The 57671-nt window shown below is 62.1% G+C and carries 39 protein-coding genes and 1 tRNA gene (1 of these 40 running past the window's edge); 22 read left to right on the forward strand and 18 right to left on the reverse strand.

From position 1 onward, the window contains the following. The first annotated feature begins 198 nt into the window (after positions 1-198). Positions 199-3693, forward strand: coding sequence for a hypothetical protein (locus ACFCU0_RS02115; protein ID WP_434972008.1), 3495 nt, complete (start codon positions 199-201; stop codon positions 3691-3693). Between the two features lie 18 nt (positions 3694-3711). Here the strand turns inward: ACFCU0_RS02115 and murA are convergent, their stop codons facing one another. After that, positions 3712-5019: a UDP-N-acetylglucosamine 1-carboxyvinyltransferase gene (gene murA, locus ACFCU0_RS02120; protein ID WP_434972009.1), complete on the reverse strand. Its 1308-nt coding sequence runs from the start codon at positions 5017-5019 to the stop codon at positions 3712-3714. Between the two features lie 166 nt (positions 5020-5185). Between murA and ACFCU0_RS02125 the strand changes: the two genes are divergently transcribed. The 3 genes from ACFCU0_RS02125 to fbp (ACFCU0_RS02135) all read left to right on the forward strand — a co-directional run bounded on the left by ACFCU0_RS02125 (position 5186) and on the right by fbp (ACFCU0_RS02135) (position 8496). After that, on the forward strand, positions 5186-6355 hold the full coding sequence (locus tag ACFCU0_RS02125; RefSeq protein WP_434972010.1) for a cysteine desulfurase family protein: 1170 nt from the start codon (positions 5186-5188) through the stop codon (positions 6353-6355). Positions 6356-6389: 34 nt separating this feature from the next. Beyond that, on the forward strand, positions 6390-7181 hold the full coding sequence (locus ACFCU0_RS02130) for a TIGR04282 family arsenosugar biosynthesis glycosyltransferase (protein WP_434972011.1): 792 nt from the start codon (positions 6390-6392) through the stop codon (positions 7179-7181). Positions 7182-7407: 226 nt separating this feature from the next. Further along, positions 7408-8496, forward strand: a complete 1089-nt coding sequence (gene fbp, locus ACFCU0_RS02135; RefSeq protein ID WP_434972012.1) for a class 1 fructose-bisphosphatase — start codon at positions 7408-7410, stop codon at positions 8494-8496. Between the two features lie 47 nt (positions 8497-8543). Here fbp (ACFCU0_RS02135) and ptsP read toward each other — a convergent pair whose 3' ends face one another. The 7 genes from ptsP to glpK all read right to left on the reverse strand — a co-directional run bounded on the left by ptsP (position 8544) and on the right by glpK (position 19051). Further along, positions 8544-11126 carry a phosphoenolpyruvate--protein phosphotransferase gene (gene ptsP / locus ACFCU0_RS02140; RefSeq protein ID WP_434972013.1) on the reverse strand — a complete coding sequence of 861 codons (2583 nt, stop codon included), beginning with the start codon at positions 11124-11126 and terminating at the stop codon, positions 8544-8546. A gap of 144 nt (positions 11127-11270) precedes the next feature. Beyond that, the gene (dhaL, locus tag ACFCU0_RS02145) at positions 11271-11900 is read right to left on the reverse strand and encodes a dihydroxyacetone kinase subunit DhaL (protein ID WP_434972014.1); all 630 of its coding nucleotides are present in this window, start codon (positions 11898-11900) and stop codon (positions 11271-11273) included. Positions 11901-11955: 55 nt separating this feature from the next. After that, positions 11956-12957, reverse strand: coding sequence for a dihydroxyacetone kinase subunit DhaK (dhaK, locus tag ACFCU0_RS02150; RefSeq protein WP_434972015.1), 1002 nt, complete (start codon positions 12955-12957; stop codon positions 11956-11958). A 117-nt stretch (positions 12958-13074) separates the two neighbouring features. Continuing rightward, on the reverse strand, positions 13075-14109 hold the full coding sequence (locus ACFCU0_RS02155) for a hypothetical protein (RefSeq protein ID WP_434972016.1): 1035 nt from the start codon (positions 14107-14109) through the stop codon (positions 13075-13077). A gap of 124 nt (positions 14110-14233) precedes the next feature. After that, on the reverse strand, positions 14234-15418 hold the full coding sequence (locus ACFCU0_RS02160) for a hypothetical protein (RefSeq protein WP_434972017.1): 1185 nt from the start codon (positions 15416-15418) through the stop codon (positions 14234-14236). Between the two features lie 385 nt (positions 15419-15803). Then, the gene (locus tag ACFCU0_RS02165) at positions 15804-17402 is read right to left on the reverse strand and encodes an FAD-dependent oxidoreductase (RefSeq protein WP_434972018.1); all 1599 of its coding nucleotides are present in this window, start codon (positions 17400-17402) and stop codon (positions 15804-15806) included. 107 nt (positions 17403-17509) lie between these two features. After that, positions 17510-19051 (reverse strand): glycerol kinase GlpK, encoded by a 1542-nt coding sequence (gene glpK / locus ACFCU0_RS02170; RefSeq protein WP_434972019.1) that lies wholly within the window; start codon positions 19049-19051, stop codon positions 17510-17512. Positions 19052-19704: 653 nt separating this feature from the next. Here glpK and fbp (ACFCU0_RS02175) point away from each other — a divergent pair. The 11 genes from fbp (ACFCU0_RS02175) to ACFCU0_RS02225 all read left to right on the forward strand — a co-directional run bounded on the left by fbp (ACFCU0_RS02175) (position 19705) and on the right by ACFCU0_RS02225 (position 35107). Further along, entirely contained in the window at positions 19705-20760 is a 1056-nt protein-coding gene (gene fbp, locus ACFCU0_RS02175; RefSeq protein WP_434972020.1) for a class 1 fructose-bisphosphatase, read from the forward strand. Between the two features lie 129 nt (positions 20761-20889). Next, positions 20890-21654 carry a hypothetical protein gene (locus ACFCU0_RS02180; RefSeq protein WP_434972021.1) on the forward strand — a complete coding sequence of 255 codons (765 nt, stop codon included), beginning with the start codon at positions 20890-20892 and terminating at the stop codon, positions 21652-21654. 165 nt (positions 21655-21819) lie between these two features. Next, positions 21820-22605: an enoyl-CoA hydratase/isomerase family protein gene (locus tag ACFCU0_RS02185; protein ID WP_434972022.1), complete on the forward strand. Its 786-nt coding sequence runs from the start codon at positions 21820-21822 to the stop codon at positions 22603-22605. A gap of 345 nt (positions 22606-22950) precedes the next feature. Continuing rightward, entirely contained in the window at positions 22951-24912 is a 1962-nt protein-coding gene (locus ACFCU0_RS02190; RefSeq protein WP_434972023.1) for an aconitate hydratase, read from the forward strand. Between the two features lie 624 nt (positions 24913-25536). Beyond that, positions 25537-26370, forward strand: coding sequence for a squalene/phytoene synthase family protein (locus ACFCU0_RS02195; RefSeq protein WP_434972024.1), 834 nt, complete (start codon positions 25537-25539; stop codon positions 26368-26370). A 161-nt stretch (positions 26371-26531) separates the two neighbouring features. Then, positions 26532-27539, forward strand: coding sequence for a phosphoribosylformylglycinamidine cyclo-ligase (gene purM / locus ACFCU0_RS02200; RefSeq protein ID WP_434972025.1), 1008 nt, complete (start codon positions 26532-26534; stop codon positions 27537-27539). Between the two features lie 260 nt (positions 27540-27799). Beyond that, complete coding sequence (gene plsY / locus ACFCU0_RS02205; protein ID WP_434972026.1) at positions 27800-28483, forward strand: glycerol-3-phosphate 1-O-acyltransferase PlsY; 684 nt, start codon at positions 27800-27802, stop codon at positions 28481-28483. A gap of 126 nt (positions 28484-28609) precedes the next feature. Further along, entirely contained in the window at positions 28610-29644 is a 1035-nt protein-coding gene (locus ACFCU0_RS02210; protein ID WP_434972027.1) for an NAD(P)H-dependent glycerol-3-phosphate dehydrogenase, read from the forward strand. Between the two features lie 100 nt (positions 29645-29744). After that, the gene (locus tag ACFCU0_RS02215) at positions 29745-30392 is read left to right on the forward strand and encodes an AlbA family DNA-binding domain-containing protein (protein WP_434972028.1); all 648 of its coding nucleotides are present in this window, start codon (positions 29745-29747) and stop codon (positions 30390-30392) included. A 340-nt stretch (positions 30393-30732) separates the two neighbouring features. Beyond that, a complete protein-coding gene (locus tag ACFCU0_RS02220) occupies positions 30733-33102 on the forward strand; it encodes a DNA gyrase/topoisomerase IV subunit A (protein WP_434972029.1) in 2370 nt (789 codons plus the stop codon). Positions 33103-33172: 70 nt separating this feature from the next. Further along, positions 33173-35107 (forward strand): DNA gyrase/topoisomerase IV subunit B, encoded by a 1935-nt coding sequence (locus ACFCU0_RS02225; RefSeq protein WP_434972030.1) that lies wholly within the window; start codon positions 33173-33175, stop codon positions 35105-35107. Positions 35108-35220: 113 nt separating this feature from the next. On the opposite strand, the gene ACFCU0_RS02230 is transcribed toward ACFCU0_RS02225, so the two are convergent. Continuing rightward, complete coding sequence (locus ACFCU0_RS02230; protein ID WP_434972031.1) at positions 35221-36099, reverse strand: DMT family transporter; 879 nt, start codon at positions 36097-36099, stop codon at positions 35221-35223. Positions 36100-36253: 154 nt separating this feature from the next. After that, positions 36254-38947 carry a cation-translocating P-type ATPase gene (locus ACFCU0_RS02235; RefSeq protein WP_434972032.1) on the reverse strand — a complete coding sequence of 898 codons (2694 nt, stop codon included), beginning with the start codon at positions 38945-38947 and terminating at the stop codon, positions 36254-36256. A 525-nt stretch (positions 38948-39472) separates the two neighbouring features. Here ACFCU0_RS02235 and ACFCU0_RS02240 point away from each other — a divergent pair. The 4 genes from ACFCU0_RS02240 to ACFCU0_RS02255 all read left to right on the forward strand — a co-directional run bounded on the left by ACFCU0_RS02240 (position 39473) and on the right by ACFCU0_RS02255 (position 46725). After that, positions 39473-39550: transfer RNA gene (locus ACFCU0_RS02240), tRNA-Pro, on the forward strand. Positions 39551-39741: 191 nt separating this feature from the next. Next, entirely contained in the window at positions 39742-41436 is a 1695-nt protein-coding gene (locus ACFCU0_RS02245) for a helix-turn-helix domain-containing protein (protein WP_434972033.1), read from the forward strand. Between the two features lie 244 nt (positions 41437-41680). Then, positions 41681-43813, forward strand: coding sequence for an NAD-dependent DNA ligase LigA (ligA, locus tag ACFCU0_RS02250; RefSeq protein WP_434972034.1), 2133 nt, complete (start codon positions 41681-41683; stop codon positions 43811-43813). A gap of 167 nt (positions 43814-43980) precedes the next feature. Then, the gene (locus ACFCU0_RS02255; protein ID WP_434972035.1) at positions 43981-46725 is read left to right on the forward strand and encodes an HD family phosphohydrolase; all 2745 of its coding nucleotides are present in this window, start codon (positions 43981-43983) and stop codon (positions 46723-46725) included. An 86-nt stretch (positions 46726-46811) separates the two neighbouring features. Here ACFCU0_RS02255 and ACFCU0_RS02260 read toward each other — a convergent pair whose 3' ends face one another. The 5 genes from ACFCU0_RS02260 to pruA all read right to left on the reverse strand — a co-directional run bounded on the left by ACFCU0_RS02260 (position 46812) and on the right by pruA (position 51486). Next, positions 46812-47738: a GntR family transcriptional regulator gene (locus ACFCU0_RS02260; protein WP_434972036.1), complete on the reverse strand. Its 927-nt coding sequence runs from the start codon at positions 47736-47738 to the stop codon at positions 46812-46814. Positions 47739-47896: 158 nt separating this feature from the next. Beyond that, entirely contained in the window at positions 47897-48097 is a 201-nt protein-coding gene (locus ACFCU0_RS02265; RefSeq protein WP_434972037.1) for a hypothetical protein, read from the reverse strand. Further along, positions 48094-48588, reverse strand: a complete 495-nt coding sequence (locus ACFCU0_RS02270; RefSeq protein ID WP_434972038.1) for a hypothetical protein — start codon at positions 48586-48588, stop codon at positions 48094-48096. The genes ACFCU0_RS02265 and ACFCU0_RS02270 overlap by 4 nt, the downstream gene beginning before the upstream one ends. 74 nt (positions 48589-48662) lie before the next feature. Further along, positions 48663-49631 carry a SirB1 family protein gene (locus ACFCU0_RS02275; protein ID WP_434972039.1) on the reverse strand — a complete coding sequence of 323 codons (969 nt, stop codon included), beginning with the start codon at positions 49629-49631 and terminating at the stop codon, positions 48663-48665. Between the two features lie 163 nt (positions 49632-49794). Further along, a complete protein-coding gene (gene pruA, locus ACFCU0_RS02280; protein ID WP_434972040.1) occupies positions 49795-51486 on the reverse strand; it encodes an L-glutamate gamma-semialdehyde dehydrogenase in 1692 nt (563 codons plus the stop codon). 241 nt (positions 51487-51727) lie between these two features. Between pruA and ACFCU0_RS02285 the strand changes: the two genes are divergently transcribed. The 3 genes from ACFCU0_RS02285 to ACFCU0_RS02295 all read left to right on the forward strand — a co-directional run bounded on the left by ACFCU0_RS02285 (position 51728) and on the right by ACFCU0_RS02295 (position 55024). Next, positions 51728-52966 carry an ABC transporter permease gene (locus ACFCU0_RS02285; protein WP_434972041.1) on the forward strand — a complete coding sequence of 413 codons (1239 nt, stop codon included), beginning with the start codon at positions 51728-51730 and terminating at the stop codon, positions 52964-52966. 328 nt (positions 52967-53294) lie between these two features. Beyond that, positions 53295-53792 carry a redoxin domain-containing protein gene (locus tag ACFCU0_RS02290; RefSeq protein WP_434972042.1) on the forward strand — a complete coding sequence of 166 codons (498 nt, stop codon included), beginning with the start codon at positions 53295-53297 and terminating at the stop codon, positions 53790-53792. Between the two features lie 380 nt (positions 53793-54172). After that, the gene (locus tag ACFCU0_RS02295) at positions 54173-55024 is read left to right on the forward strand and encodes a nitrilase-related carbon-nitrogen hydrolase (protein ID WP_434972043.1); all 852 of its coding nucleotides are present in this window, start codon (positions 54173-54175) and stop codon (positions 55022-55024) included. Positions 55025-55105: 81 nt separating this feature from the next. Here the strand turns inward: ACFCU0_RS02295 and rraA are convergent, their stop codons facing one another. The 3 genes from rraA to ACFCU0_RS02310 all read right to left on the reverse strand — a co-directional run. Further along, positions 55106-55585: a ribonuclease E activity regulator RraA gene (gene rraA / locus ACFCU0_RS02300; RefSeq protein WP_434972044.1), complete on the reverse strand. Its 480-nt coding sequence runs from the start codon at positions 55583-55585 to the stop codon at positions 55106-55108. 68 nt (positions 55586-55653) lie between these two features. After that, the gene (locus ACFCU0_RS02305; RefSeq protein ID WP_434972045.1) at positions 55654-56610 is read right to left on the reverse strand and encodes a phosphoribosylaminoimidazolesuccinocarboxamide synthase; all 957 of its coding nucleotides are present in this window, start codon (positions 56608-56610) and stop codon (positions 55654-55656) included. A gap of 277 nt (positions 56611-56887) precedes the next feature. Then, a protein-coding gene (locus tag ACFCU0_RS02310; RefSeq protein ID WP_434972046.1) for a LacI family DNA-binding transcriptional regulator crosses the window boundary here: on the reverse strand, positions 56888-57671 show its 3' portion. The gene runs 269 nt beyond the window's last position; 784 of the gene's 1053 nt are visible here — the last part of the coding sequence; its start codon lies beyond the right edge, outside the window; it ends in the stop codon at positions 56888-56890.

The following is a 57671-nucleotide window of genomic DNA, read 5'->3' on the forward strand; positions in this document are numbered from 1 at the left end:
ACATCTGTACAGACGGACCCGAAGAGGCACATCGGTGTCTTATTCGTGCTGATTCTGGTCGCGGGGTTTTTACGACCGGCTCCGGCGGCCGCGCAGCAGGGGTCGACCCGGTCGGTACCGAGACAGGACACTTCGACCGTTCATCGTGACACGCTCAATGCTGGCGCCCCGCAGCCGTATCAGATTCGGCCGTTCGTCATGGCGAGCACGCTGCGAGTCGAGCGGAACGGCACGCCGCTGCCCGCAGCCGCGGTGCAGGTCGAGGCTGTGCCCGGACGGCTCTGGGTGCGCCCGCTCCGGCGGCTGACGCGAAGCGACACGCTGATAGCCGTTTACCGGACGTTTCCCCTGGATCTGCGCCCGGTCTACCGGCGACGCTCGATCGATACGCTCCGGACCGCATCGCCCGAGAATACGGCTGCGGCGCCTGGCAGGCCCGCACGAGCCGATACGATTCGACCGGATGCGCGCCGGGCTCCGGTTGACACGCTCGCCAACACCGGCTACGTCGTAGTCGAGGAGGAGGGAAGCGACACCCTCCGCACGTTCGACCCCTTTGCCGGCGTCGATCTTCAACGATCCGGGTCCATTTCGCGCGGCGTGACCGGCGGCACGAACCAGGACGCCGGAATCGAGTCCGGCCTCCGCCTGCAACTGGAGGGGAATCTGACCGACGATGTCGCGGTGCGTGCCCTCCTGACCGACCAGAATACGCCGATTCAGCCGGAGGGGACGACACGCCGCCTCGACGACTTCGACCGGGTATTCATCGAGCTCGAAACGCCGCAGGCCGTGCTGCAACTGGGTGATGTGGACGTGTCCTTTACCGGGACTGAGTTCGGCGTCTTTAACCGTAAAATCCAGGGGGCAACCGTTCGTAGTGCGACGCTCGGACCGGCGCTCGGACTGAAGCAGGGGGAGGCGACGGTCTTCGGCGCAGTTTCTCGCGGACAGTACCGAACGCAGGACATCCAGCCGATCGACGGCGTCCAGGGACCGTATCGGCTCGAAGGGGCGGAAGGCGAGCGGTTCGTCGTGATCGTGGCCGGCACGGAGCGTGTGTATCTCGACGGTCAACGCCTGGAACGGGGACGCACCAATGACTACATCATCGATTACACGCGAGCGGAGCTCACCTTCACGTCGAATCGCATCATCACCGACGATCAGCGGATCACGGTCGAATTTCAGTACCGCACGTCCCAGTTCGATCGAACGCTGGTCGGGGGACGCGCCGATGCGGCCGTCTGGGCCAATGAGAACGGTCGGCCACGCGTATCGGTCGGCGCGTCGTATCTGCGGGAGGCAGACGGTCAGGACTTCGGGGCGGCCTTCAATTTGTCGCCGGAGGATTCTCTTGCACTCGTAAATGCCGGGGACGACCCGGCCGTACGGAGCGGGGCGCGGCGCGTCGAGTTCGATCCGGAAGCGCCCTACATCTTCTATCGCCGAGACATCCGGTCCACGCCGGCGGGATCCGATACTGTTTTCGTTGCGCTGGAGGAAGCCCCGGACGAAGGCACCGAGGTATTCCGGGTTGACTTTGCGCGGGTCGGATCTGGAAACGGGGCGTACGTCCGGGTGGGACGGCAGCAGAATGGCATTCTGTACGAGTATCGCGGTCCGGGACAGGGCGAGTACCAACCCCTACAACCGATCCCACGGCCGCAAATGCAGCAGCTTATTGATCTAACCGCGCAGGTCGAGCCGGTCTCCGGCGTGCAACTGTTCGGCGAGTGGGCGCGCTCGATGAACGACGATAACCGGTTCTCCCCGCTGGATCGGGCAAATGACGTCGGACGCGGATATCTGGCCGGTGCGCGGATCCTGCCCGTCTCGATCGAGGCGGGCAAAACGTCCCTCGGCGAGGTGTCCCTCTTGGCTCGGCGGCGAGTGCGCGGCCAGACGTTTCAGACGTTTGACCAGAGCCGGGACATCGAGTTCAACCGGGAGTGGAATCTCGCCCGGACGGGGTCCTCGCCGGCCGCGGGTGTTGTCGAGGCGGGAGAAGAGGTTCTGGACCGCGCGGAGATGACCTGGGCGTGGAGCGACCAGTCGACCGCGTCCGGCTCGCTCGGTCGACTCCGCTTCGGCGACGCGTTCGATGCCCGACAGGCTCGCGGACGCGTTCGCCTCCAGGAAACGGGACTTCCGCGAATAGCGGTTTCGGCCGAGCGGGTCGATAGCCGGAATCGTATCGCAGGGACGCGGGGGACGTGGACCCGACAGCAGCACGAGATTCGTCAGCCGTTTGGAATTCTTGAGCCGTCGATTCGCTTTGACCGCGAAGTTCGAGATCAGCGGGACGCGGCAACGGACCAGGCGACGACTGGTGCCTTCGCTTTCACCGAGTGGGAGCCCGGAGTGGCAGTGACGGCCGGTCGTCTCGACGTGGACAGCCGGGTAGCGTATCGTCTGGAAGACGAAACGCTGAACGGCCGGACGCTCCGTGCGGCGCGCGCTGTAACGGCCACGGCCGCTGCGGCGTGGGCGCCGGTGCAGCCATACGACGTGTCCGTTCAGACCGGCTACCGCGTCCGGCGCTTCACGGAGCCTTTCAAGCGCACCGGGCGCAGCGATACGGAGTCGCTCATTCTGCAGCTGGATGCAGGCACGCAACCGCTGGACCGTGCCATCGATGCGCGCCTCTTTTACGATGCCCGCACGGAACGGGAACCGACGCTTCAAGAGGTTTATGTGCGCACGGGCCCGGAGCTCGGTCAGTTCGTGTGGACGGATGACAACGGCGACGGCCTTCAACAGGTCGACGAGTTCGTGCCCGAGACCACGCCCAACGAAGGAGCCTACGTCCAGAGCTTCGTGCCGTCGGACTCTCTCGCGTCGGTCGTGAGCATCGACACGCGGCTGCGCGTCCGATGGGAACCGCGGCGGATCTGGCGGACCTCAACCGCCCGATGGCAACGGTGGTTCTCTCGACTGGAGACGCGCTCAACCATCGAGATTCAAGAGAAAAGCCGGTCCGACCGGCTGACCGATCTGTATCTATTGAATCCCGACGCGCTCCGGCAGGAGGGGGAAACGGTTGACGGCACCCTCCGCCTTCAGCAAGATGTGCTTTTGTTTCCCCAGAGTCGTCGTGCGGGTGTAGACGTAACCTGGACGCAGGCGCGGGGCCTCACGGAACGCGCGGCGGGGCAAGAGCGCTCCTTTTTGAATGCATGGGAAGCCGCCACGCGGTTGCGCATGAGTCCGGCATGGACGGTCCGCCTTTCGGGTACCGTGCAGGCGGATCGATCGATCAGCGAAGCGTTCTCCGACACGCGGAGCTACGACATTTTCGCGCAGCAAATCCAGCCGGAAGTATCGTTCCGCCCGTCCGCTGAATGGAGCCTGACCGGGTCGGCGGCCATTGCAGCAAAAAAGGACGCCATCGGGAATCGCAACGTTCGCCTTCTGAGGGTCCCGGTCGAGGTGACCTGGGCGACCGCCGGGCGCTTTCGCGTGACGGCCAACGGTGAGGTCGCTGACATCGTCCTCGACGGGGATGCAGCCGGACTGGCGCGTTTCGAACTCACGGAGGGGCGCGGGCCTGGACGATCCTACCTCTGGGGCGCGAGGGGCGAGTATCAGGTCAGCGGCAACATCCGCGCAACGTTCGCATACGACGGCCGCGCTCCCGCCGCGGCGGACGTTATCCACACGTTCCGGGTGAACGTGAGCGCGCAATTCTGACGAAGCCCCCGTCCGGGGTTACGCTTTGCGCTCCGGCTCCGCGAACTCGTCATATTGCTGCCGTTCGATGTTCGCCCCTGCGCTACGAAGCTTCGTTGCGAGGTTCTCGTAGCCCCGATCCAGGTGGTAGATGCGAAGAACGTCCGTGCGGCCGGATGCGACAATACCCGCCATGACCAGGGACACGCTCGCGCGCAGGTCGGTGCTCATGACCTGGGCTCCTTTGATCGGCTGACCACCGCGAACGGTCGCCGCGTTGCCGTCGACGGTGACGTCGATACCGAGGCGCTGCAGTTCGGGGACATGCTTGAAGCGGTCGTCGTAAATCGTATCCGTGACAGTGGCCTCTCCGTCGGCCGTGGCGAGCATGACCGTCCACTGCGCCTGCAGATCCGTCGGAAAGCCTGGATATGTTTCTGTCCGAATCGAAACCGGCGTGACGGTCTCAGGGGGCGTGACGACGGCCCCCTCGTCGGTGTATTTCGTCTCAGCGCCCGTGCCGCGAAAGTAGTCTTTGAACGCCTGTCCGAGATGTTCGTGATTTCCGTTGTTGATCTCGAACGGCTCTCCCGGCTCCCCCGCCATCGCGGCCAGGATCATGAATGTACCCATCTCGATGCGGTCCGGAGTGTTGCGAACCTCGATCGGTGTGAGCGCGTCGACGCCCTGAATCTCGATCGTCCGCGTCCCGAGCCCGTCGATTTGTGCGCCCATCTTTTTCAGCGCCTCCCCGAATGCGACCACGTCTGGTTCCATCGCCGCGTTCTCGATCTTCGACCCGCCGCGGGCCGTGACGGCGCCGAGAAGCAGGTTGACGGTCGCCCCCACACTCGACGGCTCCATGCGAAAGGTACCGCCGCTCAGCCGTCCGCCCGTTGCCTTCGCCACGACGTATCCTTCATCCAATTCGATCTCCGCACCGAACTGCTTCATCCCCTCGATGTGCAGGTCGACGGGTCTCGGTCCCCAGGCGCAGCCGCCCGGAAGCGACACCCGTGCCCGGCCACACCGACCCACAAGCGCGCCGAGCATGTAGAAGGAGGCTCGCATCTTCTTTACAAGTTCGTATGGGGCGACGGGCTCGTCGACGGTCGATGCGTTGATTTCGATGGCATGCTCGTCCGGACGGACGGTGACATCGGGACCCGTCACCCGAATCACCTTCGACAGCGTGTGGACATCGCGCAGATCCGGCACGTTCGTCACCCTCGTCGTCCCCTCCGCGAGCACAGCGGCAGCCATCAGTGGCAGAGCGGTGTTTTTGGAACCGCCGACCGTGAGGGAGCCGGACAGAGTGCGGGGACCTTCGATGACAAACTTGTCCATAAAACCGTGTTTCAGATGAGGGGACGGGGACGAAAATCGACCGACCGTTATTAAGCACGCTTCTCGCCTTTGTTCACCGTGGTGCGCCGCACAGGGGTCAAAGAACGGACCCGGCTACACTCCGTACCATTCATGCGTTCACCTCGGACACCGAACACCTCGATTGATGGAGCGAATGTACCTCGACCATGCAGCGACGACCGCCCTGGATCCGGCTGTTCTGGACGTGATGCTTCCGCACATGCGGGATCGGTTTGGTAATGCGTCTTCGGTCCATCAGATGGGCAGGCAGGCACGGTTCGCAGTGGAGGAAAGCCGAGAACGGGTGGCCGCCTGTCTGGGCGCAGAGCCCGGGGAGATCGTTTTCACTAGCGGCGGGACCGAATCGGACAACTTCGCGCTGAAGGGCGTCCTCGCCGCCACATCATCTGACCGCCCGTCGCATCTCATCACGTCATCGGCCGAGCACGAAGCCATCCTCCGACCGGCCGAACGCTTGCAGCGAGATGGGGTCGAGGTCACCTTTCTGGACCCCGGGGTGCAGGGGGCCGTAACCGTTGAGCAGGTGCGCGCGGCGTTACGACCGGAAACGGAGCTGGTATCGCTGATGCACGCGAACAACGAAATCGGCACGCTGACCGGCATTCGCGAGATCGCCGACGTCTGTCGCAAGCACGACGTCCTGCTTCACTGTGACGCCGTGCAGACGGCCGGCCTCCTCGGGGTAAATGTAAACGACCTCGGCACCGACCTGCTGTCGGTGTCCGGACACAAGTTTTACGGGCCGAAAGGGATCGGCTGTCTCTATGTCCGCGGCGGCGTCGATCTCGGAAGCCTCGTCGAAGGCGGCTCACAGGAACGTGAACGCCGCGGTGGAACGGAAAACGTGCCGGCCGTCGTCGGTTTCGCCGAAGCACTCGAACGGGCCGTGGAGGCCGCCGAGGAGCGGGTTTCGCACATTCGATCGCTTCAGGAGCAACTCGTCGCGGGTATCCGGGATCGCGTCGATCCTCCGTTCGTCTTCAACACGCCGGTCGACAGCCAGGATGCCATTGCACCGCACATCGTCAACGTCTCATTCCCTCCGGTCGATGATGCTCCGATCGACGGCGAGATGCTCATCTTAAATCTCGACATGCAGGGTGTCATGGTCTCGGCCGGGTCTGCGTGCACTTCGGGAGCGATGGAGCCGAGCCACGTCTTGAGCGCGATCGGGCGCGACCGTGCGACCGCTTCAGCGGCCGTCCGCTTTTCGATCGGAAAAGACAACACCGCCAAGGAGATCGACGCGGCCGTGAACGCGCTGGCCGAAACCGTACGTCGGATGCGCCGGTGAGTCGAAGACCGGCCCTGACGCTATTCTGGAATATATGATGTCTCTTCTTTCGATGCCGGATTCATCGGAGACCAACGTCCTCCTTGTTTTTGCGAAGGAACCGAAGCCGGGCAGCGTCAAAACGCGACTTGCCGGAGTGACCTCCGACCTGAACCCTGCCGAGTCTGCACGTCTCTACACGGCGTTCCTGCAGGATGCGCTCCGGCAATACGCCATGCTCGGGTCCTTACTCGACGCCGATCTTGACGTGCACCTGTACTGGGCGGGTGATCCGGCGCATGCGACCCTCTTCACGGAGCCGGATGACGGCAACGTTTCGGAGGCACCCGGCCCGGTCACGATTCGCCGTCAGGAAGGGGACGGACTGGGTCCCCGAATGCGAAATGCTTTTCAGAATGCATTTGACGAAGGCTATTCGAGGGCCGTTGTCATCGGAACCGACCATCCGACGCTGCCTACTCCTTACGTCGAAGAAGCGTTTGCCGCTCTTCAGGATAGATCGTCCGTCTGTATCGGACCGAGCACGGACGGCGGATACTACCTTCTCGGGATGAGTACGTACGTTCCGGCGGTGTTTGAGGACATGACGTACAGTCACAGCCACGTATTCAAGAATACCCTGCGCCGCGCCGCCCGCACGGATGCGGACGTGATCGTTCTTCCCGAATTTTACGACGTTGACACCCCGGACACGCTCCGCCGCATGTTGATGGATCTGCGGGACGATGATGCTGTGGCCCCGCACACCCGATCCGCCGCTCGTGACCTTCGGCTCTACCATCGGTTCGACGTCTCCACCACCCGGGGTGGGCCCGCGGAGGGATGATGGATTGTCTCTTTCCTTCGCCGGCGAGCATGTGGAAGACCAAGGGAGTCTGGCCTGGATCGGCGCCCGCTGCCTGTCCGCGTCAAAAACGCACGTTGCTGGCGCCGGACATCGCGCCGAGGCGGGAGGAAATCCGGGTCGAAGATCCCGTCGACGCCTTTACAGTTTCGCCTGCATTTCCGATTATGAACAAAGCACCCGCTCCTCCGGCTTAACCTGCAGTGACATGGCACAGACTGACGATGCCTCGATTGGAACCGGTTCCAGCCGCGCCGATCTCGGCGACTTCAAAACGCTGGAACAGTTTATCTTAGAACAGCAGGACCGTTTTCCGCACTCGACGGGTGCATTCTCGCGCCTGCTTCGCGACATCAGCCTGGCGGCCAAGATCGTTAATCGCGACATGCGGAAGGCGGGGCTGATCGACATCTACGGTGCGACCGGCGAAACCAACGTACAGGGTGAGGTGCAGCAGAAAATGGATGCGCTGGCCCACCGTGAGTTCGTGCTTGCGCTCCGGCGGGGAGGGGAGTGCTGCCTCATTGGCTCGGAGGAGCACGCCGAGGCCATCCCGCTCGATACCTCGGCGGAAGGGGACGGAAAATACATCGTTCTGCTCGATCCGCTGGACGGCTCGTCGAACATCGACGTCTGCGTATCGGTCGGCACCATCTTCAGCATCTATCGTCTGCCGGATGGATATGACGAAGACGAACCGGACCTGGACGCGGCCCTTCAGCCGGGGACGAAGCAGATTGCCGCCGGATACGTGGTGTACGGCTCGTCCACGATGCTCGTGTACACGACCGGAAACGGAGTCAACGGGTTCACGCTGGATACGTCGATCGGCGAGTTTCTGCTGTCTCACCCGAACCTGACGACGCCGAAGACGGGACGCATCTTTTCCATCAACGCGGGTTACTACCACTCCTTCGACGACGGCCTTCGGAGCTATCTCGACTGGCTCCAGGAGTATGACGAGGACGACCCGAATCGACCGGCTAAAACTCGGTACATCGGATCGTTCGTTTCCGACTTCCACCGCAACCTTCTCAAGGGCGGCATCTACATGTATCCGGCGACGAAGAGCAGCCCGGAAGGGAAGCTGCGCCTCATGTATGAGGCCAATCCGATGGCCTGGATTGCGGAGCAGGCTGGCGGTCGAGCAACCGACGGACACGGGCGCATCCTGGAGAAGTCGCCGCAAAAACTGCATCAGCGCACGCCGCTATTCATCGGCTCGGAAGAAATGGTCCGCCGCGCAGAAGCCTTTCTGCAGGGCGATCCAGAACGCGCTGTGGCGGTCGAATCGTAACGGCGACGCGCGCTGGGTCATGCGACGTTGCCCGAGGCGAGATGGACCTACGCAGACTCTTTCGGGAGAATCTCACGGACCCTGCGGCGGACATCTGCGGCGGATGAAGCCTCGAGCACCTCGTCAGCGAGATCGGCGCACTCGGCGTCGTTTAGCGAACGAACCGTTTCTTTGACGGCGGGGACCCGATTTGGGAGAACAGACAGCGAGCGGATGCCGAGGCCGACCAGAATGGGGATGGCGAGCCGGTCTGCTGCGATTTCGCCGCACACGCTGACGGGAATCGACGCCTCCCGGGCCGCTGTGGCGGTGGCGTGAATGAGCCGAAGGACAGCCGGCTGCAGGGCGTCGGTCAGCGCGGCGAGATCCCCGTGCTCCCGGTCGGCTGCCATCGTGTACTGCGTCAGGTCGTTCGTGCCGATGGAGAAGAAGTCTAGTTCACCCGCCATCACACGGGCCGTTAGTGCGGCGGCGGGCGTCTCGATCATCGTTCCGAGGGGAAGGGGGACGTCGCCGTTTCCGCCCAACCGTCGTATCTGATCCCGTGCCTCCTCGAGAAGGGTGCGCGTCTTATGTATTTCCTCGAGGGTAGCCACCATCGGCACCATCAGCCGTACGGAATGCCGATCGGCTACGCGTAGAACCGCGCACAGCTGCTGCCGCAACAAATCAGGCTGACGCAGTAAGGCGCGAATGCCCCGCAGGCCGAGGGCCGGATTTGCCTCCTCCGGCATAGGAAGGTAGCGCAGTGGTTTATCGCCTCCCACGTCCAGGGTGCGCACCGTGACGGTGCCCGGGGTGACCGCCGTGCAGATCCGGTCTAATAGCGATACCTGCTCGTCCTCGTCCGGCGGGTCCGTCCGATCCTGAAACAAAAATTCCGTGCGGAGAAGCCCGATGCCGTCGGCGCCGTTCTCAGACGCTTCTTGCGCATCGTCAGGCCCGCTCACGTTGGCGCCCACGCTGATCTCCGTGCCACTGTTGGTGGTCGCCGGGTCGTGTGCCGCGGCCCGGGCCCGTCGATCGGCCTCAGCATGCTCGCGACGGACGGTCTCCACGGCATGGCGGACATCGTCTTCTGGGTCCACCCATACGAGGCCCTGCAGTGCATCCATCGCGATGTCATCGCCATTAGCCACGGTGAGCAGGTCCGGCCCCGCATCAAACACCGCTGGGATGCCGCGTCCGCGCAGAAGGATCGCGCTGTGGGACGTGGCATTTCCTTCGGCACATACGACACCCTGAACGTTTTCGCCATCCAGTTCGGGAATCTCCGATGGACGGAATCGACGGCTAATCAAGACGTGAGGCGCGTCAGGGCCGCGGATCGGCTCCTGCGGCACGTCCACGAGGACGTGTAGCACGCGAACGGCCACGTCGCGTACGTCGTCTGCACGCTCCGAGAGATACGCATCGTCTGCACTGGCATATGCATCGATGACGGCCTCCACGCCGTTCATCCAGGCTCGGGGAGCGGCGTATCGGTCGTCGAACACGTTCGAGCGCACCCGGTCTCGTAAGGCGGGATCTGCGAGCAAGAGTTGCTGGGCGCCGAGAATGTCGGCGGCGTCGGTGTGGCCGGTGTCGATGAGGCGAGACCGTTGGTCGTCCATCTGTTCCCGGACGTGATCCAGGACGGCGGATAGCCGGTCCCACGTGGCTTCCGGGTCGTCGGTCGTCTCGTTCGGAATATCCGGCATAGCCGCCTGATGCACGTAAGCGGGAGCGACGACCGCGCCCGGCTGAACCGCGATGCCCCGCAGGGCCTGCCTCATCTGGGCATCTGAGTACGCCGAATCATCACGTTGATCCGGCGCGGCTCCCGTCGCTGACGACATAGGGGGCGTGCCGTCCGTGGATTCGCCGGGCATTTCACCGTCGTCCTCGAAACCGGACGCGACCAGGGACGCCAGGCGCTCCACAATGTCGCTCGCGTTCTCCCCGGTCGCGTCGATCTGGAGCCGGTGCCCACGAACGGCACCAAGGGTCGTCACGGTCGACTGGCTGGTGGCGTCGACGGGCCCGTTGCCGTTGGTCAGGTCGCGTACCTGAATGGTTGCGCCCTCAGACGAGCCCGCGTACTCCAGCGCGAGCCGCACGAAGCGCGCCGCTGGACGAGCGTGAAGGCCATGGTCGTTGATGACCTCGACCGTTGTCGTCGCATCCCAGACGCCGGGATCCGTGCCTCTCTCCGACGTTACCGTAGACGTGGATGCCGTGTCTCCCGGCACCGCCTGCCGCTTCTGATCGAGGGCGGCCCGAGCGTCGCGGACGACTTGATCGAGCGAGCCGCCGCCGCTAGCGGTTACACCGGCTGAAATGGCTCCCTCGACGAAGGGAGCGTCCACCAGGCGCGTTCGCTTCCGGAGGTCGGGGTCGATGAACTCCAGGGCGGTGTCCGCGCTCAGAACGGCGCTCCCCACGTCGAGAAGGACGACCACGCCGTCCCCGTCATCCGCTGCTTCGATGGCCGAAGCGATGGCGGTGGCGTCGGTGCCGTATTCGGCGTCTGGGTCGCCGGTACCCGCGGCGATCTTAATTCGCACCGCCTCCCCGCTCATGTCGCGAAGAAACGGGAGCAGGGCGTCGGCAAGAGGCCGGCTGTGCGAGACCAGGACGAGTCCAACCACGAGAGCAGAAGGCGTTGCGAGGACGAGGCGGAAGGCAATTTCGTGCTGTACTCTATCCTACACGAAGATGACCGTGCATCCGTTCGCTTGAGACTGAACTTCACGTTAAACCCTTTCGGCGTTAGCAAGAGGGGGCTACCGCGCTCACGACTGCCACGTCTTGTTGGCATCAACAGCGGCAGCAAATAGATGATATGTGGATGTAGCCCCCGGGTCCTGATGGCCTGCGCTGCGTTCGCCCAGGTAACTGGCGCGGCCCTTGGTGGCTACCATTGGCGTTGTGGCTTCCATGCCTTCCTGTGCAGCAGAAGCGGCATTCTGAAGCGCCTCCGGCCATGTGCTATCGCTGGACGCGGCGTCTTCGAGCGCCTCGATCGCAGGGACGAGAGCGTCGACCATCGTTTTCTCCCCGGCGTCCGCTTTTCCCCGACGCTGAACGCCATCCAGGCCCGCACGCATCATCGATGCCCAGTCGGACAGCTCGATGGTTTCGCCGGCAGCGTTCCGTCCGGCGTCCAGAAAAAACGTCCCGTAGAGGGGACCGCTTGCGCCGCCGGTTTTCGAGATGACGGACATGGCGACCTTCCGGAGCGTTCCCGCGATGTCGTCATCTTCGATACTTTGCCGGGCTGCTCGCAGTCCCCGCACCATGTTCTGCCCGTGATCTCCGTCACCGATGGCGCTGTCGAGTCGTGTCAGAAGTGCTTTGTTTTCTTCGATTCGATCCGCAAAGGCATGGATCCACTGGCGCACGAATTCAGCGTCGCGAGACATAGACGGACAGGGGCGTGGCGTGTGGTAGCGGCGGAGAAGGAGGGGAAGGCCCGGCTTATCTACCCCAGCGAAGGCCGGGGGTATGAACAGGCGCATCCCAGAGGGCCGTTCGACGCGCATTCATTCGGAGGATGGTAATCGAGAGCCCGGCCATTTCGAGACTCGTGATGTAGGGCCCGACCAGATTCCGAACGACACTCAGGCCGTGGGCCTCCGCAACCTGGAGGGCCTTCCGGTAGCACAGGTAGAGCTCCATCATCGGCGTCGCTCCCATGCCATTCACGAAGAGCAGAACGTCATCGCCCTCCTTGAACGGGAGATCCGACAGGATCGGCTCCATCAGGCGTTCGACGATTTCATCAGCCGATTCGAGAGGGATCCGGTCCCGGCCCGGTTCACCGTGAATGCCGATCCCGATCTCGATTTCTTTTTCGCCGAGATCGAAGGTTGGCTCGCCGGCGGATGGGACGGTGCACGAGGTCAACGCCATTCCCATGCTTCGGACCTCGTCGTTGCAAGCCCGCGCGAGGTCCGCGATCTCATCGAGCGGGTCGCCCGCATCCGCGGCGGCACCGCACAGCTTTTCGATCAGCACCGTGCCGCCGACCCCCCTCCGGCCCGCCGTGTACGTGCTATCCTCCACCGCGACGTCGTCGTCAATCAGAACCGACCGGACGTCGATGCCCTCACCTTCGCCCATCTCCTCGGCCATCTCGAAGTTCATCACATCGCCCGTGTAGTTCTTGACAAGATGGAGCACCCCGGCGCCTGCGTCGACGGCTTTGGTGGCTGCGAGCATCTGGTCCGGCGTGGGGCTTGTGAACACCTCGCCGGGACATGCGGCGTCAAGCATGCCCCGTCCGACGAAGCCGTTATGCATCGGTTCGTGTCCGGAGCCGCCCCCGGAGAGGACGCCAACGCGTCCGTCCGGCACGCCGTCAGCGCGGACAACGTAGGTGGGGTCGAACGAGACGCGCACGAGATCGGGATGGGCAGCAGCGAAGCCCTCCAGCGATTCCCGCACGACGTGATCTGGATCGTTGATGAGCTTTTTCATGGCATTCGGCGGTAAAGGTGAGAGCGGTAACGACGGCCCGGACGATCACGAAGGAGCGCACGCAGCCCGGGCCGGTACATCCAGTTCGCCGAAGGGGGTAGGGCAAAACATGATCGGTTACGGGGTGGTGCCCGGCACCCAGACGCCTGTCCCGATGATTCCGGCAAAGTAGAACAGCGCGATCACGAACGTGCCAAACGTGATAGCAGCCGCCGGCGGGTCCCAGTGGGTGTCGCCGTGCGCGTAGAACACCCGTTGGAAGAGTTCACCGAACAGGGCGCAGAGGATGCCGAAGGCACCGCCGACGACGATGGCGCTGGTATCCCCGAGGCCGCTCAGGGCGCCGCCTTCCGTCGCTGTGACCGCGAGAGCAATCGTGCTCGCAGGTAGCGTCATGTGGTGGGTCACCGGGATCTTCTCGACGCCGAGATTTAGGAAGAGCAGGCTTGCTGCGCTGATGCCGAAGGCAAGGAACGGGCTTCCCGTTTTCAGCGCGATGAAGGCGCCCAGCACACCTACGATAAGGCCGAGGAAGGCCACCTCGCCCCACTTGTACTGATGCGGAAGCCAGGGCTCGACGGCCGGTCGGTCGGTGGCCGCCTTGACGACGTCGGAGACCGTGCCGGTGTCGGATTTCTTTTTGGCACCGGTCTCGAACGGACTCATGTCGAGGATGCCCGAGCCGCTCACCTCACCGACGATGCGGTATCCGAAGGCGAGCCGGTGCACCAGCGCCGAGAGGACCACCGCGACCGCGATCGGGTCCCAGGGAAGGCTGAAGTTGGCCGAGAACTGCGTGATGACGAGGCCCACGATCCCGAACAGCCCGCCGACAACCAGCACGTCGGTTTTCGGCCCGAGCGCATACGCGATGTTTTTCGATTCATGAAAGTCGAAGCCGCTCGTCATATATCCCTTTTTGGCGGCATACGCGGCAGCGGCAGCACCGCCGGCAAATGAGATGTGCGGGCCGAACACGGGCCCGAAGGCCACGTCGCCAGTGACCCCCTGTAGTCCGCCGGCCTCTCCCGCAATAACCATAAGGCCGGTGAAAATAAAGGCCGGGAGCGCGCCCACGGCGGCGCCGAATGCTCCGCCCGCGAAAGCAGCGATGATCAAAAAGATCCAGTCCAGTTCCAGTAAGCCTTCCATGTCGATGAGGTCGATTGGGTGACAGAAGATCGAGCAGGTCGCAGATACACGAGGTGCACCCGCGCCCCCGTCGGTCGGACCGACGGGGAACGTCGCGTGCGGATATGACGAGGATCGATTCCGGCTACAGGGTCACAGAGAGCTCGGTAGACACTGCGTACCAGTTGTCTCCAACCTGGCCGGGCGAATTGATGCCCTCATCCTGGCTAACGAACTCCAGCTTCAACAGGGCCTTGTCGAGGAATCGGATTCCGAAGCCGCCCTGGATGCGAAGAAGACTCGTTTCGTCCAGGTCGTCGGCCCAATCGGACGCATTGTCGGCGTAGCTCACGCGACCGGCTATGAAGAACTCCTCTGTCGCGTTCAGCGTCAGCGTTGCGCCCGCAAAAAGCATCTGACTGTCTTCCTCGACAACCACGGCGCCGCCGCTCAGTCCCGGATTGGGCACGAAGGCACTCGTGCCATTCGCGCCCGTCGCGAAGCTGTATTGCTCCGTACTGATTCCGCCCCATACGTCGCCCTCAAGCAGCGACGACTTGAACATGCCGTCGACGTGCAGAACGAGCGGCGCGATGCCCGGGTTGAGGTAGGCATGGGTCAGACGGCTGTTGGGCCCGAAGCCCGGAATGCTGTAGTTCTCGCCATCCCCGCGGATCCAGCTTGTAATGGTATTGCTGCGCTGCTGGGAGGTCACTTTCATGACGGCCGCGCCCACGCCGTACGTGCTGGTGGCGTACCGGGCCTTGCCGATGAGCGAAAAGCCTGTGCCCGGCGTGAACGTTTCGTAGAAGGTCGGAGAAGTGACGGTAAGGTCGAAGCCGAACCCGCCTTCCAGATTCCCGATCAGGGCCACGCCGGTCTGCGCCGTGATAAAGTCGATCGGTGAGTTGCCGATCAACGGGTTGCCCTGCGTGGCGGCGCCGTCCGAGTACCCCCGAAAGTTGAAGGGACCGGTCACGGGCGTACCGAGGCGGACCGTGTATTCGTCGGACAGCAGGAAGTCCAGCGCTACGTAGTCGACGGCCGGGGAGAAGCTATCGCCGCCGGTGCCGAAGTCGTTCGGTTCATGCCCGAGATCGACGAAGAGCGAGATCCGCTCGTGCAGATCCGCACTTACTTCGAGGTTGTAGCGGACACGCTGGAATCCGGGTTCGGCCTGATCCGTCGGCGGTTCGCCCGGAAAGTCGGTTCGGAAGTACTGGGCGCCCTGCATGGCCTTTACGCTGAAGGACACGCGGTCCATCATGTCGTCTCCATCCTGAGCCAGCAACGGGGTGCCGGTCAGCGTCAGCAGAAGAAGGATTGTCAAAGACGCGGTGCATCGTTGCAGCTGCTTCATGGCGATTACGGGCTTCTTCGAGAGATGGCATGGAAAGATCACCCCGCATCGGGCCAGAAGTGCTTGGCACGATCTCGGGTCTACATCGGTGTCGCGTTGCGACCGGCCGTAATGGCGGGCCGTAGGAGAGGCGGGTATCGTGCTATTGTGTGGCGGTCCGTCGTCATCGAATAAGATCTGCGATGCGGGGGAAGTACGATTTCTGCGTTGGTCCGAGGCAGTGACGGGGAGACGAAACGAAGGAGCGTGATAACGACGGAAAATTGGTCGGACGGTGAGTGGAAGGAGCGCGTCCGAGGGGGCGCCCGATCAAACGGCCGGCCCCGCCGGGGACCGACCGGTCGCGATGCGCCGATCAGGTCGTAGACTGAACCTTTGTGGACTCGGGCGCCAGCATGTAATTCTGGGCGAGCTCCGTAAAGGCCTGCACTTGTTCTTCCACCCAGTCGTCTCCTTCGCCCAGTTCTTGCGCCATGAGCTTCGCGACCTCCGGCGCAATGTCCAAAGCAGCCCGGGCGTTTAGGAGGAGGGATCGGGAACGACGCGCAAGGATGTCTTCGACCTGGCGCGCCATCTCATGCCGCGTGCCCCAGATGACCATCGCTTTCCGGATGGGAAGCCGATCGTCGAAGGTTTCCGCGAGCTCCGGACGGTCTCGCATCAGGCCCTTCACGCCAGGTGCATCGGATCCGTACTGAGACAGGTCGCCGAACTGCTCGGGATGCTCGTGCCAGCCGTGGATGTGGAGGTGCTTCGTAACGGACGGTCGCTCTTCGACGTCGGCGAGCGTTGCCGCCTGATCGATGGTGTCTTCGGCCATCTTGCGGTAGGTCGTCCACTTGCCTCCGGAGATGGTGACGAGCCCGTTGTTGGATATGTGGAGCACGTGCTCGCGCGAGATCTCCGACGTGTCCCCGGCGGGCGCATCCGGTCGCGTGACGAGCGGACGAACGCCGGCGAATGCACTCAAAACGTCGTCTGGCGTCGGGTCTTTCACGAGGTATCGTCCCGCGTGCTCGATCAAAAAGTCGAGTTCCTCCTGCATTGGGACCGGCTCCATGGAGGGGCCGTCGATCTCTGTATCGGTCGTGCCGACGACGATCCGGTTCAGCCACGGAATCGCGAACAGGACGCGTCCATCGTCGGTCTTCGGCACCATGATCGCGCTATCCCCGGGGAGGAACGACTTGTCAAGGACGATATGGACGCCCTGACTGGGTCGGAGCGTGTCCCGGGCTTCGGGATCGTCCATTCGACGGATGGAGTCGGTGAAGATCCCGGTCGCGTTGATAACGACTTTGGAGTCGAGCCGATACTCCTTGCCGTTCTCTTGGTCGACCGCGACCACGCCGTTGATGACGCCGTCATCGCTCTTGATGAGGTCCGTAACCTTCACATAATTGAGTGCGATCCCGCCCTGCTCGACGACCGTCTGCGCCATGTTCACAGCAAGGCGTGCGTCGTCAAACTGTCCATCATAGTAGATAACACCTCCACGGAGACCTTTCGGCTCGATGGTTGGGAGGTGCTTCAGCGTTTCCTCCCGCGTCAGGTGCTTGGAGCGGCCGAAATTCTGCCGGCCGGCCAGCATGTCGTACACCTTCATGCCGATGCCGTAGAACGGCCCTTCCCACCAGTCATAGTTCGGTACGACGAAAGCGAGATTGGTGACAAGATGCGGCGCGTTCTCCTGGAGCAGGCCTCGTTCTTTCAGGGCTTCGAGAACGAGGGAGATGTTGCCCTGCTGCAGGTAGCGAACACCACCGTGCACCAGCTTCGTGGACCGGCTCGACGTCGCCTTCGCGAAATCGTGCATTTCCAGAAGCAGCGTATCGTACCCTCGCGAAGCGGCCTCGATCGCCACGCCGAGTCCGGTGGCACCACCACCGATGACAATGAAATCGAAGGCGCCGTCGTGGTCTTCCAGGGCGCGGATACCGGTATCGCGTTGCATATAGATCGGGGTCGAGCAGTAAAGGGGCGTCGAACAATAGGGAAGAGGCAGTGCCTCCGACTCTCCATGTCACGCGAGCGCCGGAGGCATGCGGATTCGGGACCGGATCACTCGGCGGGGACGGCAGACTCTTCTTCTTTCTCTCGCGCATCGCCGCCTTCGGGCTCCTCCCATGCTTTGGCGCGTTCGAGTGCTTTGTCCCACCCGGACCGGAGATCGTTGACCATGGTGGTGTCCATCTTGGGCGTAAACCGGCGGTCGACCTGCCATTGCGACTGAATGCTGTCAAGATCGTCCCAGTAGCCAACTGCGAGACCGGCGAGGTAGGCTGCGCCGAGCGCCGTCGTTTCGAGCGTCTGTGGGCGGACGACAGGAACACCGAGAATGTCGGCCTGGAACTGGAGGAGGAGGTTGTTGGCCGCGGCCCCGCCGTCGACGCGAAGCTCCGGGGTTTCGATCCCGGAGTCCGCTTCCATGGCTTCGACCACGTCCGCCACCTGATACGCAATGCTCTCGATCGCGGCACGGCAGAGATGCTCTTTCGACACGCCGCGCGTGATGCCGGCAATGACGCCGCGCGCGTACTGGTCCCAGTGCGGGGCCCCAAGGCCGGCGAAGGCGGGCACGATGTAGCATCCACCGTTGTCGTCAACCTTCCTCGCCATTTCCTCGACTTCGGGAGAGGAGCGGATAATCTTGAGTCCGTCGCGGAGCCACTGTACAACCGCGCCGGCGATAAAAATGGAGCCTTCGAGCGCGTAGGTGGTCTCTCCGTTGACCTGGTAGCCGATCGTCGTTAGCAAATTATTCTCCGAGCGAACGGCTTCCGTCCCCGTGTTCTGTACCATGAAGGCGCCCGTACCGTACGTATTCTTCCCCATTCCGGGCTCGGTACACATCTGGCCGAAGAGCGCAGCCTGCTGGTCTCCAGCAATTCCGGCAATGGGCACCTCCGCTGCGAAAATGTCGCCGGCGGTCGTCCCGTAGACCTCGCTACACGATCGGACCTCCGGGAGCATGCTCCGCGGGATGTCTAAAATGTCGAGCAGCTCCTCGTCCCACTCATTTTCATGGATGTTGTAAATCAGCGTTCTCGACGCGTTAGTCGCATCGGTAATGTGCTTCTGCCCGCGCGTCATGCGCCAGACGAGCCACGTGTCGACCGTGCCGAAGCAAAGATCGCCGGCCTCGGCCTTCTTCCGGGCGCCGTCGACGTTGTCGAGGATCCACTTGATCTTTGTCCCGCTGAAGTAGGCATCGAGAATGAGCCCGGATTTGTCGCGGAACGTGTCCACGTGACCCTGGGCACGAAGGTCGTCACAGATGCCGGACGTGCGGCGGTCCTGCCACACGATCGCGTTGTAGACCGGTTTTCCGGTGTGCCGGTCCCACACGATGGTGGTTTCGCGCTGATTCGTGATCCCGATCGCAGCCACGTCGGCAGCGTCGATGCCCGCGCGACTGACGGCTTCAGCTGCCGTTCCGATCTGTGAAGACCAGATTTCGTTCGGGTTGTGCTCCACCTGGCCCGGTTTCGGAAAGATCTGTTCGAACTCCTTCTGCGCCGTGGCCTGGATCTGGCCGTGGTGGTCAAACAGGATGGCTCGCGAACTGGTTGTACCTTGGTCGAGGGCAAGAATGTATTGCATGAGATCCTGGACGGTAGCGTGAGGAGAAACAGGCGTGGGTCGTGTGCCCCGGCCATGCATGGATACGATTGTGGTCGTATCACGGCGGAAGGCCGGGGGATGCAGCGGGGCAAAAAACGGCGGTCTGAGGATCAGGAGTCGGCGACGCAGGGGGGACGCGAGCCGACCGGGAGACCGGGGGCGGCAGCCGTCGTGCTCTACGGGTCATTAAGCTGGAACGGGCAGCAACGGCGAAGAGCGGTTCGCCGGGGTGTCGAAGCGCTTCCAGATTCCGGCGCAGCCCCTGTGTCGAACACCGCATCGCCCGCCTCGAATGCATGATGGCCATGACCGCGTCGGGTGGAGCGACGCCGTCGGCACGTTTTGTGGAGTAATCGTTAAGTAATGTTCATATTTGTGAGGACAAGGTCAAGTTTTTTCCGCCCGATGCGATGGAAAAAACTCCGTTGTCACAAGGCGGCCGCTGGAAACGATCTCGGAGCGGCGTCCATCGTCTTGCGCTTTGATCGGCATTACCCGTACATTCCGTGTAGAAATGTTGAAGGACGCTACGTTCCGGTAGGCGCACGAGCCGCTGTTCCGTGGTGATGCGTTACACGAGCTTCCATCCCGGATCTCGTCACTGGATTGGTCACCCGTCCCCCTTGGATTATATGACGGCATCTCGGTACGAAATTCCCGCCGCGTCCGGTACGCTCCGCTCCTTCATGACGCTGGAGCAGTTCATCATAGACCACCAGGAGGAGCAGGCGCACTCTACTGGCGCGTTTTCCCGTCTCATCCGGGACATCAGCATCGCGGCTAAAGTTATCAACCGGAATATTCGGCGGGCCGGGTTGCTGGATGTCTTCGGCGCGAGCGGGGACATCAACGTTCAGGGAGAAGTCCAGAAAAAGTTGGACGTGATCGCGGACGAAGAACTTGTTCGCGCGCTCCGCCGGGGTGGCGAGTGCTGCCTGATCGGCTCAGAGGAGCAGCCGGATACGATCTCGATCGGAGAGGCCGGCGATGGCGTGGGGCGGTACGCCGTTTACTTCGACCCCCTGGACGGATCGTCCAACACGGACGTCAACGCGTCGGTCGGTACGATTTTCAGCGTATACCGGTTGGATGAGGACGCCGACCGATCGACCATGCTGTCGGAGGTGCTGCAGCCCGGCACGGAGCAGGTCGCGGCCGGCTACGTTGCCTACGGCTCGTCGACGGTGTTTGTCTACACGACCGGCGCGGGGGTGAATGGCTTTACGCTCGATCCGGAGATCGGCGAATTCGTGCTGTCCCATCCGGACCTGAAAATACCAAAGCACGGAAAAATGTACTCCGTCAACGAGGCGGACATTGAAGACTTTTCCGACGGATTCCGGCAATACCTTCGCTGGTTGAAGACGCCGGATGCTTCGGGGCAGCGCACCGTGAGGCTCCGCTACATCGGGGCGTTCGTGTCGGATTTCCACCGGAATCTGATTACGGGTGGCATTTACATGTATCCGTCGTCAGCCGGTAATCCGGACGGCAAGCTCCGACTCATGTATGAGGCCAACCCGCTCGCTTTCATCGCGGAACAGGCTGGTGGCGCCGCGTCAACTGGTACCCATCGGATCCTGGAGGTCCAGCCGGACGATCTCCACCAGCGCGTCCCCGTGTTCGTTGGGAATCAAACCCTGGTTCGCGAACTGGAGCGTCACCTTGCCGAGTCGGTCACAGTGTAGAGAGGCAGCCGGTCGCTGATCGTCACGATTTCGTCAGGTGCGGTCGGGTTGAGCCTGTCCAGGGACCCGGCATGTTCACTGTCCGTGTAGAGGATCCGACCCGGACCTCCCGTAGCTCGCTGCTCCTGCATGCCTCCCGAGCCCTTCCTCGATGCCCAGCCGTCCCTGCGACCGCCAGCCTCCGTTCCGGTTGATGCCATGCAGACGCCGGACGAGTGGGACGTGAAATTCGAAGGGTTCTCCCAGGCGGCATTCGGGATCCTGGATCGACTTCGCGACATCCCGCATATCGATCAGTATAAAAAGGAGAAACCCGGTGTCACGGACGATCTCAAGGACCCCTTTCGCCGATATCGCGACGACCTCGTTGTTCACTGGGTGCTTCCCAACCGGATTGATTTTGAGACGGAGAGACACGTGTTCAGCCGTTTGCTGAAGAATGACTTTGGTGCCGGCGGTTGTCACGACAACCTGTGGATGGCGTTTTTCCGGCCGGAAACGAAGCGGCTCAAGGATGTCCAGATCTCGCACCGCGTGTCCCCGGACGGATTCGATGTCGGCATTTACGTCGGGTCGCACGTGAAAAACCTGCTCGACCGGGCCGTCTCCCGGATCGCGGACGCCCCGGAGACTTACCTGGATCTCGTCAACCCATTAATTGACCGGGGCGGCTGGCGCTTTGCGCTACACGGAGGGAGCGGGGAGCGCGCCTGGAAAACGGTGAGGAAGGAGCCCATGGATGGGCTTCCCGACGATCTGGCGCGCTGCAAGGGCCTGTGGGTTCGTCGTCGTATCGGTCGGGACCGGGTGCTGGACGTGGGCCCCGACCTCGTTCGGATCGGCCTGGAAACGGTGATGGACGTCTGGCCGATCTACCGGTTCTACCTCACGTGACGGCCATCGCCGGGGGGACCGCTCGTCCAAAGGCCCGTATCATAATACCGCCAGGCTCATTGCACCAGTTCGCTCATCCGACCCGGGAGTCGATGCGCTGGGAACTGTGGAGCGGTGCGACGGTGACGAATCGCACCCTTTCCTTTCAACAAGATTCCCGGCTACATGCCCGAGCGAGTCAACGTTCATCGCGATGATAAAGTCCTCACGGTCACGCTGGACCGTCCGGATAAACGCAACGCTATCGATGCACAGATGGTGAGTGATCTGAAGCAGGTCCTTGCGACCCACGCCGGCGAGGAGGGCGTGCGGGTCGTGATCCTGACCGGAGCCGGGCAGGTTTTCTCGGCGGGCGCCGATCTTGCCGCGTTGAAGGCGCTTCGGGATGCATCTTTGATGCAGAACCGCGAGGATTCCGCCCATCTCGCGAGCCTGTTCGACGCGATCTACACGCATGAGAATCCCGTCATAGCCAAGATCAACGGTCATGCCCTGGCCGGTGGCTGCGGGCTTGCGGCGGTGTGCGATCTGTCGTTCGCCGTCGATGGGGCGAAGTTCGGCTTTACCGAGACCCGCATCGGCTTTGTGCCAGCGATCGTCATGGTCTACGTGCGACGCAAGCTTGGTGAGGCGGCACTTCGCGACCTCTTGCTGCGCGGTCGGTTGGTCCGCGCGGAGGACGCGGCGTCGATTGGCCTGATCAACGAGGTCGTGCCCGCAAGCGAGCTCGATGAGCGGGTAAACGCCGTAGCGAGAGAGATCGCAACGGAGACGAGCGGATCGGCCGTGGCCCTGACGAAGCAGATGCTGGCGCAGGTCCCCGGCATGGGGCGACAGGAAGCGGTAGATTATGCCGTCCAGATGAACGCCTTCGCTCGCGGAACGGACGATTGCCAGGCCGGCATCCAGGCCTTTCTCGACAAAGAGCCTCCCCCGTGGAAACAAGATTAGAAAAAGGCCTGCCGGGCGTGGCCCGTAGCACCACGTCTGTTTGAAAAGCCCTGCATGGAATGCCTATCTTCGCTTCTGCGTCGCCACTTCCGTGATCGTTACGGCTTTGTTCAAACTGTCGCGTCGCCGGACAGTGGGACGTTACGTGACCGGGCCGCACTGCTCCGAACAGAAGCGGACGCGTATTTTGTTCATTGAGCATGTTCGCACCGGTTGCGTCAGCGCTACCGTTTAATATCCGGGCGCAGCATCAGATCTTCTGCGGATAACCGTACCGCCGGAGGCGACAAGTCGAGAATGCTCCGCCCTCATTGCTTTCTTTCATCGAATGCACCGCACGCACTCATGGGCATGAATGTCGCACAGAAGCTTATCGACAGCCACCTGGAAGGGGGCACGATGAGCCAGGGAGAGGAGATCAAGTTGAAAATGGACCAGACCCTGACGCAGGATGCGACGGGCACGATGGTGATGCTCGAGTTCGAAGCGATGGGTATTCCCCGCGTTCAGACCGAGCTGTCGGCGCAATACGTCGACCACAACCTGATCCAGTCGGATTACAAAAACCCGGACGACCATTTATTTCTGCGGAGCGCCTGCAAGAAATTCGGCGTTCACTACAGCCGTCCCGGCAACGGCGTCAGCCACCCGGTTCACCAGGAACGCTTTGGCAAGCCGGGCAAAACGCTTATCGGCTCGGACAGCCACACACCGGCGGCGGGCGCGATCGGCATGCTGGCTATTGGCGCAGGCGGGCTCGACGTGGCGATGGCCATGGCCGGCAAGCCGTACACCATCCGGATGCCGGAAGTCTGGGGGGTGAAGCTGACAGGCGAACTGCCCGACTGGGTCAGTGCCAAGGATGTCATTCTAACGATGCTGCAGCGCCACGACGTTGACGGCGGTGTGGGTCGGATCATCGAATACTACGGCCCGGGCCTCGACAGCCTGAGCTGCATGGACCGCCACGTGATCGCGAATATGGGCACCGAGCTGGGTGCAACCAGTACGGTCTTCCCGTCAGACCAGGAGGTGAAGCGTTTCCTCCGGTCGCAGGGTCGTGCGGACGACTGGACGGAACTGAAGGCCGACCCGGACGCCGAATACGACGTGCACGAGGAGATAGACCTGTCCGAACTCGTGCCGATGATCGCGAAGCCAAGCAGCCCCGGCAACGTGGTCCCGGTGCGCGAGGTCGAAGGACAAGAGATCTACCAGAGCTACGTCGGGTCATCGGCCAATCCCGGCTTCCGCGACTTCGCCTCCGCTGCGGAGATCGTCGACGGACGCCAGGTACACGACCGCGTCAGCTTCGACGTCAACCCGACCTCACGTCAGATCCTGGAGAACCTGATGAACTCCGGGCACCTGCAGATGCTCACGCGCGCCGGTGCACGGATTCACCAGGCCGGATGCAACGGGTGCATCGGCATGGGGCAGGCGCCGGCGACGGGGCAGATTTCCGTCCGCACCGTTCCACGTAACTTCCCGGGCCGCTCCGGAACGAAGGAAGACGCCGTATACCTCGTAAGCCCCGAAACGGCCGCCGCGTCGGCACTGACGGGCAAGATCACCGATCCACGGGATCTGGAGGACCTGTACGGCATGTCTTATCCAAACGCGAAGGAACCGGAGAATATCACAATTAACACGGATCAGCTCGTCGCGCCCGTGTCCGAGGAGGAAGCGGCCGGTCTGGAGCTCGAGAAGGGCCCGAACGTGGTGTCCCTGCCCGGATTCGATTCACTGCCCGACCGACTCGAGCTTCCGGTGCTGCTCAAGATGGGCGACGACATCTCGACGGATGAAATTATGCCGGCCGGATCGCGTATTCTACCGTACCGGTCAAATATTCCCAAGATCTCGGAGTTCGTCTTCGAGCAGGTCGACGAAACGTTCTTCGAACGCAGCCAGGACGTGCGCGAGACGGGTCATGCGATCGTGGCCGGAACGAATTACGGTCAGGGATCGAGCCGTGAGCACGCCGCGCTCGCTCCGCGCTGGCTCGGGACGCGCGTTAAGCTGGTGAAAAGCTTCGCCCGGATCCATCGGCAGAACCTCGCGAACTTCGGGATTCTCCCGCTCAAGTTTACGAGCGACGACGCCTACGACAGCATCGAGCAGGGCGATACGCTCGTCCTGGACGATCTTCGCGATACGATCCGGGAGGGGGCGGAGGTCGAGGTCTACAATCAGGACAAGGATGAGACCTACGTCCTCGAGCACGACCTCTCCGACCGCGAGCTACAGATGGTCCTGGAAGGTAGCCAGATCGGCGTGGTCAAGAAAGAATTCGCCACGGTGTGATTCTGGTCTAACATGACAGGTTGTTCGGCGGCGAGTCCTTTCCGGGGCTCGCCGCCTGCCTGTTAGAGAACAAGAATGACGACCCCAATGGTATATCCGTTATTGCAATAAAAGAGCAAAACTACATATCGTGCACACCGCAAGTAAGCCGTCTGGTCCGCCGCCGGAAGATCCCCCTGTGACATAGAATATGTAACGACATCCATGCAGCGTATGCCTGGTCCTGCGGGAACGGTCTTTCTACCTTATCGTGGTGGACAGGCCGATGGACACGCATCGGTCCAGCGACCTGTACGACGAAACGCCCACCGACCCATCCCGCACCGGGTGGTTCACGACTGCTGGGAAGTGAGCAACGCGGGGTATCCGGTCTCGATCTCTGAGACCGTGTTGGTTTCGTCTTTTCCCAATCCTGGATCCAGCATTCCACCCCTCGAAGCATCCGAGGACGACGTCATTGACGACCGCAACGGTTCGATGCACGAAAGGACAGCGTGACCGTCGGTGCCATCCAGCGGCCCCGGTGCTTACAGTCACAGTGAAGGATGTGCGCCGGCCTCAACCCGCCGGTTTTGCTGCACCCAACGCTCCGAACCATCTGATCTCGCCTCATCACGCCTTCTCATGCCGAACACGACGAGCACGGCCGACCTGCCACGCCCTTTCTATTCGGAGTGGTCGCGCTCCGAATCCTCGTCGGCAAAGGCGCTCTGGGAATGGCATTCGGCGCTTGCCCGGCCCCTTCCTGTGGGGGGCGACGGGACAGTCTCATCAGTCGAAGCGTATTTTGCGGATGAGTATGAACGGGCACGAAATGCCGAACCGCTCCGAACCGTGCGCGAGTCCGTCTGGCGACCGGCGTATCAGGCCGTTGATCGACACGACCTCGACCCCGAACTCCTCGCTGCTCAGGTGCGGGCATCGCGTCATCTGCAGGGATCCGTGCGGTTTCGGACGGCATCAGAGCTCGAAGACTTCGCCCGCCAGTGGGCCATCCCGCATGCTCGTTTGCTTGCGTCGCTAGCTGGGGTTGACTACGGGTGGATGGTGAAACGCGTGGACGAACTCGCGCGCGGCTTTTTCTTTCTCGCTCGATTTCTGACCCTGCCGCATGACGTGAAACAGGGCCAGCTGTTCATACCGGTGACGGACTTGAAGCAGAATGACGTTCATCTGTCAGAGCTACGGGACGGGGACGTGAATGAAGGGGTCCGTCGCGTGCTTTGGAAGCACAGCATCCGCATCCGAGACGCCTTCGGGCAGGGTGAACCGATTCTGAAAGACCTCGGACTTCGACGTCGACTGACCCTGAAGCGATGGTGGTACGGCAGTCTTGAGGTCCTGAATGAAATCGAACGGCGCGACTTTGACGTCTGGAGCGAACCGGTTGAACTGTCTGTCTACCGCAAAATGCAGGTCTATCTGCTGACGGTTTTCGGGCGGTCGACAACCGCGTAGCACGGCATTCCGCTCGATGGCGCTCTCTTCGTTTTTGCGCGAAATCGCGACGTGCTGCGACCCCGGCGGTTGCGCGTCCGTTCTGCACGCCGCAAGTTGATGGTGTCCATGTGACGTACCGCTCGTTCCCGTCTTTCGCCGAAGCCTATCCCTGCCGAATCATGACCACGTATAAAGAGTCCGGCGTCGACGTCGATGCCGGTGATGACGCCGTTGATCGCATTAAGCCCATCGTACAGGAAACCTTCACCCCGGGCGTTCTTGCCGGGATTGGCAGCTTCGGCTCCTATGTGGAACTCGATGCGAGTGCATACGACAAGCCGGTCCTCGTGTCGTCAATCGACGGTGTGGGCACCAAGGTGAAGGTCGCCGTCCGGGCGGGGCGGTTTGATACCGTCGGGCAGGACCTCGTCAACCACTGCGTCAATGACATCGCGGTATGCGGCGCTCGCCCGCTGTATTTCCTTGACTATTACGGCGTCGGGCGTTTGAATCCGGATGTCGCCGAGAGCGTCGTCCGCGGGTTTGCCGCAGCGTGCAAGGAAACCGGCACCGCGCTGGTCGGCGGCGAAATTGCGGAGATGCCGGACGTTTATGGAAACGAGAATTTCGACCTCGTTGGCTGTATCGTCGGCGTCGTCGAGAAGAACAGAATTCTGAACGGTGCGACCACGGAGGTCGGTGATGTGCTGATCGGCCTTCCATCCACCGGGCTTCACACGAACGGATACACGTTGGCTCGAACGGTCCTGTTCGACGCATTCGACGTGGATGATGCGCCCGATGAGCTGGCGGGTGAGACGGTGGGAGAAGCCCTGCTTCGCGTCCACCGCTCCTACCTGGACCCCATCCAGACGATGGTCCAGTCCGATTGTACACCGCGTGGATTCGCACACATCACCGGCGGCGGGCTACCCGGGAATCTCCGCCGAATCATGCCGGAGGGATGCCGTGCGGACGTCGACTACGATGCATGGGATCGCCCTGCACTCTTCAATCTGATCCAATCGCTCGGCGACGTGCCGGAGTCGGACATGCGTCGAACGTTCAACTGCGGCATCGGGCTGGTGGGGACCTTTCCGGCGGACGAGGTTGACGCGGTTGTCAATCGCTTGCGAGCGGAAGGGGAGGCGCCTGTCGTGATCGGGCACGTCGTGAAGGACGAGTAGGCACGGATCGGACCTGCTTACGCCAGGACTTCTCGACTTGATCAAACGCCGCTGAGGTGTAGCGTCCGATGGTCACCTCGCGCGCCCGGGCGAGTGCACATCGAAACGGAACAAGCGCCCGCGCGCCCGGGTGTACACGCTAAATACGCTTGACGGCGGGACATACGATCGTCCAGGCCGCCGGCGGGCATTTGTCGTCGACCGCCACGGGTATGATCGCCGGTGCGCGCCATTCCCATTCACATACTGCAGGTGTCCCCATGATATCGCTGGTCATCGTGCTGCTGCTCAGCTACATCGTGGGCTCGATTCCGGGAAGCCTCTGGTCGAGCAAGCTTCTCTACGGGATCGACGTGCGAAAGCACGGAAGCGGGAACGCCGGGGCGACGAACACCTTCCGCGTCGTCGGCTGGCAGGCGGGCGTTGTAGCGACCATCGTGGACATGGGGAAGGGCGCCTTTGCTGCTGGCGTTCTGCCGCTCTGGGCGGCCTTTGGAGCGTTTCCGAGCTTCGGGATCGCTGCCGAGTCCGGGGTCATCGTCGCGCTTCTCTGCGGGCTGGCGGCTGTGACAGGACATATGTTTCCCGTGTTTGCCCGCTTCCGCGGCGGCAAGGGCGTCAACACAGCCGCCGGCATTCTGCTGGCGCTGACCCCGGTGTCGACGCTGCTCGCCATGCTCGTCTTCGTGCTTGTTCTGGGCACCACGCGCTACGTGTCGCTCAGCTCCATCCTGGCCGCGATCGCCTTTCCGACCATCGTCGCCGTCCGGAAGTATGTGTTCGACGCCGACCTTACGGCCAGTCTGCTCATCTTCGGCATCGTCGTTGGAGTTGCGATCGTTGTCGCGCACCAGTCAAACATCCGTCGCCTCATAGCAGGCAATGAGAACCGCGTGTCCTCGTTCAAGCCGGCGGAAGGGATGCGCGGTCGCGGCGAAATCTGATGTCGCTTCCACGATCCGATCGCGCCGTCTTCCGCTTCCTGGCGATTCGTCGATTCAACGCCCAGGACCCGTCGGCTCCTCCGCGGCGACGCGCTGCACAGGCCCTTTTCTCATCCACACCGTTTGATGTCTGCACCCATCTCAATCTTCGGAGCGGGAAGCTGGGGGACCGCCCTGGCCGTTCACCTCGCTCAGTCCGGCCGCTCCGTCACCCTCTGGGCGCGGCGCGATGAACAGGCGTCTGAATTGTCGGATACGCGTCGAAACCAGGAGTATCTTCCCGGCATCGCCCTGCCGCCGCTCGTCCAGGTCACGTCCGATCTGGAAGAAGCGGCAATGGCGTCCGACATGTGGGCGATTGCCGTCCCATCGCAGCAGGTGCGCTCGTTTGTGTCACGGCTTCGCCCGTACCTCCGGCCCGACGTGATCGCGGTGTCGCTCGCGAAGGGAATCGAGAACGATACCCTGATGACCATGTCTCAGGTTCTGGAGGACGTTCTTGTGCCACCGCTGGACCGGGAGCGGATCGGTGTGCTCTATGGTCCGAGTCATGCCGAAGAGGTTGCTGAAGGTCGGCCGACCACCGTCGTCGCTGCGGCGCATGCTTCATCCGTAGCTGAATCGGTTCAGGAGGCCTTCATGACGGATCGGCTCCGCGTCTACGCGAACACCGACGTCATCGGGGTAGAGATCGGCGGGTCCGCGAAGAACGTGCTCGCCATCGCTGCCGGGATCAGTGATGGGGTCGGGTACGGCGACAACGCCAAAGCAGCCCTGGTCACGCGCGGGATTGCAGAGATTAAGCGCCTTGGACTCGCGCTGGGAGCCGACGCCATGACCTTTGCCGGATTGGCCGGGATTGGCGACTTGGTCGTAACCTGTATGAGCCGTCACAGTCGCAACCGCGGCCTCGGCGAGCAAATCGGGTCGGGAAAGACGCTCGATGAAGCGCTCGGTAGCATGCACATGGTGGCGGAGGGCGTCAAAACGACGCGCTCCATTCATGATTTGGCCGAGCGCCATCACATTGAGATGCCGATCACGGAGGCTGTGTACGCCGTGCTCTTCGAGGGGCGACGCCCGCACGAAATGATGGAGAAGCTAATGACGCGGAGTGCCAAACGGGAAAACTGGCTGCCTGAGGTGCTGCAAGAATCATAGAGCGGCCGAGCGCAGAGGGCCGTTCGCGGTACCGACGCTCCGGTCATTTTCGCCGTCTGCAGAATGCCGGTCTGTTCGCCACGTCAACGCAAGAGATTCCATGACTCTACGAGAATTGAAGCAGCTCGTCTCGCTTGGCGAAGGCATCAGTCTCGAGTTCAAGCGGCGTGTACCGCGCGACGAACGGATCGCGAAAGAGGTCATCGCGCTCGCCAATACGCAAGGTGGCCGTATTCTGGTCGGAGTTGATGACGACGGGGAGATCACGGGTCTGGATGACGCGTCCGAGCAGGAGTTTCTGCTTCGGCGTGCGATCGAGCGCCGAACGCAGCCCGTTGTGGACATCCGTACGGAGCGGATCGTCGTGGCACCGCGGCGGGACGTGATCCTCGTGACGGTGCCGGAGAGCGATCAGAAACCGCATCAGCTGGTCGGGGACGATGACCCGGCGGGAGACGGCACGGCCTACGTCCGGGTCGAAGACATGAGCGTCGAGGCGAGCGAGGAGTCTGTTGAAATGATGGAGTCGGCGAAGGCCGTCAATGGCGTCACGTTCGAGTTTGGCGAGGCCGAATCGCTTCTCATGCGCTACCTCGACGACTACGGTCGGATCACGGTGGGGGAGTACGCCAAGCTGGCCGATATTTCGACCGAGCGTGCGTCCGCGACGCTGGTGCGCCTGTCGAAGGCCAACCTGCTCCGACTACATGCAGATCGAAAAGAGGATTACTTCACGCTTGCGTACTAAGCCCGGTAGCCGACCGATATTTGGCAGCAAGAACATGTATAACCGTTATTGTATTACAATCATCTATAATATTAAAACAAGCTAACACCGACAGATGCCCGGAATATAGCCGCTGATCACCTATTTCCTCGCGATACCCGACGTCTCTATGATACCCATACAGTCGAGGATTTTCTCACCGGCTAACGAGGGGTACTCGCGTTATTAGAAAACGAACATCCGCCCAATCCCGAGGGAGCAGGAGCGGAGCGCTCGCGCCCACGGTCCGCTGCTTGTATCTTTTCGAGCACGTGAGTAAACTATGTGTGCCTGCAGCATCATCCGTTATTGAACCCCACTCATGGCAACTGAACACGACACAGCGAACGGCAGCGAACGCATCAAGAGCATCCCGCTCCACGAGACCGCCGAGAAGCGGTACCTGAACTATGCACTCTCGGTGATTACGAGCCGGGCGCTGCCGGACATCCGCGACGGTCTCAAGCCTGTGCAGCGGCGGATCTTGTACGGCATGTATCAAAACCTTCGCCTGTACCCGGAGAAGCGGCACCGGAAAAGCGCTACAGTCGTCGGAGAGGTGATGGGGAAATACCATCCGCACGGCGACAGCGCCATCTACGATGCCATGGTTCGGATGGCCCAGGACTTCTCGCTCCGAGCACCGCTGGTCGACGGGCACGGCAACTTCGGATCGCTCGACGGTGACAATCCCGCAGCGATGCGGTATACGGAGGCGAAGCTCCGACCGCTGGCGATGGAAATGCTGGACGAGATCCGAAAGAAAACGGTCGATTTTCGGCCTACGTTCGACGGTACGTTGTTCGAGCCGGTCGTGCTTCCGTCCAAGGTTCCGAATCTGCTTGTCAACGGCGCAAGCGGCATCGCTGTCGGTATGGCAACGAACATCCCGCCGCACAACCTCGGCGAGGTGATCGACGCCTGCCTATACATGATCAAGTCGCCCAACGCACGTATCTCGACACTCGTCGAGAACTTCATCTCAGGCCCCGATTTTCCAACCGGTGGGCGCATTCTGAACACGCCGGAAGAGCTTCTCGACATCTACGAGACGGGTCGGGGTACCGTGGAGATGCGCGGAGCCTACGAAATGCAGGGCAAGACCCGGGCGATCATCACGTCGGTGCCCTACGGCGTCGACAAAAGCAAGATCGTGGAGGAGATCGCCGATCACATCGCGGACGAAAACGTGCCGCAGCTTTCGAACATCCGCGACGAATCCACTGACGACGTCCGGATCGTCCTGGAGCTGAAGCGAGGATCCGATGCCCAGGCGGCGCTGGCCTACCTGTTTAAGCACACGAAGCTCCAGCACCGCTTCCACGTGAACCTGACGTGCCTCGTACCAACGGAGAACGCAGAGGTCGGCGCTCCGCGGCAGGTCGACCTGTACGAGATCCTGCGCCACTTCCTCGACTTCCGCATGGACGTGGTGACGCGACGTCTCGAGTACGAACTCGAGCAGCTCGAGAAGCGAATCCACCTGCTTGAGGGCTTCGAAATCATTTTCGACGCCCTGGACGAGGCGATCAAGCTGATCCGTTCGTCCAAGAACAAGAAGGACGCCGCGCAGCGCCTAATGCATCGCTTCGATCTGGACGACGATCAGACGGAAGCGATCCTCGAGACGAAGCTCTACAAGCTGTCCCAGATGGAGATCGACGCCATCCGCGAGGAACTGGACGAAAAGCGAGCGGAAGCGGAACGAATTCGTGGACTGCTTGGCGACGAGGACGCCCGATGGACGCTGATCCGGGACGAGCTTCGCGACGTGAAAGACGCCTTTGCAGACGAGCGCCGGTCGGAGATCGCGGGGCCGGATGCGGCGATCGAGTACACGGAAGAAGACTATATTATCGACGAGGACGTCTTCGTCATGGTGACCCGCGACGGGTGGGTGAAACGACAGGGTTCGTACACCGATATCGATAGTATTCGCGTCCGGGACGGTGACGAGGTGGGATGGGTCCTACCGGCTTCAACGCGAGCTACCGTTGGCTTCTTCACCAACTTCGGCACCTGCTACACCACGCGGGTTGACGAAATCCCGAGCACGACGGGCTACGGCGATCCCGTACAGAAGCTGTTCGCATTTGAAGACAAGGAGCGCGTGGTTGGCGTGATCTCGTTCGACGATCGCGTTCTTCCGGGAGCCGTACCTCCAGATGTCGAGACGCAGGCGGACATGTTCACGAATGGCACCGCGGACGAAGCGGATTACGACGGCGATCCGTACGTCGTGGCCATTACCAAGATGGGCCAGGCGATCCGCTTCACCATCGAAGGCTACACCGATCCGTCGACCCGAACCGGACGCATGTACGCCCGACTGGAGGATGGAGACCAGGTCGTTCGTGCCATGATCGCCCGGGGACATGAGAACGTCTGCCTTGCCTCTCACCAGGGACGAGCCCTCATCTTCCCGGTGCACCAGATCAGCGTTTACAAAGGCGCTGCCAAGGGCGTGATCGCGATCCGACTGGACGACGGCGACCGGGTCCTCGGGTTCACCCTGAGTGACATGGCGCGAGAGGGTCTACGGGTCGAAACCAACAACGGCCGCGAAGAAACCATCCGGACGACGAAGTTCGACGTCACAAGCCGCGGGGCTAAAGGAGCATTGGTCATCAAGCGAGGGTATTTCGCGCAGGTGTTCATGGAGCCCGTCGAAGAATCGTTTCCCGATTCGTAAACTCCGGACCGGGTCTCCCTCGGAAGCAGTTGCACCCCCCTTTGCATCCAGCCTTTTGTAGCACGAACGCATGGCAGATACCACTACGTACACGGGAAAAGATATCCAGGTCCTCGAGGGCCTCGAACCGGTGCGAAAGCGGCCGGGCATGTACATCGGCGGGACCGGTGCCCCCGGTTTGCATCATCTTCTCTGGGAGATCGTGGACAACGCCGTCGACGAAGCGACGAACGGCTACGCGTCCCAGATCGATGTGCGATTGCACGCAGACGGTCGCAGCATCACGGTGAAGGATGATGGCCGCGGCATTCCTGTCGATATGCACCCCGACAAGGGCGTGCCGGCCCTCCAGGTGATTCTCACCACCCTTCACGCCGGGGGCAAATTCGATGGGTCCAACTACATCACTTCGGGCGGTCTGCACGGCGTTGGGGCATCGGTGGTGAACGCTCTCTCCGAGGAGATGGTCGCCACCGTTCGGCGTGATCAGAAGGAATACGAACAGCGTTTTCAGCGCGGGACGCCCGTGACCGAACTGGAGGTCACGAAGGACCGCACGCGGGGAACCGGCACGACCATTTTCTTCCGCCCGGATTCCGACATCTTCGAAACGGTCGACTTCAACGCACTGCAGATCCGCGAGACGCTTGAGGTCAAGACGTATCTCAATCGGGGTCTGAAGATCGTTTTTCACGACGACCAGGAAGGGGAGTCGTATGAATTTGTCCACGAAGGAGGCGTAGCGGAGTACCTCGAGCACATCGTGGAGAGCCTGCAGGTCCACCCGATCCACGAAGATATCTTTACGCTGGAGGAGGACGACCTGGAAGGCGAGGGTCGATTGGAGATTTCTCTGCAGTGGACCGATGCGCCAAAGGAGCAAATCCGAACGTTCGTCAACGGTATACCGACACAGGACGGTGGCACCCACGAGCAGGGGCTCCGGAGCGCAATCCGGAGCGTGATCCGGTCGTACATGGATACGCACGATCTCGTCCCGCACCGTCTCGACGTGACGGCGGATGACACGCGGGAAGGTCTCGTTGCGATCGTGAATCTCTTCCACGTCGACCCGCAGTTCCAGGGCCAGACCAAAGATAAGCTCAACAACCCCAGTGTTCGGTCGCTGGTCTCGGGCACGCTACGCCGGGAACTGGAGCAGTATCTCAATGCCCATCCGTCGACCGGCGAAGCTATCGCGACGCGTGTCATTCAGGCCGCGAAGGCACGACGTGCCAGCCGCTCGGCTGCGAGTCGGGCACGGGGAACGAGTACGAAGCGCCGGCTCAATCTGCCGGGGAAGCTTGCCGACTGCTCGTCGTCGACACCGCAGGAATGCGAACTGTTCATCGTTGAGGGCGACTCCGCCGGTGGATCCGCGAAACAGGGACGCGATCGTGCCACCCAGGCGGTTCTGCCGCTGCGGGGTAAGGTGCTGAACGCCCACCAGGCAAACGCCAAACGCGTCAGCAACAATAACGAGCTGTCGAACATCGTACAGGCGCTCGGCTGTGGGCTCGGGGACGGGTTCGACCTGTCGGCTCTCCGGTATCATAAGATCATCCTGCTCATGGATGCCGACTCCGACGGTCACCACATCGCGACGCTGCTGCTGACGTTTTTCTATAACTACATGCCCGCCCTGATCAACGGCGGATACGTGTACATTGCGCAGCCACCACTGTACCGGATTGACGCGGGAAGCGACACGTACTGGGCGCTCGACGATCCTGATAAGGAGCGCATTCTGGAGAACGCCCAGGCCGACGGCCGGAATCTGAAAATCGATATTCAACGATTTAAGGGTCTCGGCGAAATGATGCCGAAAACACTCAAAAAGACGACGCTCGACCCGGAGAAGCGGCGGCTACTACAGGTTTCGATCCCGGATGACAAGCGGCACGTGACACAGCAGACGATGGACGACCTGATGGGGCGCGACACGTCCGCCCGGTTCGAGTTCATCATGAAGCACGCCGCCGAGGCAGACGAACTTGACGTGTAGCATCGAGCATCGTACTCGGTCTTAGCCCGCAGTCGGGTGTTCTACCTGACTGCGCTCCGGAGCACGACGATCCTGACTGCACGGCGGGCATCGCCGGCAAATCGGAAGCGTCGTCAATGCCGGTTGGCGGCGAACGTGCCGGATATTACCAGCAGGCCGCCGGCCACGCTCCACCCGTCGATCGATTCGCCGAATACGAGCAGGCCCCACACGGCGGCAAATACGATCTGCAGGTACGTGACGGTCATCGCGCGGCCGGCTTTGACCGCGTGGAGGCCTTTTGTGATGCAGACCTGTGCGATCTGTGCACACCCGCCCACCCCGACGATCAGGATCAGCCACTCCCACGGGGACGGCCATTGCAGGTCGGTGAAGGCAGCCGTCGGTGCAGAACCGATGGTCGCCACGAGCGGGAAGTAGAACACGATCACGAGCGGGTGTTCGCTCGTCCGAAGACGGCGGACGATAACGTACGCCGTGGCCGCACAGATCGCACCCAGCAGGGCGACGCCGACGTATAGTGGGGCCAACCCGGCCACACCGCTCCCGAAGACGAAGGAGGGCTTGGCGATCATTACAACGCCGATCAGGCTCGCAGCAGCGCCACCGATTTCCATGGCGGAGAGCGATTCATTCAGCGCCACTGCAGCGATGATAGCCACAAACACGGGGTTCGTGTAGTGAATAACGGTCGCGTCTGCTAGTGGGAGCTTTGTCAGCGCGTAAAAGAAACAGGTCAGTGCAGCAAACCCGAAGAGGCCGCGTAGCCAGAGAAGCTTCTTGTTGCGCCCAAATACCTGGTCGATCCCGGACCAGCGAATAAGGAGATAGCTGTAGATCAGGGTGACGACAGCACGAACCCAGACGATCTGCTGGCTGGGAAGTCGTTCGCCCGCCAGCTTCACGCACACGGACATCACGCTCCAGAAAAACGCCGCCCCGACGAGGTAGGCGATGCCGGAAAGGGACGAACCGTCGGACGACTCGGACATGCGGGGAGGCGATCGGAAAAGCCAATGCGTACGTCTAAAGTCCCGATTCCGGAAGGGGTTCGCCCGGTCCTCGCTGCGCTTACTGAAATCACGCCGTCTGCATGTCGGGATCTCACCGTAAAGACGGTGGGAAATGGACGGTCATTGTATAAAACTACGGTCTTTTCGAAAATAACCCTTTGACGGCAGGCAAGATGAATGGGCTCAGGCTTCCCACACCTACAATAATCCATCCTGCCCATGTCGGTGGCGACAGGGAGAGCACCTGCGCGATTGGCGGGATGAAAACGGCACCTGCCAGAAGGAAGACACAGAGGACGAGAGCCATCCAGATGTAGGGGTTGTGCGTCACGGCATTCTTGAAGAACGCGCTGCCTGCCGGTCGCATGTTGAATACGTGGGTGAGCTGGGAAAGAGCCAGCGTCAGGAAGCTGACCGTTACCGCCTCCGACGGACTGTAGTCCATGGAGCACATTGCGATCAAAAATGAGGCGATGACCGCGACACTCATCACGCCGCTGTAGGATACAATCTCTTTCCAGTCTTTCTGTCTCAGGATCGGTTCGTCCGCGGGACGGGGAGGGCGCGAAAGAGCATTTTCGTCGGCATCGGTCATACCCAGGGCGAGCGCTGGAAAAACGTCCGTTACCAGGTTGAGGAAGAGAATCTGAAGGGGAAGGATGGGCAGAGGCAAGCCGGAGAAAGCCGCTCCCCCCACGACCATGACCTCCGCCACGTTGCAGGAGAGAAGATAGCGGACGAAGGCCCGTATATTTCCAAAAATCGTCCGCCCTTCTTCAACAGCCACAAGAATCGTCGCGAACGCATCGTCCTGTAAAACGACGTCCGCGGCGTCCTGAGCCACCTGCGTCCCGCGCTGACCCATCGCCACACCGATGTCCGCGCGCTGAAGCGCGGGGGCGTCGTTTACCCCATCGCCCGTCATGGCGACCACGTAACCCTGATCCTGAAACGCATCGATCAGATCAAGTTTTTGCCGGGGGGAAACCCGCGCGTAAATCGACACGCCGTTTTCGACGTGCGGTTTAAAGGCGCTACCGTCTACGACCTCCGCCGCTTCATCATCCACGAGTCCAACGGCCAGAGCCACCGATCGGGCCGTTGCAGCCTGATCTCCGGTCACCATGACGACTCGAATGCCGGCCGATCGGCACGTTTCAACAACGTCGCGCACGTCCGACCGGGGAGGGTCCAGAAATCCTATGAGGCCCAGAAGCGTCAGATTGTCAAACGGTGCACCGGTCGACGGTTCTCCGTCATCCTGACGCGTTGCCAGCGCGAGAACGCGGAGCCCGTCGCGCCCCAGTTCTTCGTTCATCGCCGCCCACTCGGCCCGGCGGTCCGCCTCAAGATCGGTGCGTTCGACGTTCGGGTCCGGGTCGTCGGAGGGCTGTCCGTTCGTCGACACCGCGGCGAGCGATTCTGCAGCCACCACGCCGGTATGCGTGGATCCTTCGAGAACGGCCTCCGGCGCCCCCTTCACTATAACGCGCGTCCGGTCGGCGACCCGGTGCATCGTTGCCATCTGCCTCGTCTCTCGACTGAAGGCGACGCGGTTCACTTCGGGCATCGCGCGCCGGAGGTCCGCTATTTCCACACCGGCCTCCTGTGCGAACAGGAGGAGGGCGATTTCCATGGGATCGCCCGTGCCGCGTCCGTTCTCCTCGGAGAGCGTCGCGGAGGTGCAGAGCGCCGCCAGCGCCATCGGGTCCGCAATCGCCGAAGGCTCGGATCGCGGATCGACGGGCTCCGCGGGGGAGCCATCATTGGTCGCCGGCACCCACCGGACGACGCGCATCTCGTTCTCCGTCAGCGTTCCGGTTTTGTCGGTACAGATGACGCCGGTGGCGCCGAGCGTCTCAACCGATGAGAGCCGTCGGACGAGCGCATTGCGCCGGGCCATCCGGCGGAGCCCCCGGGCAAGCGCAATGGTCGCGACTACGGGCAATCCTTCCGGAATGGCCGCCACCGCGAGAGCAATCGCCGTTTCGAGCATTAACTGCACATCTTTGCCGGAAAACACGCCTGCCGCCCCGACGGCAACTGTGATTACCAGAACGACGCGCAGAAGGCTCTTCCCGAGCCGATCCAGGCGTTCCTCCAGCGGGGTTCGTTCCGCCGTGTCCGTGGCCACCATGTCGGATATTTCGCCGACTTCCGTTTCCACCCCCGTCGCGACGACGACCCCTGTTGCGGAGCCGGTGGCGACGGAGGTACCCTTGTACGCCATGGACGGACGCTCCGCAAGCACGGCCGCCGGATCCACCGGCTCAGGCGCCTTCTGGACTGGCGCCGACTCGCCCGTGAGCGCTGATTCGTTAATCTGTAGCTGAGCGGCCGTCAACAGCCGGAGGTCAGCGGGAACGAGATCGCCCTCCTCCAGGCGCACGATGTCTCCGGGGACCAGGTCGTCCGCCGGAATCTCGCGGCTCTCGCCGTTGCGAACGACCACGCAGATGATGTTGTCCATCTCGCGAAGGGCCTCCATCGATCGGACGGCTCGCCATTCCATCGCCGCTCCGATGGCCGTATTTAGCACCAGGACAATCCCGATGGCCCCGGCCTCCACGACGTCCCCCATAGCGAACGCGACAACGGCCGCTGCCGCGAGGAGGAGGACCACCAGGCTTCGGAGCTGTCGGATGATGATGGCTGTCAGTCGAACCGGCTCCGGCTCTTCCATGCGATTCCACCCGAACAACTCCCGGCGCCGGTCAACCTCCGCGTCCGTCAGACCGGACACCGACGATCCTAGTTCGTCGCGGACCTCGTCCGGCGATTGGGCCCAGGGTGCCTCGAGGGCGGGCCGGTTCCTCAACTCGGACATCTCATCGGTCGGAAATGAGGGGCCGGACGGTCCAGGTTTTGCCATAGCAGTTCGGGACTCTACATCGGGGATCACCTCCGAATATGCGGCTTCTCACCCGAAGCCGGTACCCCGGCAACGATGATCCTCAGGCCCGAGAATCGCGCACGCCGTTGACGGTAAATCCACCACACGAATCACTATGTCGCCTTCGGCGCACCGGCTATTGATCTTCCCGGGAGTCGTGCGTACTCTTGATCCGGTTGTTCTTTCCGGACTTGCGAAGCAGGCGGTCGCCACCCGGCGGCATCCTGCGAAGAAATATACGACGTGGACGTTGCGCTGACACGCTCCATCTATAATGACAGAGCGGGATGATGCACAGCATACCCGGTCGGAGCAGTGTGTTTTCGGTGAACGGCTTGCGGAAACCTACATAGAGCCCGTTACTATAAATCCTGCAACGGCTAACGACAGCGACGAACCGATCGCTCTCGACCCTCGGGCCGCCTCACCGGTCCCGTGTACGCCGGCAGGAAATTCCATCGGGACATGGCGCAGCCCGGTTAGCGCGCCGCTCTGGGGGAGCGGAGGTCCCCGGTTCAAATCCGGGTGTCCCGACCATAGCAGCCGGTTTTCGGTTGCCACCGACACTTGACCCGTCTGTCAACAACCGTCAGACGCCTGACTTCCACGCCGTTTCTGGCTCTCCGCCGGGGACGGCGTTTTTTGATTCATCCCCGCGTCGCTCGCGCGTCCGCTCCGCCGACCCCGTACGGCCTCCGGATTTCTTTGACCACGACTAGTTGACGTCTATGCCTGCTGATTCCGCCGCCGGCGAACGGTTCGCGCGCGACATGCGTCGCGTCCGGGAGGCCCGCGACCTGACGCAAAACGACATCCACGAGGAAACGCGAATCGCGGTCACGCTGATCGACGCGTTCGAACGGGACGGCCTGTTCGAGCATCCGGCGTTCAACCGGGTGTATCTTCGGTCGTTTGTCCGTGCGTATGCGGGTTGCATCAACGTCGACGCCGATCGGGCCCTTAGCCACCTCGAACGTGCACTCCAGGGCGCATACCAAAACGAACTTGCGGTGCAAGAGCTGGGCGACGCGCCGGAAGCACCGGCCGTCGATGAAGAGATCGAGGAACCGGAGGACACCGACGCCGACGAATCTCCGCCGACGCAACGCGATCGGCCTCGGGGAAGCCAGGAGCGTACGCAGAATGTATTTGACCCGCGTCCCGTCGGATCATCCTCGTCCGACGCCTCCTCCACGGACCCATCAAGAAGCCGCTCCGAACGGGAAGCCGACGACCGCTCCCCATCTGCACCGGCCGCGTCCGACCGTGATGATCGAAGCACGTCCGAGAGCAGACGCGAGACGCCGACGCAGGCGGATGCTTCCGATCGAGACGACCCGGAAGGCGCTTCCCCAGGCGACGACGCGGACTCCCCGCTTGATCGTACGGTAGACGACGGTCCGAGTCACGTCGCAGACTCATCCGTCGGGCTCACGGCCGATGCCCGGCGTAATACCGGCGACGTCTTTAACAAACGACCGATCACAGACGAAGGGGAAGAAGCCGAAGACGATGAGAAGGTAGAGGAACGCGGACCTACCGAAGCATCTTCAGAAGATGAACGCGATCCCGGCCACCCTGCTTTGTCCTCGCCGGACGAATCGACGGGGGGAGAGGCCTCCGGAGAATCTACGGACCCATCGAGCGAGTCGAAGGAAAAGGAAACGGATTCCGCGTCACCGGGAGCGCGCTTTCGAGCCATGCGCGAAGGGGATGACGATGCACCGCCACCGCCTGCGCACGGCGAGATGGTCGGCACCCCGCGCCCAGTTGGCGCAGACCGCGGCGACGCCTCCCGGGATGCCGAGGCTTCCTCGCCATCTCCGTTGACGCAGCGGGAGCGCCAGGAACGGGCGGCACAGGATACGACCGGTAGCGGCATAGATTTTCTGCTCGAGAACCGGCGCTCGATCACGATCGGTGGGGGAGCCGTGGCAGCACTTCTAGCCATCGGACTGGTCTGGTTCATGATGGCCGGCTCGCCGGATGCGGACGAATCGGCAGCCTCCGAGCCGAGGACGGACACCACGGCACAGCCTGCGACCGCCCCCGAACCGGAACCGCAACGGCCCCCGCTTGCGAATCTCGCGATCGGGGATACGATCTACCTAATCCTGCAGGCCGAGCGAGACGTCTCGGGCATTCGCATTCAGCGGGATAACGATCTCCGGCGCCCGTACTGGATTAACGAAGGCGAGTACGCGGTCTTCCCGTTTACAGACCGCATCATCGTGTGGGACCAGCTGGAAAACGTGGACGTGCTGCTTGAGAACTACCCGTACCCCGAGACCACGGACGTGCGGGGCCGGCTCGTGATCACGAGAGACTCCGCGCAGACGTTTGCAGACACCGTACGCGGCTCGCCTGCACAGTACAGCACGCCCCCGGACACCTTCCGCCTCAGTCCGCAGGGCTTGCAGTAACGCGGACCCGGCGATGCCGTGCGGTTCTCGCGCCCGGGTAGCCTGCTACGCTCCGAGAGACATCTGCGTTCACCGAAAACGGACGGCGTGCGCGCGAGATTTCTCACGGGGTGGTCACACCTTTCGTAGGCGTAGCGCCTACGTTGACTATGGTTGGTGGGTGCCAATCATTCGTGCATCTATGCCCGCGCGGACACGCTCTACGACCCGATTGTCGACTCATCCTTTTCTTTCTATCATCTACATGGACCTCCTCGAGCGCACGAACGAGATGCTGTCGGAATTGCCGGACCCGTCCGACGTCTCACCGGAGGAAGCGAAGTCCGTCGTTCCAGCCCTGCGATCGCTGGTCCGACAGCACGATCACCGGTATTACGTGCAGGACGACCCGCTCATCACCGACGCAGAATACGATCGTCTCTATCGCGCACTGAAGGCGCTGGAAAAAGCGCACCCGGAACTTCAGTCCGACGACTCACCGACCCGGCGCATCGGGGGTGAACCCATCGATGCATTCGAGAAACACGAGCATCCCGAGCCGATGCTGTCGCTCTCGAATGCATTTGACGCCGGCGAGCTGCGCGAGTGGTACGATCGGTGCCGGCGCGGCCTTCGAGAGGCTCACGGAGACGTCGAACCCGAGGTCGTAGCAGAACTCAAGATCGACGGTCTCGCCGTTGCCCTGACCTACGTGGATGGGCGCCTGGACGTGGCTGCCACGCGAGGGAACGGCCGCGTGGGAGAGAATATCACGCACAACATCCGGACCGTGCACCGCATCCCCATGGTCGTACCCATCGAGGGCGATCGCACACCGCCCGAGCGTATGGAGGTCCGGGGCGAAGTGTTCATGCGGAAAAGCGAGTTCGACGCGCTGAACGGCCGTCTCCGAGAGGCCGGCGACGAGCCGTTTGCCAACCCCAGGAATGCTGCCGCCGGGACGTTGCGGCAGTTGGATCCGAGCATCACCGCGCAGCGGCCGCTCAGTTTTTTCGCGTACTCGATCGGGCCTGCGACGGGCGACGTGCCGACGTCGCATCACGAGATTTTGGAGATGCTCGGGGAGTATGGCTTGCCTCTGGACGACCATACCCAGCGGTTCGACGACATCGAGGCGGTCGTCTCATTTTGCGAAGGCTGGATTGAGCGACGCGACTCACTCGACTACGAGATCGATGGCGTTGTGGTCAAAATCGACGCGCTTCCGTACCAGGACGAGCTCGGCTCGATTTCCAACGCTCCCCGATGGGCCGTCGCCTTCAAGTTTCCGGCCCGGGAGGCCACGACGACGCTGGAGAAGATTATCGTCAACGTCGGCCGGACGGGTGCCATCAAACCGGAGGCGGCCCTTTCTCCCGTTCAGATCGGAGGCGTCACCGTGTCGCAGGCTACCCTCCACAACGAAGACTACATCGCCGACCGCGACATCCGGGAAGGCGATACGGTCGTAGTCAAGCGTGCCGGCGACGTCATTCCGCAGGTTGTACGCCCTGTGCCGGATGCACGTACGGGCGAAGAAACCCCGTGGACGTTTCCCACGGTATGCCCCGAATGCGGCACCGACCTCGTCCGCCTTGAGGATGAGGCCGACTGGTACTGCATGAATACCGAGTGTCCCGCCCAGTTTCGGCGTCTCGTTGAGCACTTCGTGTCCCGAAACGCAATGGACGTCGAAGGACTCGGCGAGCGCGTCGCACACATGCTGGTCGACGAGAGGAAGATTCAGACGCTCGCCGACCTGTTTCGGCTTTCGGTCGACGACCTGACGTCCCTCGAAGGCTTCGCTCAGAAGAGCGCGCAAAACCTCGTCGATGCGATTGAGGAGGCCCGTGACCGTTCGCTGAGTCGTCTCCTCTTTGCCCTTGGAATCCGACACGTCGGCCGAACGGTCGCGGAAACGCTGGTGAAGCATGTCGCTTCGATTGAGGCCCTCGCAGAGGCGAAAGCCGAGGACCTCGTCGCCATCGACGGCGTCGGCCCGGTTATCGCCGAGAGCATCGTCGACTGGTTTGCCGTCGATAGAAACCGCACCCTTGTCCGGGAATTACAGGCTGTTGGCGTCAACACAGCACGCAAGGCACACGAAGCGCCGGCAGATGAGGCATCGGCAGCCGACCTACCGCTGACGAATCATACGCTCGTCATCACCGGGAGCCTCGATGGGCTCACGCGTAAGGAGGCGAGTGAGATGATCGAGCGCGCTGGTGGAAAGGTAACGTCGAGTGTGAGTGGCAACACAGATTACCTGGTGAAAGGCGATAACCCCGGCTCGAAGTTCGACGATGCGCGCGATCGGGGGATTCCGATTGTGGAGGGGGCCGATGCGCTGCGTGCGCTTGTCAGCGGCGAATCCATCCCCGACAGGGTGGAAACCTGAGACGGTCGGGGCACGCCCGCGCCGCTGTCGTTGAATCTTTCAAGCGGTCCGGGCATTAGCACGCCGTAGCTTCGATCCGCCCACACCGGAATGGTCGAACGCGTGTCCCCGGCACGCCGTCCTCCTCCGTCCCGAGCGGAATCTCTTCACGATGTGGTTGCGACTGCATGGGCATTTTAGAATCAGTTGGCCTCACGAAACGCAAGGCGCGTCCCGTCGGTCAGGATCTTGAAAGCGGCCGTACGGACGAGGAGAGCCAGGCTCGACGTCATTGGCTCGTACGCGGAGGCATGTTTCTGGCGCTGGTCGTGATCACCGTGCTGGCCTTCCCACGCGGGGAGGTCTACGAGTACACCGTCGACATCGGGGACACCTGGAGACAACCGACACTCGTCGCCTCCTTCAATTTCCCGATTCGAAAGGACGCAGATCGGGTGTCCCGCGAACGTCAGACCGCCCGCCAGGAGACCCCGCCGTATTTCCAGGAGCTGCCAGGCGCGCAGGCCCAGATGGCCGCCAATCGAGACACGCTCCGGCGCCAACTGGACCGAATTCTCGAGGCGTACGCGGACTATCGCTTCCACGCATCCCGCAATCAATCAGCGGCGGCGAGGTCGGACTCAACCCGGTACGTTGAACTCCGTCGAAACGCCCTCGTCACGCTCACGCCAGGTCAGTGGCGCGTGCTGACCGACTCGTATCTGCGGCAGATTCCCGAACTGTCGCAGACATCCCGTGAGCCTGCCACGGGGCAACGCCTTGACCTGCAGCTTTTAGAGGACGCCTTCGGGCTCGGTACACAGCTCCTGCGCATTGGCGTCATGAACCGGTCGCGGGACTCGGTATACACGGACAACATCATCATCCGAAATGAGGAAGAAAGCGTTCAGCGTTCCGTTTCAAAGGACAACGTCTACGGACTAAACGAAGCGTACGACTACGCCCGAAAACAATTTGACGAGCGCTACCCGAACGATGAGACTCGTGCAGGACTGGCATACGCCTTCTTCCGCGACATCTTCCAGACCTCGCTTCGCTACATGCGGGCCGAAACGATCCGTGAGCGCGACCGGCGGTCCGGCGAGGTGACCGCCTACGTTGGCGGCGTTCGTGAAGGAGAGGTGATTGTTCAGAAGGGGGAGCGGATCACCGAGGAGATCAAGCGCAAGCTGACGTCGCTGGAGCGGGAGAAAAACGAACGGACCGCCGGTCAGCTGCCCTGGTGGCAACTTCTCGGCGAGGCCATTTTCGCCCTCGTGACCTTCCTCTTTTTCTTCTACTATCTCTTTCAGATCCGGCGTGAGATCTGGGATGACGAGCGAGATATGCTGCTCATCTCCATCACGCTTCTCGCCATCATTGCGCTGTTCGGGGTGACCGTTCGCATCCCCTGGGCGCACCTGTATGCCGTCCCGATCGCTCTGGCGGCAGTCATGCTCACGATCATCTTTAACTCTACGATCGGCCTGTTCTCAACGCTTGTACTGGCGCTGATCGGCGGGCAGATGACCGGGCTGGACCTTGAGTTCACGTTCGCCTCGTTCATTGCCGGAGCACTGGGTGTGTTCAGCGTGCGCGACATCAAGAACCGCGGGCAGTTCGTGCTCAGTGCGGGCCTTGTCTTCTTCGGCTATCTACTGGTCATCGTCGCGACCTATCTATACCTCGGAACGCCGGCGGATCGCCTGGGACGCGAGCTCAGCTTCGCGGCCGTTGGGGCTTCGTTTACGATCACAGCGTATCTGGTGCTCTGGATTCTGGAGCGCACGTTCGACGTGACGACGGATCTGACCCTGCTGGAACTGTCAGACACCAACCGGCCGCTGCTCAAAGACCTCAGCCTCAAGGCACCCGGCTCGTTCAACCACTCCCTTCAGGTCGCCAACCTGGCAGAGGCGGCCGCGGACCGGATCGGGGCCAACGCGCTCCTGACCCGCGTCGGCGCCCTCTATCACGACATCGGGAAGATGAAGAAGCCCGAGTACTTTGTCGAAAACCAGCGGGCGGGCGCCAACCCCCACGACAAGCTAAAGCCGCGGATGAGCGCGCTCATCATCGCCAGCCATGTTAAGGAAGGCCTGGACCTGGCCAAGAAAGCGAACCTGCCCGAACGCGTCGTCAACTTCATCCCGACGCACCACGGGACAGCTCGCATCGAGTACTTCTACCGAAAAGCCGTTGAACAAACGGCCCCGGACGACTCTCCCGTGCTGGAGTCGGAGTTTCGCTACCCGGGACCGCGCCCCAATTCCAAGGAGACCGGCATCCTGATGCTTTCGGACTCGGTCGAAGCGGCCAGCCGGAGCCTGGACGACCCGACACACAACCGCCTAAAGTCGCTCATCGATCTCATCTTCAAAGAGCGAATTGAGGACGGCCAGCTCGATGACACCGGGCTCACCTTCCGAGACCTGCGCCAGATCAAGGATACGTTCTTGCAGATGCTCCTGGGCATCTACCACGTCCGCGTGAAGTACCCGGACCAGGACGAACAAATGGAGGACGAGGATCGCCCGGTGGTCAGCGCCCCGACGGAGATCGACCTCGACACGTATCGCTCCGTCTCGATCCTCTGGGAAGATGACGTCGTCGGCACGCCAGAACAGAGCGTAAGCGCCGAGCGTCTTCGTGGGATTCCGGGCGTTCGGGAGACGCGCGCGCCGCGGCCCGATCTGGCCGAGGCCTCCCCACACCACCGCGCCACACGCCCTCGGCCCGGCGGTCCGGAGGACAACCGGCAGAAGGACGGCGCTTCGTCTGCGGAGGGCTCCGCTGACACGGGCGGGGCTGAAACCGGTGCAGACGCGTCGGGCGACGGTGCATCGAACGCATCGACAGAGCCGACGAAGAAGACGGGTGACGGGGCCGAACCGGCGGATGCAAAAACACAGGACGACGCATCAACCTCGTGAGGGGCGACCTCCTGAGGCGCCCTGCACAGCTTCGACTGCGGAGGATGCCTGTTCCGACGGTTTCTCACTCGATCCAGGCAGCCACCTCACGCCGGCACCGCCTCCGCGATGGCGTCCAGCGAATCCTGACTGACCAGGATCTCCAGGCGACTTCGGGGCGGTTCGTCTCCGAGGAGTGGGAGCAGGCGCCGGCGGCTCGGTGCCGTGTAGAGAAGAAGATCTGTCTGATCGATGAAGCTGTCAAGGTGCTCCGTACCCTCCTCGATCGACGCGGCAATCACCTGTCCACCAAACGCGGAGTGCTGGCGCACCATGTTGGAGAGGGGAGGAATCGTCTCCCGGTAGCGCGTGACGAGTCCCAGCGTGTCGTGCTCCCGCAGGCGCGCCACTTTCTCTAACACCGTGGCCGGCAGATGCGTGACGTAGCCGATCGTGTCTGCACGTGGCACCGATCGCATCACGCGGTCCAGATGCTCAAATGTCGTGAACACGTAGTCCGCGTCCTCATGCCGGTCGAGAGATGCAATCGGCACGCTTCGCACGGTGCGTTGCAGGACCCCGCTGATCTGCTCGGCCGCCATGTCGTTGATCTCGGCGTAGGGACCGACGAGGATCAGCTTCCGGTTCATGCTCGCGTGGTCGAGCAGGTTCGTCTGTTCCTGAAACAGATACTCGATCTCCGCATCGTTCAGTCCGAGCCCGATCAGCCGCTGGAGGGATTCGTTGACGATCTGCGCGCCCTGTTCCATCCGTTCGCTCTTGTCAAGCGGCGTGCGCTCCTGAACGGTGTATCCGCTTCCTACCTGGGCATTCAGAAGGCCCTCTTCCTCGAGGGCCTGATACGCTTTTCGAACGGTATGAAAGGAAACACCGAGCCGATCGCCGAGCTTCCGCGTAGAGGGCAGCGTGTCGTTCACCTTGTAATGACCGCTCGCGATCAGATAACGCAGCTGCTCGATCAACTGCGTGCTGACAGGCGTCTTGGATTCACGGTCCAGAGATAGAAGCGACATGAAACGCGATGTCTTCCTGAGAAAACGGACGATAGAGCGACATTCATCCCGATCAAATCCGACCGACGGTGCATGCCTAGCACCTCGCTCGGAGGGATCACGCGCGGAGGGATACCGCGATGCAGTGCGTCGGGATGGGCTGCACCGCGGACGCGCCGCTACTGATCGAAGTCGCTGCAGCTCATGAAGTAGTGGCACTTCGAGCACCGATACTTGCAGCCCTGATTGAACAGGCGTGAGCCGCAGTTGGGGCAGTAATCCCAGTAGTCGCCGGAAACGGAAGTCTTGGCGGCGTCCGTCGGTTCGGTCGCCTGATCCGCTTCGTGGTTCACCGGCGTGTCGGACGGGGTCGGCGTCATCGGGAGAGGGAGGAGGTATGGGAGGATCGCGAGGGTGGTGGCTGGTCGGTGCGGTCATACCGCGCCGATCGAAGCGCCTCCAGCAGGGTTTCCTGATCCGGCCATTCCTGATCGAGCAGGGTGTGGGTTTCATGGCCGAGCGTCAGGTGGATCTTGCCCGGCGCCTCACGAACGTCGAACACGGGCTGCCAGTTCAACGACCCGTCGCGGGCGACATCATCGATGGTGCGAAGCGCAGCCATGCCGGGATAGGCGTGCAATTCGGCAATGCGAGAGGAGAGCCGAAACCGGGTCCACCCGATGGCGATCATGAACGCAATCGGCGCCCCGATCGCTACATGCGGTAGCGGGTCGATGCCCTGAAGCACCTGTACGGTTGCCATGATCATGAACGGAAGCATGCACGTTCCGAGGGGCGTCACCAGCGCACCGGCATACACGCGAACCGCCGATGCATCGCCCGGATGGTGAACGCTTCGAAACTCAGACACGGCAGCGGGAAGTCGAGGCAGCGAGAATGGGAGATGAGCACAGGGCAGCCGGTCTGCGGTGCTCGTCGCGGGGTTTATTCCGCGTCGGTGCTCTTGGAGTCGTCGTACGGCTCGATGAGCGCCGACAGTTCCTCGTACACCTGCTCATTACCGGACGTGCGAGCGGTATGGCGAAGGTTGCGCACCATTCGAAGCAGGATCTCCGTCGGCGGTGCAGCCTCAAAATATGCCGGTTTCGGTTGAATGCCGGCCCGCAGCAAAAAGCGGACGCATTCCTCCCGGGACACCGGTTGACCGTCGTTGAAGACGTCGAAATATACCTCGCCGCGTGCGTCACTATACTTTACGAGGAAATGCGCAGGCATGCCAACACCGTATAGCGGGATGGCGAGGCGGTCAGCCACCGATATTGCGATCACGGCAAGGCTGATCGGGATGCCGAGGCGGCGGTCGATGACGCGGTTCAGATAGCTGTTGTTGGGGTCGTCATAGTCATCGCGATTACCGGTCAGGCCGATGTCGTCCGCGAGAAACTCCATTAGCACACGGGCCCGATCTACGCCGACGCTCTGCATCACACGTTCTTGCACCCGGTCGGCCCATTCGTCCAAAATCTCCTGATACGCTTCCACATCGAGGCCGGGAAAACGATGAAGTGCCAGGATGAACGCGCCCCGCTCGAGGTTGGGCTCGTCGGCACCGAGGATAGCGTGCCACGCCGTCTGGATGTCGTTCCAGTGCAACCGCCGCACCACCTCGTCGATCTGGTGCCGCTGCTCTCCCTGACTCGCATCGTAAGCGCGACGCAGGGCGGGCATCGCCTCTCGCCCGAGGTCCTTCAGCCGATTCTGCACCTGCTCCTGTACGTCCTCGTCTGGATCGTCGAGAAGGCGCACCAGCGCATTCACTTCGCGCTGAATCGTCTCGTCTACGAGCGCGTCGGACACCCGCTCGGCAAGCAGGCTGTCCGTCGAAGCCCGCCCCGGATTCGACGGCGTATCGGGACGGTCGGACGGCGAAGAAGGACCGGAGGAGGGAGGCATGAGGAGAGGCTGGTTATGGAAGCACTGAGTGACTCTCTACGGGGAGCGTCGCGGAACGTGTCGGATACTACCGAAAAAGCACGCCCGCGGCCTCATCGGCTGCAGGCGTGCTGTACACGGGCGCCGTCTCCGTCCCGGCGGCGCAGTGCGCTGGCACGCATGACTACGAGGTGACGGATCCGTCACCGCCCGCGGCCTGCTCGATCAGTACGGCGTCGTCATCGTCTTGCTGGTGGAATGCGTAACCGAAGTGCTCCGGCGCGTCGAACGTTTCTTTCACCGAACGCGGCGAAACCCAGCGAAGCAGATTCAGCGGCGAACCGGCTTTGTCATTCGTCCCGGACTTCCGCGCGCCACCAAACGGTTGCTGCCCCACGATCGACCCGGTCGGTTTGTCGTTGATGTAAAAGTTTCCGGCCGCGTGCTCCAGACGATCCATGGCTTCGGTCACTACGTCACGGTCGCGGGCAAAGATGGACCCCGTGAGCGCATACGGGGAGGTCTCATCGACGAGGTCGAGCACGTCGTCGAATTCGTCGTCCGGATACACGTAGACAGTGGTGACGGGGCCGAAGATCTCCTCCTGCATCGTGCGCTGCTTCGGGTCGGTAACCTGAATCACCGTCGGATCAATGAAGTACCCGACAGCCTTGTCATACGTCCCGCCGTAAATAATCTCCGCGCTGTCGTCGTCGCGGGCGTCCTCAATGTAACCGGTAATATTGTCGAACGCGCGCTCGTCGATGACGGCATTCACGAAGTTGGTGAAGTCTTCCGGCGGGCCGACCCTAATTTCGTCAAGCTGTTCACCCATCGACTCCCGGATTTCCGGCCAGAGAGACTCCGGTAGATAAAGCCGGGATGCCGCGGAGCACTTCTGACCCTGGTACTCAAAGCTTCCACGTACGATAGCGGTGGCTACCTGGGTCGGATTGGCGGTTTCGTGCGCCACGATGAAGTCCTTCCCGCCGGTCTCGCCGACAATCGTAGGGTAGGTGTTGTACGTCTTGAGGTTCTGCCCGATCGACTGCCAGAGGTGGTCGAACGTTTGCATCGATCCCGTGAAGTGTAGACCGGCGAAGTGCTCGGACGCGAGCGCCGGCGTGCCGACCTTCGCTCCGTCGTCGGCGGGGAGCATATTGATGACCCCGGGCGGCAGACCCGCCTCCTCGAAGATCTCGTTCAAGAAGTACGCGGAGTAAATGGAGCGCGTCGCCGGTTTCCAGACTACTGTGTTTCCGAGGATGGCCGGCGCCGTCGGGAGATTGCCCTGGATGGCGGTAAAGTTGAACGGCGTAACGGCCAGGACGAACCCTTCGAGGGGGCGATACTGCATCTGATTCCACATGCCCCGCGCGTTGTTCGGCTGGTCACGGTAGATCTGCTCCGCATAGTGGACATTGAACCGCAGGAAGTCGATCAGCTCGCACGCCGCGTCAATTTCCGCCTGAAATACGTTCTTGCCCTGCCCGAGCATCGTGGCGGCATTCAACGTGTCGCGGTACCGATCCGCGATCAAGTCGGCCATCCGGAGGAAGATAGCGGCACGATCCGAGAAATCCATCGCCGCCCAGTCCTTCTTCGCCTGCATCGCCGCGTCAATGGCCTGCTCCACTTCAGCCTGACCGGACTGATGCACGTATCCGAGTGTGTGCTGGTGATCGTGGGGGGGCGCTACACGCGTCGTCGTACCGGTCTTGACCGCCTGACCGTCGATATAGGCCGGGATCTCGATCTCCTTTTGCCGAAGGTCCTTCAGCGTCTGCTGAATGGACCGACGCTCCGGCGAACCCGGCGCGTACTCGAGGGTCGGCTCGTTGGACGGAGGTGGCGTCGTCGTGTAGGCGTTATTCATCGCGGGAAAAACTGTGAGTGAGAGCGGGTGAGAAGCTGCTTCCGGCATCGACCGGGACCGCTTCCAAATACACGTACTGCATTCGCTTGTTCGACGATTTCCGCAAGGAGAGAAGGGCACCAAACCCCTTCGGTCCACCCCGGTCCTGCGTATGCCGGAGTCAGCAGGCGAACCTCTCGGCAGGCCGCGGGTTCGCGCATCGCCGGCGACGATTCCCTTCCTCATGCCCCGCCCTCCGTCTGTGTCTGCTCGCTTCGAAACCCTGATGGCGCTCCGCTATCTGAAAGGCGCGGAGGGTCGAGCTGAAGGCCGCAGTTTCCTCCGGTTCATCACCTACGTCGCCATCGGTGGCGTGGCCGTCGGCGTCGCGGCGCTGCTCCTTTCCCTCGCGATTGTCCGTGGCTTCAGTCAGGAAATCGAGAACAAACTGATCGGGTTCGGCTCCCACATCCAGGTGAGCAGCCACGTCCAGGATAGCCCGCTGGATAACGCGCAGGCGCTGGAAGCAGGCATCGCCGGACTGGACTCCGTCGCGACCGTCTCACCGGTGGTTCAGACGTTCGTCCTCCTCCGACAGTCGGAACGCTCGATCGACGGCGTCGCTCTAGTCGGGACGCGGACGCCGCCGTCCTATATGGAGGGCCGCATCATCGACGGCCGGTTTGACCTCGGATCGGCGGCTGAGCCGGGGGTGGTCGTCGGTCAGACTCTGGCGAAGCGGTTAAAGCTGAAGGTCGGACAGCGCGTTGCCGCGTTTGCACTGCAGCAGGGTGGACAGGGCCTCCAGGTCGAACGCCCCAGGGTCAAATCACTCGTCGTCCGCGGCATCTACGAAACGTCGCTGCTCGACGTCGACGATACCTACGTCTTCACGAATCTCACCACTGCCCGGGACCTGGCGGAATACCCCGAATCCCAGGTGTCGCGCTTCGATGTCACGCTCTCCGACGTCGCTTACGCAGACAGCACGGCCCGTAGCATCCAGGAGCGCTTTGGATGGCCCGTCCGCACGCAGACCATCGAACAACAATTTGCCGGACTGTTTGCCTGGGTCAACCTCCAGGAAGGCATCATTCCCCTGGTGATCGGCGTCATCGTTCTGGTATCTGCCTTCAACATCATCGGCGCGCTGCTCATGCTGATTCTGGAGAAGACGCGCGAGATCGGCGTACTGCAAAGCCTGGGAGCCTCAGGGTCGACGTTAAAACGGTTGTTCTTACTGCTGGGCTTGCTCATTGGAACGGTCGGAACGGTCATCGGGGAAGGCCTCGCGCTGGCCCTCGGCCTCATCCAGAAACGCTACGAACTCATCCCCCTGCCGGCCGATGCTTATTACATGACGTCGGCACCGGTGGAACTGAACGCGCTGGACTTTCTGCTCGTCGCGGCCGTGACGTTGGCCCTGTGTAGTCTCGCCGCATACATCCCGGCACGTGTAGCCGCACGCATCGAACCGGTCCGCGCGATTCGGTTTCAGTAGCCGCCGCGGCCCCGCAGCTAGACCACCGCAGGTCATCGGGAGAACGCATACCCCCGTTCATCGCGGCCACGAATCGATATGGCGCTGCCACGCTCAGCCGGCCTTTTCTCGCACCGATCCCGCCCGCCTGTTCCAGGTTCGTCCTCGCGAATCAACCGCATGCAACGAATCCGCGACGTGTGCATCCTAACGAGACGAGACTGATACAAGCGGTCCGTAACGCAACGCGAGAAGCGGCGGCATGATGAGCGACCGTACTCCACAATGTATTATCGCCGCCGTCGCGTACGATAATGCCCGATTTCTATTTCTCTAAACGTCCTCACGCATGCCTGAAACGACGCAACACGTCCCCCGCGTAGCCGAGGGTGACGAAGCCCCCGACTTCACGCTGTTCACCCACGACATGGAGCCGTGGACACTGTCCGAGAAACGTGGACAACCGGTGGTCCTCCTGTTTTTCCCGGGTGCCTTCACCAGCGTGTGCACTACGGAACTGAATGCCGTGAACACCGACCGCGACGCGTTCGGGGCACCGGAAACCGCCATCGTCGGTATTTCCACCGATTCGCCGTTCGTCCTCGACGAGTTTCGGAAAGTGAACGATCTGCAGTTTTCGCTGTTAAGCGATCACGATGCAGATGTCTCAGAGACCTTCGGTGTAAAGTACGAAAATGACTTCACACCGATGAAGCTCGACCGCATTTCAATGCGTTCCGCCTTTGTGATCGACGGCGACGGCATCATTCGATACGCCGAGATCACGGAAAACGCCGGCGTGCAACCCGACTTCGACGCCATCAAGGAGACGCTCGACGCCCTGTAGGAGCCTTTGGCCTTCCGCCAGGGTAGAAAACCCGGATTTCCAGACGTCAACCTTGAATTCGTCGTTTAAGAAACCGTAAAATGTACAACCGGCCGGGACACGTTCGTTGCTCACGACACGTCCCGTCCGACCGGTTCGACGCTCGAGTGGGGCATACGTAGTCCGTGGATGGCTGGAGGGCCTGCGGTTGCGCGCCTCGCTCGGGCGTCGCTTATTCACGGTATTCCCGGCGAGACCGGGCGAGTCGCCTTCGAGGTCGCGCGGGGTTGGACTTTATCGTTCACCCCTTCCTTCCGGGCCCTCTCGTCAGATACACGCGGGTGGGAAGGTGCCGATCTATGGACTCACCTCTACTGATTTCTAAATAGATATTTTTCCTCGTGGAGTCTTCTGATGCGACGCACCGTCCCGATACCGACGGAATGCTCTCAATCGCCTGCGTCCAGTGTGCCCCGAAATACCTGCAGCCCGACGCTAACCGCGACGCGGTGGACGATCTGCTTGACGGAATCCACGCCGACCTGATCGTCCTGCCCGAGTTGCTGACGTCGGGATACTTTTTTCGGTCGGCGGAAGACGTCGCATCGGTGGCCGAAGAAACCCCCGGACCGACGACGGAGTGGATGCACGGATGGGCCGAACGCCTCGACGCCACGCTGGTCGCCGGACTTCCCGAGCGTGACGGCGATGCCATCTTCAACAGCGCGGCTACGGTCGGGCCGGCGGGTCACGTCGACACGTACCGAAAAGTTCACCTGTTCAACGAGGAGAAGCGGTGGTTCGAGCCGGGCAACCGGGGGTTTCCGGTTCACGACATCAACACGGCGTCGGGCACCTCGTACCGGCTGGGCGTAATGATATGCTTCGACTGGTACTTTCCGGAATCGGCGCGCACCCTGGCGCTGCATGGGGCGGATGTTATCGCGCATCCGTCGAACCTCGTTCTACCGCACTGCCCGAACTCGATGCCCATTCGAGCACGGGAGAATCATGTCTTCACGATCACCGCGAACCGATACGGCAGCGAATCGAACGGCACCGAAACGCTCGACTTCATCGGGCAGAGCTCTGTCTGCGCGCCGACGGGCGACGTGCTATATCGTGGGGATAGAGAGGGCGATGAGGTGTTCACTACGCGGATCTCTCCACTCGCTGCTCGCGACCGCGCCATCAACGCGTATAACGACACGTTTGCGGACCGTCGGCCCGATGCCTACGACCTGACCGGGTAGCATCGGCGAGGAGGAAGCCACCTCTCGGTTCGGTGATAGGCAAGACGCCCGAACGGTAGCCGGCGCGTCAGGAACCGGAACTTACGTCAGCAGGTCATGGTCGGCGACAATGATTCCGTCGTCGTCGGCGTACAGGTAGTGTCCGGGCTCGATGAGGCAGCCGACCACCGTGACCGGGACGTCGACGGCACCCACACCGTTCTTCCGGCTTTTCCGTGGCGACGTGCCCCGTGCCATTACGCCGATATCCATGTCGCGCAACTCGCGCGAGTCGCGGACGCAAGCGTTGAGAATGACGCCGGCCCACCCGTGATCGATCGCCCGCTGAGCCATACGATCTCCCAGAAGCGCACACCACGTCGACCCGCCGCCGTCTACAACGAGGACGCGGCCGTCACCCGGGGTGGCGAGTCGCTCGCGCATCAGGACATTATCCTCGTGCACGTGAACCGTTGATACTTCGCCGCCGAAAGACCTGCGGCCGCCAAAATGCCTGAGACCCGGCGCGGCGACCTGAACGTCGCGGTTGTCGTCGTAAAGATCTGCGGTGGAGATGGTCATACCGTTTTGAAAGCGGCGTCGAGGAGGGAGGATGCCGGTGCTCGTTCGAGGCAGGCGAGACCAATCGATCAGGCGAGACCAAGTGCCTCGCGGATGCGCTGCTGCGGATCTGGATGTTCGTCGGCGTCGAACGCGGTGCCCGTAAGCTGTTCGTAGAGCTCGATGTACCGCTCCGTTACGCGGACGCGAAGTGCATCCGGTAGATCAGGCATCGTCTGATCGGGCTGGCCCGTGAATCCGTGGTCGCGTAGCCAGTCGCGAACGAACTCCTTGGAGAGCTGTCGTTGCGGCTCGTCGGCCGCCAGACGCTCCTCGTACCCGTCGGCGTAGAAATAGCGCGAGCAATCCGGCGTGTGCACCTCGTCGATGAGGACGATGGACCCGTCCGGAGTCCGCCCGAACTCGTACTTGGTATCGACAAGGATCAGATCGCGCTCCGCCGCCATCTCCGCGCCGCGTTCGTAGAGGGCGCGAGCATACGCCGCGCACTGATCGAACGTGGCGCCTTCGATAATACCGCGCTCGATGACCTCGCTCCGACTGATGTTCTCATCGTGGCCCTCCTCCGCCTTCGTCGCCGGTGTCAGGATCGGATCGGGAAGGGGGCTATTCTGCCGAAGCCCGTCGGGCAATGATACGCCCGAGATAGAACGCTCGCCGGCATCATACAACCGCCACGCTTGTCCGGCCAGGTAGCCGCGCATCACGAACTCGACCGGAAGGGCCTCGCACGCGGTCGCCACCGTTACGTTGGGATCCGGCACCTCGCGGACATGATTCGGGACGATGTCGGCGGTGGCGTCGAAAAAGTAGGCCGCCGTCCGGTTTAGAATTTGTCCCTTAAAGGGGATCGACTGCTTAAGGATGTGATCGAACGACGAGATTCGGTCCGTCGTGATGAGTACGAGATCACCGTTCCGCCGATACGTATCCCGAACTTTTCCCTGGTACCGCTCGCCCAGATCATCGAAGTGGGTGATGTCGAGCGTATGATCGAGAAAAGCGTAGATGCGATCTGCGTCCATGGAAACGGGGAAATGAGACAGGCGGATGAGGGGGACGTTCGAGGAGACCGTTGACCGGCGATGGGTGGACGGGGATGGGTGTGCCGCATGCAAGTCGACTACGGGAAACTTCAGCCCTACGTCCATCAGATGCAAGCGCCTCCGCCCGCGAGAGGATGCTTCCGGGCAATCGTCGAAATCGACCGTCCGGGACAGTCGGAACCGACCGTCCGGGACCGTCGGAACCGGACGTCCGGGACAGGTAGTGTGTGAATGTGTGACGGTAGCGCGCGGAGCGTCAGTCTCGAACGGGGACGTCTTCGCCACCGGTCGATTTGCGCACCCGAAGGGTGGGCCGGATCAGTTTCGACATCGTCCGGCCGGCGTTGGCGCGACGGAGCCGCTGTAGCAGCACGTTTGTCGCCTCTTCGCCCACGTCGTGCATGTTCTGCGCCACGCTGGACAGGCCGATGAAGCGGCTGATCTTTATATCGTCGTAGCCGATCAGTGCGATATCATCCGGCACGCTCTTGCCCGCGTGGCGAATGGCCTGCCATGCACCGATCGCCTGAACGTCACTGCTGGCGAAAACGGCCGTGACATCGGGATGAGCGTCGAGAATCACCTGCATGCCTTCGTATCCCGACTCTTCACTGAAGCCATCATGCTTGGCGGTTTCCCCCTGCGCGATCCGATCGGGATCGAAGGGGAGACCTGCCGCTTCGAGGGCGGCCCGGTACCCTTTGACGCGGGCGTTTCGCAGCCGGTTACCGTCGTGCGGCGTGGTAATCATGGCGATATCCGTGTGCCCTTGCTCGATCAGGTGGCGGACCGCCATCTCGGCGCCGGGCTCCTCGTCCCAGTAGAACGAATCCATGTCGTCCCACTGAGTACCCACGAGTACGACCGGTGCGCCGAGGGTGCTCAGCTCCCCCGCGATCTCTTCATCCACGGGCAGGCCCGCAACCAGCAGGCCGTCCATGGCCCCGCGCGCGAGAAACTTTTTCAGCGTCGCCTTCGGAGCTTCCCAGGACAGGTCGCAGAGGAGGAGATCCAGATCATTCCCGTCCAGCTCGCTGCGA

The sequence above is a fragment of the Longibacter sp. genome, from assembly GCF_051155795.1.
Taxonomy (GTDB): Bacteria; Bacteroidota; Rhodothermia; order Rhodothermales; family Salinibacteraceae; genus Longibacter.

Excerpts from the sequence above, each read along its gene's own strand:
- ACFCU0_RS02115 (WP_434972008.1), top strand. The coding sequence starts at position 199 with ATGGCGAGCACGCTGCGAGTCGAGCGGAACGGCACGCCGCTGCCCGCA.
- murA (WP_434972009.1), bottom strand. The coding sequence starts at position 5,019 with ATGGACAAGTTTGTCATCGAAGGTCCCCGCACTCTGTCCGGCTCCCTC.
- ACFCU0_RS02125 (WP_434972010.1), top strand. The coding sequence starts at position 5,186 with ATGGAGCGAATGTACCTCGACCATGCAGCGACGACCGCCCTGGATCCG.
- ACFCU0_RS02130 (WP_434972011.1), top strand. The coding sequence starts at position 6,390 with ATGATGTCTCTTCTTTCGATGCCGGATTCATCGGAGACCAACGTCCTC.
- fbp (WP_434972012.1), top strand. The coding sequence starts at position 7,408 with ATGGCACAGACTGACGATGCCTCGATTGGAACCGGTTCCAGCCGCGCC.
- dhaL (WP_434972014.1), bottom strand. The coding sequence starts at position 11,900 with ATGTCTCGCGACGCTGAATTCGTGCGCCAGTGGATCCATGCCTTTGCG.
- dhaK (WP_434972015.1), bottom strand. The coding sequence starts at position 12,957 with ATGAAAAAGCTCATCAACGATCCAGATCACGTCGTGCGGGAATCGCTG.
- ACFCU0_RS02155 (WP_434972016.1), bottom strand. The coding sequence starts at position 14,109 with ATGGAAGGCTTACTGGAACTGGACTGGATCTTTTTGATCATCGCTGCT.
- ACFCU0_RS02165 (WP_434972018.1), bottom strand. The coding sequence starts at position 17,402 with ATGCAACGCGATACCGGTATCCGCGCCCTGGAAGACCACGACGGCGCC.
- glpK (WP_434972019.1), bottom strand. The coding sequence starts at position 19,051 with ATGCAATACATTCTTGCCCTCGACCAAGGTACAACCAGTTCGCGAGCC.
- fbp (WP_434972020.1), top strand. The coding sequence starts at position 19,705 with ATGACGGCATCTCGGTACGAAATTCCCGCCGCGTCCGGTACGCTCCGC.
- ACFCU0_RS02180 (WP_434972021.1), top strand. The coding sequence starts at position 20,890 with ATGCCTCCCGAGCCCTTCCTCGATGCCCAGCCGTCCCTGCGACCGCCA.
- ACFCU0_RS02185 (WP_434972022.1), top strand. The coding sequence starts at position 21,820 with ATGCCCGAGCGAGTCAACGTTCATCGCGATGATAAAGTCCTCACGGTC.
- ACFCU0_RS02190 (WP_434972023.1), top strand. The coding sequence starts at position 22,951 with ATGGGCATGAATGTCGCACAGAAGCTTATCGACAGCCACCTGGAAGGG.
- ACFCU0_RS02195 (WP_434972024.1), top strand. The coding sequence starts at position 25,537 with ATGCCGAACACGACGAGCACGGCCGACCTGCCACGCCCTTTCTATTCG.
- purM (WP_434972025.1), top strand. The coding sequence starts at position 26,532 with ATGACCACGTATAAAGAGTCCGGCGTCGACGTCGATGCCGGTGATGAC.
- plsY (WP_434972026.1), top strand. The coding sequence starts at position 27,800 with ATGATATCGCTGGTCATCGTGCTGCTGCTCAGCTACATCGTGGGCTCG.
- ACFCU0_RS02210 (WP_434972027.1), top strand. The coding sequence starts at position 28,610 with ATGTCTGCACCCATCTCAATCTTCGGAGCGGGAAGCTGGGGGACCGCC.
- ACFCU0_RS02215 (WP_434972028.1), top strand. The coding sequence starts at position 29,745 with ATGACTCTACGAGAATTGAAGCAGCTCGTCTCGCTTGGCGAAGGCATC.
- ACFCU0_RS02220 (WP_434972029.1), top strand. The coding sequence starts at position 30,733 with ATGGCAACTGAACACGACACAGCGAACGGCAGCGAACGCATCAAGAGC.
- ACFCU0_RS02225 (WP_434972030.1), top strand. The coding sequence starts at position 33,173 with ATGGCAGATACCACTACGTACACGGGAAAAGATATCCAGGTCCTCGAG.
- ACFCU0_RS02230 (WP_434972031.1), bottom strand. The coding sequence starts at position 36,099 with ATGTCCGAGTCGTCCGACGGTTCGTCCCTTTCCGGCATCGCCTACCTC.
- ACFCU0_RS02235 (WP_434972032.1), bottom strand. The coding sequence starts at position 38,947 with ATGTCCGAGTTGAGGAACCGGCCCGCCCTCGAGGCACCCTGGGCCCAA.
- ACFCU0_RS02245 (WP_434972033.1), top strand. The coding sequence starts at position 39,742 with ATGCCTGCTGATTCCGCCGCCGGCGAACGGTTCGCGCGCGACATGCGT.
- ligA (WP_434972034.1), top strand. The coding sequence starts at position 41,681 with ATGGACCTCCTCGAGCGCACGAACGAGATGCTGTCGGAATTGCCGGAC.
- ACFCU0_RS02255 (WP_434972035.1), top strand. The coding sequence starts at position 43,981 with ATGGGCATTTTAGAATCAGTTGGCCTCACGAAACGCAAGGCGCGTCCC.
- ACFCU0_RS02260 (WP_434972036.1), bottom strand. The coding sequence starts at position 47,738 with ATGTCGCTTCTATCTCTGGACCGTGAATCCAAGACGCCTGTCAGCACG.
- ACFCU0_RS02265 (WP_434972037.1), bottom strand. The coding sequence starts at position 48,097 with ATGACGCCGACCCCGTCCGACACGCCGGTGAACCACGAAGCGGATCAG.
- ACFCU0_RS02275 (WP_434972039.1), bottom strand. The coding sequence starts at position 49,631 with ATGCCTCCCTCCTCCGGTCCTTCTTCGCCGTCCGACCGTCCCGATACG.
- pruA (WP_434972040.1), bottom strand. The coding sequence starts at position 51,486 with ATGAATAACGCCTACACGACGACGCCACCTCCGTCCAACGAGCCGACC.
- ACFCU0_RS02290 (WP_434972042.1), top strand. The coding sequence starts at position 53,295 with ATGCCTGAAACGACGCAACACGTCCCCCGCGTAGCCGAGGGTGACGAA.
- rraA (WP_434972044.1), bottom strand. The coding sequence starts at position 55,585 with ATGACCATCTCCACCGCAGATCTTTACGACGACAACCGCGACGTTCAG.
- ACFCU0_RS02305 (WP_434972045.1), bottom strand. The coding sequence starts at position 56,610 with ATGGACGCAGATCGCATCTACGCTTTTCTCGATCATACGCTCGACATC.